This window comes from Buchnera aphidicola (Sarucallis kahawaluokalani) (genome assembly GCF_005080725.1).
Classification (GTDB): domain Bacteria; phylum Pseudomonadota; class Gammaproteobacteria; order Enterobacterales; family Enterobacteriaceae; genus Buchnera_L; species Buchnera_L aphidicola_AF.
The window spans coordinates 200,618-258,288 of the sequence record NZ_CP032999.1; the positions used below are offsets into that span (position 1 = coordinate 200,618).

At 23.8% G+C, this 57,671-nt stretch carries 50 protein-coding genes (2 of these 50 running past the window's edge); 26 read left to right on the top strand and 24 right to left on the bottom strand.

Annotated elements, in window-relative coordinates; translation table 11 throughout:
- Positions 1-156, bottom strand: the 5' portion of a protein-coding gene (gene lepA, locus D9V78_RS00905) for a translation elongation factor 4 (RefSeq protein WP_158350523.1). The gene continues 1,629 nt to the left of window position 1, outside the view; the window shows 156 of its 1,785 coding nt (coding positions 1-156); its start codon is at positions 154-156; its stop codon lies beyond the left edge, outside the window.
- A gap of 191 nt (positions 157-347) precedes the next feature.
- Here lepA and mnmA point away from each other — a divergent pair, with 191 nt between their 5' ends.
- From mnmA to ribA, 9 genes are all read left to right on the top strand, one after another.
- A complete protein-coding gene (gene mnmA, locus D9V78_RS00910; RefSeq protein ID WP_158350525.1) occupies positions 348-1,445 on the top strand; it encodes a tRNA 2-thiouridine(34) synthase MnmA in 1,098 nt (365 codons plus the stop codon).
- 47 nt (positions 1,446-1,492) lie between these two features.
- Positions 1,493-2,863 (top strand): adenylosuccinate lyase, encoded by a 1,371-nt coding sequence (purB, locus tag D9V78_RS00915; protein ID WP_158350527.1) that lies wholly within the window; start codon positions 1,493-1,495, stop codon positions 2,861-2,863.
- A gap of 66 nt (positions 2,864-2,929) precedes the next feature.
- Positions 2,930-3,712 carry an enoyl-ACP reductase gene (locus D9V78_RS00920; RefSeq protein ID WP_158350529.1) on the top strand — a complete coding sequence of 261 codons (783 nt, stop codon included), beginning with the start codon at positions 2,930-2,932 and terminating at the stop codon, positions 3,710-3,712.
- Positions 3,713-3,721: 9 nt separating this feature from the next.
- Positions 3,722-5,695: an exoribonuclease II gene (locus tag D9V78_RS00925; RefSeq protein ID WP_158350531.1), complete on the top strand. Its 1,974-nt coding sequence runs from the start codon at positions 3,722-3,724 to the stop codon at positions 5,693-5,695.
- A 137-nt stretch (positions 5,696-5,832) separates the two neighbouring features.
- Positions 5,833-6,480 (top strand): YchE family NAAT transporter, encoded by a 648-nt coding sequence (locus D9V78_RS00930; RefSeq protein ID WP_158350533.1) that lies wholly within the window; start codon positions 5,833-5,835, stop codon positions 6,478-6,480.
- Positions 6,481-6,538: 58 nt separating this feature from the next.
- Positions 6,539-7,198 (top strand): lipoyl(octanoyl) transferase LipB, encoded by a 660-nt coding sequence (gene lipB / locus D9V78_RS00935; RefSeq protein WP_261978904.1) that lies wholly within the window; start codon positions 6,539-6,541, stop codon positions 7,196-7,198.
- A gap of 44 nt (positions 7,199-7,242) precedes the next feature.
- Complete coding sequence (gene lipA, locus D9V78_RS00940; RefSeq protein WP_410051743.1) at positions 7,243-8,169, top strand: lipoyl synthase; 927 nt, start codon at positions 7,243-7,245, stop codon at positions 8,167-8,169.
- Between the two features lie 69 nt (positions 8,170-8,238).
- The gene (gene pyrF / locus D9V78_RS00945; RefSeq protein ID WP_158350959.1) at positions 8,239-8,952 is read left to right on the top strand and encodes an orotidine-5'-phosphate decarboxylase; all 714 of its coding nucleotides are present in this window, start codon (positions 8,239-8,241) and stop codon (positions 8,950-8,952) included.
- A gap of 29 nt (positions 8,953-8,981) precedes the next feature.
- Positions 8,982-9,569, top strand: coding sequence for a GTP cyclohydrolase II (gene ribA, locus D9V78_RS00950; RefSeq protein WP_158350538.1), 588 nt, complete (start codon positions 8,982-8,984; stop codon positions 9,567-9,569).
- Between the two features lie 545 nt (positions 9,570-10,114).
- On the opposite strand, the gene trpA is transcribed toward ribA, so the two are convergent.
- The 4 genes from trpA to trpD are packed head-to-tail and all read right to left on the bottom strand — an operon-like array spanning position 10,115 to position 14,530.
- Positions 10,115-10,930 (bottom strand): tryptophan synthase subunit alpha, encoded by an 816-nt coding sequence (gene trpA, locus D9V78_RS00955; RefSeq protein WP_158350540.1) that lies wholly within the window; start codon positions 10,928-10,930, stop codon positions 10,115-10,117.
- Complete coding sequence (trpB, locus tag D9V78_RS00960; protein ID WP_158350542.1) at positions 10,917-12,116, bottom strand: tryptophan synthase subunit beta; 1,200 nt, start codon at positions 12,114-12,116, stop codon at positions 10,917-10,919. The genes trpA and trpB overlap by 14 nt, the downstream gene beginning before the upstream one ends.
- A 51-nt stretch (positions 12,117-12,167) precedes the next feature.
- Entirely contained in the window at positions 12,168-13,529 is a 1,362-nt protein-coding gene (trpCF, locus tag D9V78_RS00965) for a bifunctional indole-3-glycerol-phosphate synthase TrpC/phosphoribosylanthranilate isomerase TrpF (RefSeq protein ID WP_158350544.1), read from the bottom strand.
- Complete coding sequence (gene trpD, locus D9V78_RS00970; protein WP_158350546.1) at positions 13,511-14,530, bottom strand: anthranilate phosphoribosyltransferase; 1,020 nt, start codon at positions 14,528-14,530, stop codon at positions 13,511-13,513. Before trpD ends, trpCF begins: the two co-directional genes overlap by 19 nt.
- Positions 14,531-15,555: 1,025 nt before the next feature.
- Between trpD and rlmN the strand changes: the two genes are divergently transcribed.
- The 3 genes from rlmN (at position 15,556) to glyA (ending at position 19,333) form a co-directional block, all read left to right on the top strand.
- Complete coding sequence (gene rlmN / locus D9V78_RS00975; RefSeq protein WP_158350548.1) at positions 15,556-16,623, top strand: 23S rRNA (adenine(2503)-C(2))-methyltransferase RlmN; 1,068 nt, start codon at positions 15,556-15,558, stop codon at positions 16,621-16,623.
- A gap of 85 nt (positions 16,624-16,708) precedes the next feature.
- Positions 16,709-17,971 carry a histidine--tRNA ligase gene (hisS, locus tag D9V78_RS00980; protein ID WP_158350550.1) on the top strand — a complete coding sequence of 421 codons (1,263 nt, stop codon included), beginning with the start codon at positions 16,709-16,711 and terminating at the stop codon, positions 17,969-17,971.
- Between the two features lie 108 nt (positions 17,972-18,079).
- Positions 18,080-19,333 (top strand): serine hydroxymethyltransferase, encoded by a 1,254-nt coding sequence (gene glyA, locus D9V78_RS00985; RefSeq protein WP_158350552.1) that lies wholly within the window; start codon positions 18,080-18,082, stop codon positions 19,331-19,333.
- 54 nt (positions 19,334-19,387) lie between these two features.
- On the opposite strand, the gene bioD is transcribed toward glyA, so the two are convergent.
- Complete coding sequence (gene bioD, locus D9V78_RS00990) at positions 19,388-20,056, bottom strand: dethiobiotin synthase (RefSeq protein WP_158350554.1); 669 nt, start codon at positions 20,054-20,056, stop codon at positions 19,388-19,390.
- Between the two features lie 93 nt (positions 20,057-20,149).
- Positions 20,150-21,154, bottom strand: coding sequence for a biotin synthase BioB (gene bioB, locus D9V78_RS00995; RefSeq protein WP_158350556.1), 1,005 nt, complete (start codon positions 21,152-21,154; stop codon positions 20,150-20,152).
- Positions 21,155-21,232: 78 nt separating this feature from the next.
- Between bioB and bioA the strand changes: the two genes are divergently transcribed.
- Positions 21,233-22,522, top strand: coding sequence for an adenosylmethionine--8-amino-7-oxononanoate transaminase (bioA, locus tag D9V78_RS01000; RefSeq protein ID WP_187306099.1), 1,290 nt, complete (start codon positions 21,233-21,235; stop codon positions 22,520-22,522).
- A 68-nt stretch (positions 22,523-22,590) separates the two neighbouring features.
- Here the strand turns inward: bioA and D9V78_RS01005 are convergent, their stop codons facing one another.
- A complete protein-coding gene (locus D9V78_RS01005; RefSeq protein WP_158350560.1) occupies positions 22,591-23,592 on the bottom strand; it encodes a beta-propeller fold lactonase family protein in 1,002 nt (333 codons plus the stop codon).
- Between the two features lie 1,762 nt (positions 23,593-25,354).
- On the opposite strand from D9V78_RS01005, the gene gap reads away from it, so the two are divergent.
- On the top strand, positions 25,355-26,347 hold the full coding sequence (gene gap, locus D9V78_RS01010) for a type I glyceraldehyde-3-phosphate dehydrogenase (protein ID WP_158350562.1): 993 nt from the start codon (positions 25,355-25,357) through the stop codon (positions 26,345-26,347).
- Between the two features lie 144 nt (positions 26,348-26,491).
- Here the strand turns inward: gap and fldA are convergent, their stop codons facing one another.
- Positions 26,492-27,013, bottom strand: a complete 522-nt coding sequence (gene fldA, locus D9V78_RS01015; protein ID WP_158350564.1) for a flavodoxin FldA — start codon at positions 27,011-27,013, stop codon at positions 26,492-26,494.
- A gap of 293 nt (positions 27,014-27,306) precedes the next feature.
- On the opposite strand from fldA, the gene D9V78_RS01020 reads away from it, so the two are divergent.
- From D9V78_RS01020 to pfkA, 5 genes are all read left to right on the top strand, one after another.
- Positions 27,307-28,050 carry a Nif3-like dinuclear metal center hexameric protein gene (locus D9V78_RS01020; RefSeq protein WP_158350566.1) on the top strand — a complete coding sequence of 248 codons (744 nt, stop codon included), beginning with the start codon at positions 27,307-27,309 and terminating at the stop codon, positions 28,048-28,050.
- Between the two features lie 70 nt (positions 28,051-28,120).
- Entirely contained in the window at positions 28,121-30,817 is a 2,697-nt protein-coding gene (locus D9V78_RS01025; RefSeq protein ID WP_158350568.1) for a 2-oxoglutarate dehydrogenase E1 component, read from the top strand.
- A gap of 16 nt (positions 30,818-30,833) precedes the next feature.
- Positions 30,834-31,988, top strand: coding sequence for a dihydrolipoyllysine-residue succinyltransferase (gene sucB / locus D9V78_RS01030; RefSeq protein ID WP_158350570.1), 1,155 nt, complete (start codon positions 30,834-30,836; stop codon positions 31,986-31,988).
- Positions 31,989-32,054: 66 nt separating this feature from the next.
- On the top strand, positions 32,055-32,756 hold the full coding sequence (gene gpmA, locus D9V78_RS01035) for a 2,3-diphosphoglycerate-dependent phosphoglycerate mutase (protein ID WP_158350572.1): 702 nt from the start codon (positions 32,055-32,057) through the stop codon (positions 32,754-32,756).
- A gap of 43 nt (positions 32,757-32,799) precedes the next feature.
- A complete protein-coding gene (gene pfkA / locus D9V78_RS01040) occupies positions 32,800-33,762 on the top strand; it encodes a 6-phosphofructokinase (RefSeq protein ID WP_158350574.1) in 963 nt (320 codons plus the stop codon).
- Positions 33,763-33,830: 68 nt separating this feature from the next.
- Here pfkA and tpiA read toward each other — a convergent pair whose 3' ends face one another.
- The 6 genes from tpiA to serS all read right to left on the bottom strand — a co-directional run bounded on the left by tpiA (position 33,831) and on the right by serS (position 40,914).
- Positions 33,831-34,601, bottom strand: a complete 771-nt coding sequence (tpiA, locus tag D9V78_RS01045) for a triose-phosphate isomerase (RefSeq protein ID WP_158350576.1) — start codon at positions 34,599-34,601, stop codon at positions 33,831-33,833.
- 85 nt (positions 34,602-34,686) lie between these two features.
- Positions 34,687-36,303, bottom strand: a complete 1,617-nt coding sequence (rpsA, locus tag D9V78_RS01050) for a 30S ribosomal protein S1 (protein ID WP_158350578.1) — start codon at positions 36,301-36,303, stop codon at positions 34,687-34,689.
- Positions 36,304-36,404: 101 nt separating this feature from the next.
- Positions 36,405-37,082 (bottom strand): (d)CMP kinase, encoded by a 678-nt coding sequence (cmk, locus tag D9V78_RS01055; RefSeq protein ID WP_158350580.1) that lies wholly within the window; start codon positions 37,080-37,082, stop codon positions 36,405-36,407.
- A gap of 58 nt (positions 37,083-37,140) precedes the next feature.
- A complete protein-coding gene (aroA, locus tag D9V78_RS01060) occupies positions 37,141-38,433 on the bottom strand; it encodes a 3-phosphoshikimate 1-carboxyvinyltransferase (RefSeq protein WP_158350582.1) in 1,293 nt (430 codons plus the stop codon).
- Between the two features lie 54 nt (positions 38,434-38,487).
- A complete protein-coding gene (serC, locus tag D9V78_RS01065) occupies positions 38,488-39,576 on the bottom strand; it encodes a 3-phosphoserine/phosphohydroxythreonine transaminase (protein WP_410051741.1) in 1,089 nt (362 codons plus the stop codon).
- Positions 39,577-39,618: 42 nt separating this feature from the next.
- Complete coding sequence (gene serS / locus D9V78_RS01070) at positions 39,619-40,914, bottom strand: serine--tRNA ligase (RefSeq protein ID WP_158350961.1); 1,296 nt, start codon at positions 40,912-40,914, stop codon at positions 39,619-39,621.
- A 187-nt stretch (positions 40,915-41,101) separates the two neighbouring features.
- Here serS and trxB point away from each other — a divergent pair, with 187 nt between their 5' ends.
- Genes trxB through aspS form a run of 3 tightly spaced genes read left to right on the top strand, consistent with a single transcriptional unit; the run spans position 41,102 to position 44,052 of the window.
- Positions 41,102-42,076 carry a thioredoxin-disulfide reductase gene (gene trxB, locus D9V78_RS01075; protein WP_158350586.1) on the top strand — a complete coding sequence of 325 codons (975 nt, stop codon included), beginning with the start codon at positions 41,102-41,104 and terminating at the stop codon, positions 42,074-42,076.
- Between the two features lie 14 nt (positions 42,077-42,090).
- On the top strand, positions 42,091-42,309 hold the full coding sequence (gene infA, locus D9V78_RS01080; protein WP_158350589.1) for a translation initiation factor IF-1: 219 nt from the start codon (positions 42,091-42,093) through the stop codon (positions 42,307-42,309).
- 33 nt (positions 42,310-42,342) lie between these two features.
- Positions 42,343-44,052 carry an aspartate--tRNA ligase gene (gene aspS / locus D9V78_RS01085; RefSeq protein ID WP_158350591.1) on the top strand — a complete coding sequence of 570 codons (1,710 nt, stop codon included), beginning with the start codon at positions 42,343-42,345 and terminating at the stop codon, positions 44,050-44,052.
- A 44-nt stretch (positions 44,053-44,096) separates the two neighbouring features.
- Here the strand turns inward: aspS and D9V78_RS01090 are convergent, their stop codons facing one another.
- The 3 genes from D9V78_RS01090 to pyk form a co-directional block, all read right to left on the bottom strand.
- On the bottom strand, positions 44,097-44,873 hold the full coding sequence (locus D9V78_RS01090) for a metal ABC transporter permease (RefSeq protein WP_158350593.1): 777 nt from the start codon (positions 44,871-44,873) through the stop codon (positions 44,097-44,099).
- A 31-nt stretch (positions 44,874-44,904) separates the two neighbouring features.
- Positions 44,905-45,621 carry a zinc ABC transporter ATP-binding protein ZnuC gene (gene znuC, locus D9V78_RS01095; protein WP_158350595.1) on the bottom strand — a complete coding sequence of 239 codons (717 nt, stop codon included), beginning with the start codon at positions 45,619-45,621 and terminating at the stop codon, positions 44,905-44,907.
- An 81-nt stretch (positions 45,622-45,702) separates the two neighbouring features.
- Positions 45,703-47,145: a pyruvate kinase gene (gene pyk, locus D9V78_RS01100; RefSeq protein ID WP_158350597.1), complete on the bottom strand. Its 1,443-nt coding sequence runs from the start codon at positions 47,143-47,145 to the stop codon at positions 45,703-45,705.
- Positions 47,146-47,377: 232 nt separating this feature from the next.
- On the opposite strand from pyk, the gene zwf reads away from it, so the two are divergent.
- From zwf to tsaB, 4 genes are all read left to right on the top strand, one after another.
- The gene (gene zwf / locus D9V78_RS01105) at positions 47,378-48,814 is read left to right on the top strand and encodes a glucose-6-phosphate dehydrogenase (protein ID WP_158350599.1); all 1,437 of its coding nucleotides are present in this window, start codon (positions 47,378-47,380) and stop codon (positions 48,812-48,814) included.
- Positions 48,815-48,948: 134 nt separating this feature from the next.
- Positions 48,949-49,827: a protease HtpX gene (gene htpX, locus D9V78_RS01110; RefSeq protein ID WP_158350601.1), complete on the top strand. Its 879-nt coding sequence runs from the start codon at positions 48,949-48,951 to the stop codon at positions 49,825-49,827.
- Positions 49,828-49,883: 56 nt separating this feature from the next.
- Positions 49,884-50,597, top strand: a complete 714-nt coding sequence (locus tag D9V78_RS01115) for a TerC family protein (protein WP_158350603.1) — start codon at positions 49,884-49,886, stop codon at positions 50,595-50,597.
- Positions 50,598-51,170: 573 nt separating this feature from the next.
- Positions 51,171-51,833, top strand: a complete 663-nt coding sequence (gene tsaB, locus D9V78_RS01120) for a tRNA (adenosine(37)-N6)-threonylcarbamoyltransferase complex dimerization subunit type 1 TsaB (protein ID WP_158350605.1) — start codon at positions 51,171-51,173, stop codon at positions 51,831-51,833.
- A 71-nt stretch (positions 51,834-51,904) separates the two neighbouring features.
- Here the strand turns inward: tsaB and leuD are convergent, their stop codons facing one another.
- The 6 genes from leuD to minD all read right to left on the bottom strand — a co-directional run.
- On the bottom strand, positions 51,905-52,477 hold the full coding sequence (leuD, locus tag D9V78_RS01125; RefSeq protein ID WP_410051744.1) for a 3-isopropylmalate dehydratase small subunit: 573 nt from the start codon (positions 52,475-52,477) through the stop codon (positions 51,905-51,907).
- A 70-nt stretch (positions 52,478-52,547) separates the two neighbouring features.
- Positions 52,548-53,948, bottom strand: coding sequence for a 3-isopropylmalate dehydratase large subunit (leuC, locus tag D9V78_RS01130; RefSeq protein ID WP_158350609.1), 1,401 nt, complete (start codon positions 53,946-53,948; stop codon positions 52,548-52,550).
- A gap of 1 nt (position 53,949) precedes the next feature.
- On the bottom strand, positions 53,950-55,044 hold the full coding sequence (gene leuB, locus D9V78_RS01135) for a 3-isopropylmalate dehydrogenase (RefSeq protein ID WP_158350611.1): 1,095 nt from the start codon (positions 55,042-55,044) through the stop codon (positions 53,950-53,952).
- A gap of 97 nt (positions 55,045-55,141) precedes the next feature.
- Positions 55,142-56,686, bottom strand: coding sequence for a 2-isopropylmalate synthase (gene leuA / locus D9V78_RS01140; RefSeq protein ID WP_158350614.1), 1,545 nt, complete (start codon positions 56,684-56,686; stop codon positions 55,142-55,144).
- 61 nt (positions 56,687-56,747) lie between these two features.
- Positions 56,748-57,005 carry a cell division topological specificity factor MinE gene (gene minE, locus D9V78_RS01145; protein ID WP_158350616.1) on the bottom strand — a complete coding sequence of 86 codons (258 nt, stop codon included), beginning with the start codon at positions 57,003-57,005 and terminating at the stop codon, positions 56,748-56,750.
- Between the two features lie 3 nt (positions 57,006-57,008).
- Positions 57,009-57,671, bottom strand: partial view of a septum site-determining protein MinD gene (gene minD / locus D9V78_RS01150; protein ID WP_158350618.1) — the 3' portion only. 150 nt of this gene lie beyond the right edge of the window; the window shows 663 of its 813 coding nt (coding positions 151-813); its start codon lies beyond the right edge, outside the window; its stop codon occupies positions 57,009-57,011.

Consider the following 57,671-nt stretch of genomic DNA (forward strand, 5'->3'; position numbering starts at 1 on the left):
GATGCCTCTTTCTTTTTCTAAATCCATTGAATCTAATACTTGATTTGACATTTCTCGAGTAGTTAATCCTCCGCAGATTTGTATAAATCGGTCTGCAAGTGTTGATTTACCATGATCTATATGTGCAATAATAGCAAAATTTCTTATATTTTTCATAATTTCTTAATTTTTTAAATTAAATAAAATATTTCAGGTGTTATAACTTCATATACTTATTATATTATATTGATATAATTAGTTATTCAATATTAATATTAATATACTATAATAAAATATTTTATTGCATAAAACATTTATAATTGTATTAATTAGTATTTATAATAGTTTTAATATAACATTATAATTTTATGAAAAATAAAAAAGTTATTGTTGCTATGTCTGGCGGAGTAGATTCTGCAGTTTCTGCATATCTTTTATTAAAAAAAGGATATGTAGTAGAAGGGATATTTATGAAAAACTGGGAAGAAGATGATAATGTAGATTATTGTGCTTCTGCTAAAGATTTATATGATACCCGTATAGTATGTAAAAAACTAGGAATTTATTTACATGAAGTAAATTTTTCTACAGAATATTGGGATAATGTTTTTGAAAAATTTCTTTTATCGTATAAACAAGGTAATACACCTAATCCTGATATTTTATGTAATAAAAAAATTAAATTTGGTTTACTTTTTGATTTTGTAATCTATCAATTACGTGCTGATTTTCTTGCAACAGGACACTATGCACAAATTAAATCCCTGAATAGAAAAAATATGTTAATAAGAAGTATAGATCTTCATAAGGATCAAAGTTATTTTTTATATACATTAAGTAATTATAAGTTAAAAAAAATATTATTTCCAGTAGGACATTTAAAAAAAAAAAAAGTACGTAATATAGCTCATAAAATTCATTTACATAATGCATATAAAAAAGATTCCACTGGGATTTGTTTTATAGGACCTCGAAAAATGCATATTTTTTTACATCGTTTTATTGGATATCGTTCAGGTAATATTGTTGACCAATATGGTTATATTATAGGTGTACATAATGGTTTGGTAAATTATACTATCGGTCAAAGAAAAAATATAGGCATTGGTGGAAGATTTGATAAACAAAATATGCCATGGTATGTTGTAGAAAAAAATTTTATTAAAAATAGTTTAGTTGTAGTACAAGGAAGAAAAAATATTCAATTGTTTTCTATAGGATTAATTGCAATTAATGTACATTGGATTAATAAAATTAATATTTTTAATAATTTATCCTGTACTGTAAAAGTTAGATATTGTGCAAACGATATAAAATGTAGAATTTATCTTTTAAATTTATATTCTGTAAAAATTATATTTGAAAAACCTATTTCTTCTATTGCTCCGGGACAATCAGTAGTATTCTACTCTCATAAAATTTGTTTAGGAGGGGGAGTTATTAAAAAAAGTATACCTTATGCATGATTTTTTTATAAATTCATTTAATTATAATTTTTTATGGAACATTATATATGAATGATGGTTTTTTATTATCAATTTCTCCAATAGATGGCCGATATCATAAAAATACAAAAATTTTAAAAAAAATATTTAGTGAATATAGTTTTTTAAGGTTAAGATTGAAAATTGAAATAAAATGGTTACAACAATTATCACAAATAGAAGATATTCATGAGATCCCAAAATTTGATAACATAATAAATAATTTTTTAGATAATTTAATAAAAAACTTTAATTACAAAGATGCATTAGAAATTAAAAAGATTGAACAAGTAACTAAACACGATGTGAAAGCTATTGAATACTTTTTAAGAAATAAAATTGCTTCTAATATTTCTAATTATAAAAATATTATTCATTTTATTCATTTTTCGTGTACTTCGGATGATATTAATAATTTAGCATATGCATGTATGATGAAAAAAACTGTATTTACAATATTAGTTCCATTATGGAAAAAAATTTTATCTTCTATAAAATTTTTTTCACATGATGCAAAAAGAGTAAGTATATTATCTAGAACACATGGACAACCTGCAACACCGACTACACTAGGTAAAATAATGACTAATTTTTATTATAGGATGAAAAGACAACTTATACAATTAAAAAATATTGTTATTTTAGGAAAGTTTAATGGTGCAACTGGTAATTATAATGCACACATTGCTGCTTATCCTAATGTAAATTGGCATCAAATTAGTCAAAATTTTGTTATTAGCCTAGGTCTACAGTGGAATCCTTATACAACACAAATAGAACCACATGATTATATTTCTGAAATTTTTAGTTGTATTGTACGTTTTAATACTATTTTGATTAATTTTAATCAAGATATATGGGGGTATATTACACTAGATTATTTTAAACAAAAAATTAAAAATGATGCAATTGGTTCTTCTACTATGCCACATAAAGTTAATCCTATTGAATTTGAAAAATCTGAAGGTAATTTGGGTTTAGCAAATGCTGTCATGAATCATATGATAATAAAATTACCAATATCAAGATGGCAGCGTGATTTAAGTGATTCAACTATTTTACGTAATATTGGTGTTGTAATTGGTTATTCTATTATTGCTTATGATGCTACATTATTAGGGTTGAATAAAATTGAAATAAATTATTATAATATTTCAAAAGATTTACATAATCGTTGGCAATTATTAGCTGAGCCAATACACACGGTAATGCGTCGTTTTGGAATTGTTGATTCATATGAACAATTAAAACAATTAACTAGAAATAAAAACATTACTAAAAATGATATACATGCATATATTGATAAATTACATATTCCAAAAGTTGAGAAACAAAAGTTAAAAAAAATAAATCCTAACAATTATATTGGGAATTCTATACAATTAGTCGAAAAAATATAAAGAATATTTATTTTTATTTTGTATTTTTATTTATACATAATATGTATTTATGATTTAAGGAGTATAATGGGATTTTTAAAAAATAAAAAAATTTTAATTACTGGTATTTTAAATAAGCACTCTATTGCATATGGAATAGCCAAAGCAATGTATAAACAAAATGCTACTTTAGCTTTTACTTGTTTAAATCAAAAAAATAAAAAAAAAATTAAAAAAATTGCTAAAGATTTTAATTCAAATATTGTTATTACTTGTAATTTTTTACATCATAATAATATAAAAAAATTATTTCAAAAACTGTATACATTTTGGAAAAGTTTTGATGGATTTGTTCATACTATTGCTTATACCCCTAAGCAACAATTTTCAAAAAATTACATTAATACAATTAATAGAAAAGATTTTATAAAAACACATTGTGTAACTTCATATAGTTTGATTTATATGATTCAAGAATGTCAAAAACAATTAAATTATGGATCTGCAATCGTTTCTTTAACATATATAGGTGCAAAAATAGCAATACCGTACTACAATATTATGGGTATTGCAAAAGCCTCTTTAGAGGCTAATATAAAATATATTGCAAATAGTATAAAATTTAATCAATTTAGAATTAATGCAATTTCTTCTGGTCCAATAAAAACAATTTCTTCTTATAATATTCCTAATTTTAATAAGATATTACATCATGCAAAAAGATTTTCTCCTATCCAACGACTAGTTACCATTGAAGAGATTGGTAATGTTGCTGCGTTTTTATGCTCTAATTTATCAAGTGGTATTACAGGTCAAATAATTTATGTAGATGGAGGTTCAAATATATCTCTTTTGAATCATTTATGTTAATTCCGTTTCATGAATAAAAAATTATTGTTGTTATTTTTTTGGAATCATTTTATGCTAACAAAAGAAGTTGTTTTAAAATCAGATATTCAATTAAATATACAAAATAAAAAAGTAGTAGGATTTATTAAAAAATATAATGATAGATTTGGATTGTTACAATCAAAACATAAATTAAATTATTTCATTCCAGAAAAATATATTAATCAATTTATGAATGGTGATAAAATTGTAGCTAAAATTTTATATAAAAAAAAAATTTTTTTTGTAGAACCATTATTTTTAATTAAACCGTTTTTATATAAATTTATTGGAAGTATAAAAAAAATAGGGATAAATTTTTTTATTCAACCACAATATCCTTTAATTAAAATTTTATTTTTTTGTTGTATTGATTATAAAAAGTTTCAAAATATTCAAAATGGAGATTGGTTTTTTGCAAAATTAATACATCATAAATTGAATTCTTCAAAAGCATTTCATGTATATTTACTTAAATGTATCGCTAGAACTAATGATAATTTTTTACCCTGGAAGGTTGTTTTATCGAATTATAATATAGATTATGTTCCGTGTAAAAAAAAAAATTATGATATTTGTTTAAAAAATAATTTATTTAGAATGGATTTAACTCATTTACATTTTATAACTATTGATAATAAAGATACTAAAGATATAGATGATGCTGTATTTTTAACTGATATTGGTGGTCAGAAAATTAAAATGATAGTAGCGATTTCCGACCCTACTTCGTATATTTCTCCGGGTAGTAAATTAGATATTATTGCATCTAAGAGATTATTTACTAATTATATTCCAGGATTAAATATTCCTATGTTACCACGCGAATTATCAGAAGGTATATTTTCATTACATCCAAAAAAAAAAAAGCCGGTTTTAGCGTGTGAAGTTTACATTGATAAATATGGTAATCTTTCTGAAGATATTAGTTTTTTTTTAGCTTGGATCAAATCTGAATCACAATTGAATTATCATGACGTTTCAAATTGGATTCAAAGGAAAGGATCTTGGAAACCAGATACAGATACTGCTAATCAGTTAAATTTGTTACATGTATTATGCAATAGAAGAATTCAGTGGCGTAAAAAAAATGCATTAATTTTTAAAGATCAACCTGAATATAGATTTTATTTTTCAAAAAAAAAAGATGTTGTAAAAATTTCTATGGAACATAAAACCATTGCAAATAAAATGATAGAAGAAGCTATGATTATAGCAAATATTAGTGCAGCAAAATTTTTATCTAAAAAATTAGGATTTGGTATTTATAATATTCATACTGGATTTCATAAAATTAATGCAAAAAATATCTCTTTATTATTAAAACAATATGATATTAATGTACATCATGAAAAAATTGTTACTTTAATTGGTTTTTGTAAATTATATCGTTTATTAGAAAAATCTTCTAATGGTTATATCGAACATAGAATTAGACGATATCAATCTTTAGGTACAATGAGTATAACTCCAAAACCTCATTTTGGACTGGGATTTAAAGAGTATTTAACATGGACTTCCCCAATACGTAAATATAGTGATATGATTAATCATAGATTATTAAAAGATGTAATTTTAGGAAATCCTGCCAATAAACCCAGCGAAAAAATTCTATTAGATATCATAAATTGTAAACGCCGTAATCAATTCATCAAAAAGAATGTAGAAAGTTGGTTATATATTAAATTTTTTCACAAATATCATCAATGTAAAAAAATTTTTATGGCAAAAATATTTGACATATTACCATCTGGTATAAAAGCACGTTTATTAATTAATGGAGCTAACATATTCATTCCTATTATATATATTACGCGTATTAAAAATGAATTAATTTGTGATCAAAAAAATGGAATTTTATATTTTCAAAATAAGGAATTATACCGTATTTCTAATATATTATCAGTGATAATTATTAAAGTTAAAATTTTAGAACGATTAATTATTGCTAAACCTTTTATTTAATTATGTTTATACCGTGTAATTAAAATTATCAAAAATTGATTTTAATAATTTAATATATTAAATAATATATATTGTAATTTTAAGAGCTTAAATGATTTATGATTTGATATTGATATTAAAAATTTTTAGGAGTATTTTTGAATAATTTATATTTAAACATTTTGATTTATATACATTTTTTTGCAGGATTGTTTGCTGTGATTAATCCTATAGGTATGATTCCTATATTTATAGGAATGACAGCTTTTTATTCTCCAAAAGATAGGAACAGGATTAATATTATTTCCAATATTGCTGCAGCTAGTATATTAATTATTGCATTATCTATTGGTGGAATAATTTTAGATTTTTTTGATATTTCTATAGAATCATTTCGTATTGCAGGAGGGATATTAATTATCAGTATTGCAATACCTATGATTAATGGTACATTAATGAATAATTTAGTGAATAAAAAGAATAAAAATAATGTTTTATACAAAAAAGATAATATTAGTATTATACCATTAGCTATGCCATTAATTGCTGGTCCAGGAGCAATTAGTTCAACAATTATTTGGAGTACTCATCACAATAATTGGAATGAAATGTTAGGATGTATAATTGTTATATTATTATTTTCATTTTTATGTTGGATATTATTTCAGATTGCACCTTTTTGTATTAAAATTCTTGGATCAACGGGTATTAATATTTTAACAAGAATTATGGGTTTATTATTAATGTCTTTAGGTATTGAATTTATCATTGCAAGCATGAAAATTATTTTTACAAAAATATTATAAATAATATATAATATATACATATATATATTGATTTTGAAAATTTATTTTTTGATACAATATGAATTTTATGAATAGTAGTTTTTCACATCCGGTTATTATTCGTGACTTTGGAATATGTTCGTGGAGTTATATTTTTAATAATATGAACCATTTTACTAATGTCCGTAATCAACATACAATAGATGAAATTTGGTTTGTAGAACATTATCCAGTATATACAAATGGACAAATTGGTAATAGTGAGTTTAGAAGTAGTATTCACAATATTCCAGTAATACCCACTAATCGTGGGGGAAAAATTACGTATCATGGTCCGGGACAACAAATTGTATATTTATTATTTAACTTAAAGCGACTAAAAATTAATATTCGGAGATTATTATCTTTTATAGAAAAAATTGTATTAAATACATTATATGTTTTTTCTATTATTGGTAATAATAATATAAATCCAGGAATATATGTAGAAAACAAGAAAATTTGTTCTATTGGATTACGTATCAAGAAATATTACTGTTTACATGGATTTTCATTAAACATAAAAATGGATTTACGTCCATTTAAATATATTGATCCTTGTGGAGATAAAAATATTATCATGACACATATGTATAATATCAAAAAAAATATATCTTTTCATAATGTCAAAAATGTATTAATAAAAAATTGTATTTCATTTTTTAATTTAACATGTGTGTCTATACAAGATGTATATTAATTTCATTTATATATCATTATATTTGTTATATTGTTGTTGATTATATTGGAAATCAAATGAATAATGAAAAAAATAAAATACTGGAAAAATATTATAATTTAAAAAATATTGATAAAAATGATACACTATCTAAACCATCGTGGATTAAAATACAATTACCACAGTCATTTAAATACATTAAAAAAATAAAAAATATTCTTAGAAAGCATTCTTTGAATACTGTATGTGAAGAAGCGTTATGTCCTAATTTACCGGAATGTTTTAATAATCGTACTGCAACATTTATGATTTTAGGAAACATATGTACTAGAAAATGTCCTTTTTGTGCTGTCAAAAAAGGTCGACCATATCATGTGGATGTTCATGAGCCAAAAAAATTATCTGAAGTAGTGTTTCAGATGGGTATTACATATGTTGTTATAACATCTGTTAATCGTGATGATTTAAAAGATGGTGGTGCGCAACAGTTTGCTGAATGTATTAAAAAATTACGTATTAAAAAGAATATAAAAATTGAAATTTTAGTACCTGATTTTCGTCATGCATTAAAAAGAGCAATAAATATTATATCCGATAATCCTCCAGATATTTTTAATCATAATTTAGAAAACGTACCGAGATTGTATCATATTATTCGCCCAGGAGCGAATTATAAAAAGTCATTATATTTATTAAATGCTTTTCGTAAAAAAAATCCTCATATTTCAACAAAATCAGGTTTAATGCTGGGTTTGGGAGAAAAAAAAAAGGAAATTATCCAAGTATTAAAAGATCTTAGATCTAATGGAGTAAATATGTTAACATTAGGTCAATATTTGCAGCCTAGTATAAATCATTTAAAGGTACAAAAATATATCAAACCAATAGAATTTGAATATTACAAAAATGAAGCATTATCGATGGGTTTTACTCACGCATTTTGCGGTCCGTTGGTACGATCTTCATATCATGCTAGTTTACAAAGTAAATAATTATTATTTGTATAAATAATTATAAAATTTTATGAAATTATTTTAATAATGATTGGATAGATTATGTCAATTATTTCTGAAAATTTAAAGAATCCAGAGATTATCATAGCATTAGATTATGTAGATAAAAAGTCTGTATTTAATTTAATAGATAAAATTGATCCAAAACTATTTAAATTAAAAATTGGTCATAGTATGTTTATTAAGTTTGGTATAGAATTAATTAAAGAAATCAAAAGATTAAAATTTGATATTTTTTTAGATTTGAAATTATATGATATACCAAATATTATGTTTAAATCTATTTCTATAATTTCAGAACTAGGAATTTGGATGACCAGTGTACATGCTTCTGGAAGCGGAAATGTTATGGAATATGCTAAATTAGCATTAAGGAATTTTAATAAACCGCCGTTATTAATTGCTATAACTACATTAACTAGTTTTTCAGAATGTGATTTATATCAAATTGGTATAAAAAATTCTTTACCAAAATATATTTTACAGTTAGCAAAATTAACTAAATTATATCAATTAGATGGAGTGGTATGTCCAGGATTTATTGCAAAAAAAATAAAGAAAAATTTTGGTAATGATTTTAAAGTTGTTGTTCCTGGTATAAGGTTTATTAATCATAATCCACATGATCAGAATTTTGTTACTTATATTGAAGAAATAAAAAAATATCATATGGATTATATTGTAATTGGTAGGACTATTACTACATCTTCTAATCCTGTAAAAGATTTGTATAGAATATGGAATTATGTTAATACCCGTTAAATTAAAATTTACTACTTGATTGAGAAAATATGAAAATTAAACGTATACAAGATGCTATTTTACCAACTCTTTGGGGAGAATTTAAAATTATTGGTTTTCAAGAGAAAGGTAACGATAAAAATCATGTTGTTTTGACATATGGTAATATAAATCATAAAAAACCAGTATTAGTTAGAATTCATTCAGAATGTTTAACAGGAGATGCGTTATTTAGTTTAAGGTGTGATTGTGGAGAACAATTAAAAACATCACTTGCATTGATTGCTGAGTCAGGTAGCGGGATATTAATTTATCATAGGCAAGAAGGTAGAAATATTGGTTTATTAAATAAAATTAAGGCATATCATTTACAAGATCAAGGATTAGATACAGTAGAGGCAAATCATAAATTGGGTTTTTCTGCCGATGAGAGAGATTTTACTATTTGTTCTGATATATTAAAGTTAATGCATATTAAAAAAATTATACTACTAACAAATAATCCATTAAAAGTAAAAATATTAGTTAATGCCGGGATTAATATTGTAAAACGAATGAATTTAATTGTCAAAGATAATCCAAAGAATAAAAAGTATTTAAATACAAAAATTAATAAAATGGGTCATTTAATTTCTTAAATCATAATTATATTAAATATATGTATTATTAAAAATTATTTCATAATACATAAATTTTTTATAAATTAGTTTATAAATATTATTGATAGTATTTATAATATGTATCTTGAATATATTGTATAGATGATTAATAATATAAAACAAATTTTGATTATTACGTATATTTTTGATATATAATATATATATATTTGATAAATTATATTTAAATATGAAAGTTCTATATAACCAGAGAAGATATTTGTTATAACAATCATGAAAAATATTATTAATAATAAAAGATATATTTTTTTGATATTCCTGATATTATAATAGATAAATTGATTATAAAATTTATTTTTTGTAAACATGCGTACTATAAAAAATATGAAATATAATGTTATTAATGGAGTAATGATATTTTCTAGTAAAATTTTAGCAACACTAGATATAATAAATAAAAATATTAACATATTAATTATATTTTTTATTTTTTGTATATTCATAATTCACTTTTAGTATTTTATTGTATTGCATAAAAATATGTAAAAATTTTATTATAGTATTATTTATGGTATTGACATTTTTGTCGCTGCTTTTAATTTCAACGTTAAATTTTTAATTTGTTTTAGCATAATTTCTGGGTTATGTTGAAATTTTTGAATTAAATTTATAATAATAGAACCACAAATTACACCATTTGTTCCTAGCAATAATGAATTTTTAATTTGTGATGCTGTTGAAATACCAAAACCTTGTAAGATAGGAGTAGAAGTTTTTTGTTTAATTTGTTTAATGATTTGTATACTAGGATTATTTTTTTGATGAATAAACCCGGTAACCCCAGAACGTGCAATTAAATAAATAAATCCTGTACTAATTTTAGAAATTTTTTTAATAAATGCAATATTGGCATTTGGCGGGCAAATTAATATTTCAGATATATTATATTTTTGTGCATATTTTCGAAATATATTTGATTCTTCAAGAGGTACATCAGGAATTAATACAGAATCTATATCAATTTTATAGCATTTTTCATAAAATTTTTCTATACCCATATTAAAAATAATATTTGCATATACTAGTATTCCTATTGGTAAGGTAGGATATTTTTGACGAATATTTTTTAATATTGTAAAACATTTTTTAATTGTTATATTTTGTGATAAAACCCGATTGTTAGCGTTTTGTACAATAACACCATCTGCTAATGGATCTGAAAAAGGAATTCCTAATTCTAATGCATTAATTCCAGCAGATACTAAAATATCAATAATTTTATAGAATGTTTGTATAGAAGGATCTCCTATCGTTACAAATGGCATCAAGCATCCTTCATTTATTAATTTAATACTTTGAAACATTTTATTATATCGATACATTTTTAATCCTTTTATTTTTAATGTTATTATGTATTGTTGCGATATCTTTATCTCCACGACCAGAAAGATTAACAATAATAATTTGTTTTTTATTTGGTTGTTGATTTATAATTTTCAATGCATAAGCAATAGCATGTGCAGATTCTAAAGCTGGAATAATTCCTTCAGATTGACATAAATTAATAAAAGCATCTAATGCCTCTTGGTCGCTGATTGTATAATATTTAACTCTTCCTATAGAATGTAACCAAGCATGTTCTGGTCCAACCGATGGAAAATCTAATCCTGCAGAAATAGAATGTGATTGTTGAATTTGTCCGTCTTTATCTTGTATCATTGCAGATTTCATTCCAAAATAAATACCAGTTTTACCGTATTGTAGAGGTGCTCCATGTTGACCTTGTAACATTCCTGTTCCACCTGGTTCGATACCAATTAATTTTACATTATCTTTAATAAAATCATGGAATATACCAATAGCGTTAGATCCTCCACCAACACAAGCAATAATTTTGTCAGGTAATTTCTTTTCCTGATATAAAATTTGTTTTTTAGTTTCTATACCAATTATTTTTTGAAATTCACGTACCATAATAGGATATGGGTGAGGTCCTGCAGCTGTACCTAACATGTAATGACTATCAGAATAATTTTCTGACCAATCTCTTAAAGCTTCGTTACAAGCGTCTTTTAGTGTTGCAGAACCACTTTTTACAGGTATGATTGTAGCTCCCATTAATTTCATTTTTAATACATTAATTTCCTGTCGCTTAATATCTTTATTGCCCATATAAATACGACATTTTAAATTCAATAACGAACAGGCAAAAGCAGTTGCTATGCCATGTTGTCCTGCTCCAGTTTCTGCAATGATATTATTTTTACACATTTTTTTTGCTAATAATGCTTGTGCAAGTACTTGATTAGTTTTGTGAGCTCCTCCATGTAATAAATCTTCTCTTTTTAAATATAATTTTGTGTTTGTATTTTTAGTAATATTTTTACATAATGTTAATGGAGTGGGTCTTCCAGCATAATTTTTTAATAAGTATGATAATTTATTTTGAAATTTTTTATTATTTTGTGATTCCACAAAGTGTTTTTCTAGTTGTTGTAGTGCCGGCATTAAAATCTGAGGAACATACATACCACCAAAATTTCCAAAATATGGGTTTAATAAATTCATAAATATTTTCCTCTAATATATCAATTATTGATGTTTTATATAATTTGATATTTATGATAACTTTAATTTTGTAAATAAAATTTTTAATTTTTTATGGTTTTTTATTCCAATAGTGTGTTCTAATTGAGAATTAAAATCTAAACCAAAACAATTTAATTGTTTTGCTTGTATGCAGTTTTTTTCGGATAATCCTCCTGATAAAAATACTTTATTTAATGAATATTTTTTTGTATATTCCCAATTAAAACAAATTCCACTACCGCCTTGATAGTTATCAAATAAATAATAATTAATATTTTTAAAATCTAGTTGATTTTTTTGTTTTACAATATAGATAGATTTCCATATTTCAACATTTTTAGGTATTTTTTTTTTGATATTTAAAATATATTCCGTATTTTCATTACCATGTAATTGTATTGCATATAATTTTAATTTTTTTATTAGAAATAAAATTTTTTCAATATCTTCATTTTGAAAAACACCTACATATTTTAATTGTGTTGATTTAACAATTTTTTTTGCAGTATCGTATTGCAGTGCGCGAGGTGAATTTGATACGAATATTAATCCTCCATAAACTGCTCCAAATTTTTCAGCTTGAATAGCATCTTTAGTTCGTGTTAAACCACAAATTTTATTATTACCAAATATAATATTGTTTACTTTTAAATTAATATCATTTGATTTCATTAAAGACGATCCAATTAAAAATCCATGTACTATTTTCTTTAATTGTTTTATTTGTATGTGATCTTTAATACCTGATTCGCTAATAATAATTTTATTTTTTGGTATCATTGGTGCGAGTGTGTATGTTGTATTTAAATCGATTTGAAAATTATTTAAGTTTCTATTATTAATTCCAATAACTTTAGCTTTTAATTTGATTGCTCGGTGTAATTCATGTTCATTGTGAATTTCGGTCAAAATTCCCATGTTCATTTTATGTGCAATATTTTCAAGATATTTATATTGCGCATCATCTAATACTGATAACATTAATAAAATAGCATCAGCTTTATAATATCTTGCTAAATATACTTGATACGGATCAATAAAAAAGTCTTTGCATAATATAGGTTGTTTGACTAATTGATTTATTTCAAATAATCTTTGAAAATTACCGTAAAAATATTTTTCGTCCGTTAATACTGAAATAATTGTAGCATGTTTTTTATAAACCTGAGTAATTTTTTTTATATTTAAATTAGCGTTAATTACTCCTGTAGACGGAGAAGCCTGTTTAACTTCTAGGATAAAACTTGGATATGTTGATTTTAATATTTTGTAAAAATTTCGATTACTTGGAATAATATGATTAGATATTTTTTTTAATGGAAATTTCCTTTGTTGTTTTATTAACCATTGTTTTTTATTGTATAAAATATTTTTTAATATATTTTGTTGCATATTTTTTCTCTCATAGATATTTTTTTTATATGTTTACTGATATCCCCGTTTTGTATTTTTTGAAAAGCGATTTTTGTATTTACAATAAGGTTTTCATACCCAAATACTTTTAATAAGATTGCTGTATTCATTGCTATTAAATATTGATATTTAATTTTACCTATTCCTTTCGAAATATTTTTAAAGTAATGGCAATTTTCTTGAATAGTATTATTTTTAAATTTATCTTTTGATATTCTACATAATCCAAAATCTTCTGGATATAATGTATATGCAGTTATATTACCACGATTGACTTCAACAATATTTGTTGTACCATGAAGAGTTATTTCATCCATTCCATCACTATGTAAAATTATTGCACGTTCATAATTTAATGCATGAACAATTTTTGCAAATGGTAATAATAAATTTTGATGATACACTCCAATAACAGTAAAATTTGGTCTGGATGGATTTAATAAAGGACCTAGTGTATTAAAGATGGTTCTAGTGCTTAATTCTTTACGTACTTTGACAACATTTTTGAATCCAGAATGATATTTTGGAGCATATAAAAAACAAATATTTAAATTATCTAATTGTTTTTTATTTTTTTTTAAATTTAAATTAACATTGATATTATTTTTTTTTAAAATATCTATAGATCCCAGTTGGCTTGATATACCACAATTACAATGTTTTATAATTTTTAATCCTAACGAAGCGGCCAATATAGCACTTGCTGTTGATATGTTAATTGTATTACTATAATCTCCTCCAGTACCTACAATATCTGAGAAAAAATAGTTAGGATGAGGAAATTTTTTCGCATATTTTTGAAAAGCTTTTATTGCACCAATGATTTCATTGATAGATGCCGATCTTACTTTTATTGCAGTTAATACTGCTGTTAATGAAATATTCGAAATTCGTTTTTTGATAATTTTTTTGAATAACTTATAACTTTCTAGTTCATTTAATGTTTTTAATTTATAAAGTTTATTGAATATTTTTTTCATATTAATATATTTTTTAATAAAATGAGTTCCTTTATTTGAAAAATAAAATTATATTTTATTTATGAAATAGTAATATTGATCAGGAAAAAAAAAGATAACATTTATAATAAAATATTATAAGATTATATAATTACAATTATTGTTTATATAAATAAACTTGCATAAATTTACATCATAAAAATGATATTATTTCCATGATGTTGAAATATCATCTCAATATAAATTGTTTTTATAATATTAATATTAATTTTTATATATTAGTATATTATTTTTACAGAATTAATTATATTATTAATGAGAATTTCATAAAATATTTGCATCATATTTTATAATACATGTGAAATTTTTCCAAATGTTAATTAAAATATCAACAAATTAAATTATGTAAATAATTTTTGTCAAAATTTTTCAAAACATCAGTTTGTAAAATGAAATATAACAAATGTATATTATAATTATATCAATTTATGATTGCATTATTTTATTTATGTATTTTCATATTTTTATAAAAAGACTAATGTGCTTTATTTTTGAATCTAAACAACATATTCCAAGAAATTGAAATGTGTTGATTATACTGTTTTTTTTATTAATTCAATAATATTTCTTATAAAAATTGATGTTATTTATTATAATCTACTTACAAATGATGTATTTATAAATTTTTTATTTATAATATGATAAAAATTTTTAATATATAATCTATATAATTTGTTCATTATTAGTATTTATGATTTTAAATATCAAAAATTTATTCAAGAAAAATTATTATATGTATTCATAAATTATATATTACTGTTAAACTAACTTTATTTAATAATTTAAACAAGTTAGATTAATTTTTAATAATAATTAAATTTATTATAATATTATTTTACAAATATTTTTATAAAATATTAGTTACTATATATTTATAAAAATATTTATTAAATATTTCAATAACATATATTTTTATTATATCAATGTTATACAGATTTTTATGATAAAGATTTTTAAATTTTAAAATTTTATTTATTACGAGTCTTATGTTATATAATCAAAAAAATAAAAAAATAAACTTAATAAATTATGACCATTTTACGATGCAGAATTTTATGTATGAAATAAATGAAAAAAAATTTCGTGCTGATCAAATTATGTATTGGATTTATCAACGTTTATGTAACAATTTTGACAATATGATTAATTTACCGTTAAGTTTACGAAATAAATTAAAAAATATCAGTGTGATTCAGTTTCCTATTGCAACTAAAGAAATAATTTCTTCTGATCATACAATTAAATGGATTTTTTCTGCTGATAACGGAGTTTTTGAAACAGTATATATTCCCGAAAATAATCGTGGCACATTATGTATTTCATCACAAGTAGGATGCATATTAAGATGTAAATTTTGTGCAACTGGTATGCAAGGATTTAAACGTAATTTATTAGTTTCAGAAATGATTGGTCAAATTTGGGTTATATACAATAAAATGAAATATGATAAAAATATTTTCAGGTACCCGATTACTAATATAGTATTTATGGGCATGGGAGAACCTTTATTAAATTTTAATAACGTATTTAAAACATTAAATATAATATTTTCAAAACATGGTTTTCATATTCCGAAAAAGAAAGTGATTTTATCAACAGCGGGTATAGTACCTGCAATAAATAAATTATCTAATATATTTGATGTTAAATTAGCACTTTCATTACATGCACCGAATGATATTTTACGAAATCAATTAATGCCAATAAATAAAAAATATAACATTAAATTATTATTATCTTCAGTTGAAAAATTTTTAAAACGATCTAGACTAAATAGAAAAGGGGTTACTATTGAATATATTATGTTAAAGAATATAAATGATACAATACAACACGCGAAAGAATTAATAAAAATATTAAAAAATTTACCTAGTAAAATTAATCTTATTCCCTGGAATTATCTTCCAGATGTAAATTTTTCATGTAGTAGTTTTTATCAAATGAATTTATTTTCTAATTTTTTGATGAAACATGGTTTTTTTGTTACTATACGTAAACCTCGTGGACAAGATATTCAAGCTGCGTGTGGACAATTAACTGGATTAGTATATTGAAATATAATAGATGATTTTTATTATATATATTATATCAATGATATATTTAATATATATATATTATTTTTTAACATAGGAATAATATGTGAATTATATTTTTCAATCTGTAAAAGGTATGCATGATTACCTCCCAAAAGATACAATTTTATGGAATCAAATAGAAGATATATTAAAAAAAATATTATATAATTATGGTTATGATGAAATTAAACTCCCTATACTAGAAAAAACTATATTATTTAAAAATTCTATAGGAGAAATGACTGATGTTATTGGAAAAGAAATGTATTCATTTGATGATAAAAATGGTTCTAGTCTTTCGTTACGTCCAGAAGGGACAACAAGCTGTGTAAGATCCGTTATTCAGCATAAATTGTTATATCATAAAAAACCAAAGTTGTGGTATCATGGACCTATGTTTCGATACGAGCGTCCGCAAAAAGGACGTTATCGTCAATTTTATCAATTTGGTATTGAAACATTTGGATTTTTAGAACCAGATATAGAAATAGAGTTAATTATTTTAATAAATAAATTTTGGAAAAAATTAAATTTAACCAAATTTTTAACATTAGAAATTAATTCTATCGGTTCTGTTTGTGAGAGAAATAGATATCAAATGATGTTAAAAGATTTTTTTAAAAAGCATATATCTATTTTAGATAAAAAAAGCTTAAAATATCTTGATAATCATGCTATTAGGATTTTAGATAGTAAAAATATACATATACAAAATTTATTACTCAAAGCTCCAAATTTATTAGATTTTATTAATTCACGGTCAATATTAAATTTTGAAAAATTATGTGCTTTAATTAAAGATTTTAATATTCCATACACTGTAAATTATAAATTAATTCGAGGACTTGATTATTACAATAATACTGTATTTGAATGGAAGACAAAATATTTAGGGTCAAAAAATACTATATGTGCTGGAGGAAGATACGATACATTAGTGAAAAGATTGTTAGGACCTGATATTCCAGCCGCTGGTTTAGCTATTGGAATGGATCGATTATTATTATTATTACAATCTGTTAATGTTTCTCATATTTATCAAAAAAATATAGATATTATAGTTTTTTTTAGTGATATCAGTATTAAAAATAAAGCATTTTTTTTATCAGAAAATATCCGAAATACATTACCTACATTGAAAATATTATTAGAATTTGCATCTATACAGTTTAAAAAAATATTAAAAAATGTTCATAAATATGATACAAAAATTATATTATTTATGAGAACGAATAATTTAATTAATATATATGATATTCAAAGTAAAAGATATGAAACAACTCACCAAAATCATGTAATTCAAATCATTACAACTATTTTTACATAATTACATGTAATCGAATAACATTAAGAATAATAAAATAATACTTATATATTTTATTTCAAAAAATTTTTACTATATAAAATTTTGTAATAGTTATAAGGAAACAAATATATGTTTCAATATAAAAAAATAAATATACAATCTGATGTAGAACTGTGGGATTATGTCACTAAAGAAATTGATCGACAAGAGCAACATATTGAACTTATTGCTTCTGAGAACTATGCCAGCATTGCAGTTATGCAAGCACAGGGATCATTATTAACAAATAAATATGCTGAAGGGTATCCAAGAAAAAGATATTATGGAGGTTGTGACTTTGTTGATTGTATCGAACAATTAGCAATTGACCGAGCGAAAAAACTATTCCATGCAGATTATGCTAATGTACAACCTCATTCTGGTTCTCAAGCAAATTTTGCTGTATTTATAGCTTTATTAAATCCCGGAGATACAATTTTAGGAATGGATTTATCACATGGTGGTCATTTGACGCATGGAGCATCAATAAATGTTTCTGGTAAAATATACAATACAATTACATATGGTTTAAATGAATTTGGAGATATCGATTATTTAAATATAGAAAAACTGGCTAAAAAATATAAACCTAAAATGATTATTGGTGGATTTTCTTCGTTTTCAAGATATATCGATTGGAAAAAATTTCGTTCTATATCTGATTCATGTGGTGCATATTTCTTAGCTGATATGGCTCATGTTGCGGGATTAGTTGCAGTAAATTTATATCCTAATCCAATAAAATATGCTGATGTTGTTACTACAACAACTCATAAAACTTTATCTGGCCCTAGAGGTGGTTTAATTCTTTCATCAAAAAATGATGAAGTTTTGTATAAAAAAATTAATTCTGCGGTATTTCCAGGAATTCAAGGTGGTCCATTGATGCATGTTATTGCAGCAAAAGCAATAGCGTTTCGAGAAGCATTGCATCCTTCTTTTAAAAAGTATCAACAACAAATATTAAAAAATGCTAAAATTATGTCTAAAATTTTTATAGAACATAATTTTAAAATTATTTCTGGTGGTACTGATAATCATCTATTTTTAATAGATTTGACAAATAAAAATGTAACTGGAAAATTTGTAGAAAATATTTTAGAGTTAGCAAATATTACTGTAAATAAAAATAGTGTTCCAAATGATAAAAATAGTCCTTTTATTACATCAGGTATTCGTATTGGTACACCAGCTATTACTCGTCGAGGTTTTAAAGAAGAAGAAGCAACAATTGTAACAAATTGGATAGTGGATATTATTCATAATCATAAAAAATTAGAGAAGATACTAAATATTAAAACTCAAGTATTAGAATTATGTGAAAAATATCCTGTATATAAATAAAAATTTGAATATAGTTATGAATATATATACATAACTATATTTTGTCATTGAATTTTATGGTGGTAAAATTATATCTATTTTATTTTCAGGAATGTAATTGATATCTTTTATATAAGGTATTATTCCTAAAAATGGTGCCGAAATATATTTTTTAATTATATAAATATAGTTCAGTATATATTTTTCAGGAGTAGTACAATTAGCAAACCATCCAACATATTTTACACCTGATTGTAAAATTGATTGTGTTGTCAATATGGCATGATTAATACATCCCAGTTTAATTGCAATCACTAAAATTACAGGTATATTTTCTTTTTTTAACCAATCTGATAAATTATTTTTTATACAAATTGGAGTACACCACCCACCAATACCTTCGATGATAATACAATTTGCTTTTTTTTTTATATACTGTAATTTTTTAGAAAGTGTATAAAAATTAATTTTATAATTCTTATTATTTAAAAAAACAGGAGGTATTGCATGGTAAAAAGCATATGGATTAATTATTTTATAATCTAATTGTATGGTACTATTTTTTTGTAAAAGTAATGTATCAGAATTTTGTAAACCTTTTATAGTTTTTCTGCAACCGCTAGAAATTGGTTTATATCCTATTGCTGTTAAACCTAACCTTTTAGCTTTTTTAATTAAAATAATAGATACTATTGTTTTTCCTACATTAGTATCTGTTCCTGTAATAAACCATTTTTTTATCATAGTGTATATTTATTTTAAATGAATATATAAATTTTATATGCTACCTACGTAAAATAGGTAGAATTATTATGTTTTAAAATTTTTCGAAATTATTTATTTCATAGCATTATAATATTTTTTATTGTTATAGATATCATTTTTTTCAGTATGATGTATAAAAAATTTTTTAGCATGTAATCCTAATTTCTTAAATAATCTTACATCATCTACTTCTTTTGGGTTACCAGTGGTTAATAATTTACATCCATAAAATATTGAATTTGCACCTGCCATAAAGCAAAGAGTTTGCATATTTTCACTCATATTTTCACGACCAGCTGATAATCTAATATAAGACTTATTCATCATAATACGAGTAACTGCAATAGTTTTTATAAAATCTACATCATTTATATTTTTATTTTTTTCTAGTGGGGTTCCCGGAATTCTTACTAGCATATTCATTGGTATACTTTCTGGTGGTTGATCTAAGTTGGATAATTGCATTAATAGGTCTATACGATCATCTATTTTTTCTCCTAAACCTAATATACCTCCAGAGCATATTTTTATTCCTGATTTTCTAATAATATCCAATGTGTTTAATCGTTCTTGATATGTACGTGTAGTAACAATTTTTTTATAAAATGTAGGAGAGGTATCTAAGTTATGATTATAAAAATCAAGTCCAGCTTGAGATAACTTTTTTGCTTGACTTATATTAATACTTCCTAATGTCATACAGGTTTCCATACCCATATCTTTAATTTTTTTGATTATTTTAATTAAATATGGCATATCTCTTTCTTTAGGATTTCTCCATGCAGCACCCATACAAAATCTATTAGATCCTATTTTTTTAGCTTTTTTTGCAGCATCTAATATTTTGGACATATCTAGCAGTGGTTCATTCGTTATTTTTGTTTTATATCGTGAACTTTGTGCACAGTACTTACAATCTTCTGGGCATAAACCTGTTTTTATAGATAATAAAGTACTAATTTGTATTTCATTAGGATCAAAATGTTTACGATGTATTTTTTGTGCTTGAAACATTAAATCTAAAAATGGTTTTTGAAATAACTCTTGTACTTCATATCGTTTCCATAATTTTTTCATATGAGATCCCAAAAATGTATTACATTAAAGTATACAATTTATAATAAAACATTAAATATTTTAAAATAATATAAAATTATGACACAAAATAACCTGTTATTTAATAATAAACACATTTGGCATCCGTATGATTCCATAATTAGTCCATTACCTTGTTATGAAATACAATCAACATGTGGAGTATATTTCACATTACAATCTGGTATAAAAGTTATTGATGGTATGTCTTCTTGGTGGTCGGCAATACATGGATATAATAATCCAAAATTAATTAAAATATTAAAAAAACAAGTTGATAATTTTTCACATGTTATGTTTGGGGGTATAACACATAAACCTGCAATTATGTTATGTAAAGAATTGCTAAAAATTTTACCTAAAAAATTACAATGTATATTTTTATGCGATTCAGGTTCTGTTGCTATTGAAGTTGCTATGAAAATGGTAATACAATACTGGAATAAAAAAAAAAATAATAAAAAATTTTTTTTAACTATACGTAATGGATATCATGGCGATACATTTTCTGCTGTTTCAGTATGCGATCCAACAAACTCTATGCATAGATTATATAATACAATATTACCAAAACATTTTTTTGCAAAAGAACCAAAATTGTCATTTATAAAAAAATGGCATAATTATGATATCTATTCTTTTTTAAATTTTATGGTATGTAATCAAGAAAAAATTGCAGGTGTTATTTTAGAACCTATACTTCAAGGTATAGGCGGCATGAAATTTTATAATATAGAATATTTAAAACAAGTACGACTGTTATGTAAAATATATAAAATTCCGTTAATTGTAGATGAAATAGCTACTGGATTTGGACGAACAGGAAAAATGTTTGCATACGAACATGCTAATATTGTTCCAGATATATTATGTTTAGGAAAAGCTTTAACAGGAGGTATGATGACTTTAGCAGCAACTATCACTACTAAAAAGATTGCTTATACTATTAGTAAAAATTATCCCTATAAATTTATGCATGGTCCAACATTCATGGGAAATCCTTTAGCGTGTGCTGTTGCCAGAAAAAATATTTCTTTACTAAGAAAAAATGTATGGAAAAAACAAGTTGAATATATTGAAAAATATTTTAAAAATAAATTGTTTCCGTTAATTAAACACCCTAGAATTATAGATATAAGAATTCTTGGTGCTATTGCTGTTGTTGAATGTTATCATCATGTTAATCTAAAACTGATACAAAAATTTTTTATAAACTATGGGGTTTGGATTAGACCATTTAAAAATATTATTTATTTGACACCTCCATATATTGTTCAAAATATACATTTGGATAAATTAACTCAATCAATTAAATCTGCTATTCAAAACAATTCGTTATTTATTTTATAAATTTTTTTATAATTATTATAAGCTACTATATCTTGAATATGATATAGTAACTTTAATATTTAAAAATATTAAAGTATCTGATGTGTTATAATCCATGTTGGATTATTACCTACTGAATATTCATATAATTGATTTAGTAAACCGTTTTTTTTAGAAATATTGTATACTATGACAGTATTAGATGCCTGCCCTGCAACAATCAAATATTGACTATTGTAATCTATAGTAAATGATTTTGGTTGTTTAACGGTGTTGATTTGATTGATTAAATCCAATTTATAATTTGATAATATTTTAAAAATAGTTATTGTATGGTGTAATCTATCTGATGCATATAAATAATTATTACATGACGTTATATGAATATCTGCAGACCAAAATTTTTTATTATTACATTCGGAATGTATTAGACTAATATTTTGAATATTTATAATACTTTTTTGTATTATATTAATTTTCCAAACGTCTATTGTACCATTTAATTCATTAATGCTATAAGCATAATTTTTATTATTATGATATATAATATGCCTTGGTCCAGATTTTTCTAGACAGTTAAAATATTTCAAAAGATTTAATGGATATATATTTTTTTTATTTAGTTCAAATAAATATATACGATTTTTTAGTAAAGATGTTACAAGTATTAATTGATTCGAAATATCAATTTTTGCTGCATGACATCCTAAAATGTTATTAAAATATTGTATTGGTTCACTTGGAATACCTTGATTATCAATGTTACTTACACTAAAGCAATTAGCATGATAATAACTACAAAATAAGAAATTTTCTTTATGATCTGTAAGAAGATAATTTGGACTATGTGGAATAATTACTTCTCCTTTTTTTTTTAACTTGCCATTGCATAAAATATCGTATATTAAAATTTTAAATTTTGGTCGTATACCAATATATAATTTATTTTTTTTTTTTGAAATTGTTATTGGTTGTCCTTCATTACATTCGGTATATATATTTTGTATTAATTCCATTTGTCCTGTATATAATAATTTCCAAACTTCAATAGATTGGGTGCCAGCTGATACAATATAAATTATTTGTTTCATAATATACCTTAAAATAATTTTTTTATAATTACTATTACTGTTGTATATTGATTTTAATCATACATTAATATTGATATTATTTATTTTTTTTAAAATTAAAATTAAAATTGAAATTTTTTAAAATTTTTATTTTTTATTTTTTTGAATATTTTCGATTCAAAATAATGAATAGTATTTTAAAAAGTTATGATTGTAATATATATAAGTATCAATTTTTGTAAGATTTTTATTTTTTGTAATGTACACTACAATGATTATCTCATTTTTTTTAAATCACTTAAATAAATAAGTATTTTTACATGTGATTTTTAATGATTTATTCTAATTTAATTAAGATATTTGTATAAAATTTTTATTTAATAAAAATCTACTTGATATAGATTAATCAATTTAATAAAAGTTGATAAATTTATCTTACACTTTTATTTATTTGAACTAATTAAACATACATACTTATTCTTAATATTAAAATATTTAATGTAACATTAAATATAATAATTATTAGTGTTGATATGGTTCTTTGTGATCTTTCTTATTTAAAATATTATATATGTTTTTGTTATTAAATTATCTTTCTGTGAATTATTTTTATATTTTTACTATGTAGATTATTTTAAACGTTTTTAGATACATATTAGTAAGAAATATTGTAACTTATTTAAAATATATCATTATGAATAAAATTTTATATTCTATGTTTGTAATATTTCTATTTATTTATATAATTTAATTTTATTGAATATTTACTTAAAATATCAATAATTTTTTGTCATTTTATAATTTTTTTAAATAATTATATTATATAAAAAATTTAATTTTTTTATAAAAAGACTATATAAATTTTATAAGATATTCTTAATATATCATTTATTGTTACTTTTATTTTTTGTAATCCTTTTCTCGGCGATTAGAGAAATGATCAATATTATGTAATCTATAAATTAAAAATGAAAAGAAAATATATCATTTTTTAATATTATAATAATTTTTAAAAGATTATAATTGATTATATATTTTTTAAATAAAAAACAGTAATAATTTATAACATTATAATATTATATAGTTTATATATTATTTTTGAATAAATATTTCGGTTAATATAAATATATATCTACTTTTAGAAATTTTAAATATGTTACCTTAATCTATTATAGATTTATTTTTTTAATAAATCAAAATAAATTATTTTATTTAAATTATAAAATAATTTTTTATACATAATTTTAATGTAGAATATACTCATTTCATCAGAATAGTTATGATATATGATTATTTTTATTATATAAATAATTTATTTACATCTTACTGTAATCTTAATATAATGTTAACAAGATATTTTTAAATCTTTTTATTTTCATTTTATACATTTTTAATTTATTTAATAAAATTTTTCAGTATATTAAAATAAAAATTTATTTCTTCATTGGATATTTTAATGATTAAAAATATAATTCTAATTTTTGATATGAAATGTTTAAGTTTTTTATAAATATCATTATATGATTTAATATCTAATTTTAATATTCACTTAGGAGTATGTATATGTACGATGAAAAATCTTTTCATGCCTTTCAATATATTTTTTAATCTTTATAATTAAATACATTGCAAACATATATACTAGTGTTGTATAATTATTTATGGATAATATAAATAAAAATGTATTAATAAAAATGATATAATTAAAAATCGGTTTTTTGTTTAATGAATGATAAATTTAAATATTTACTTGTGAAAAATATATTATATAAGGTTAAATGATATGACAATTAAAATTGGTATTAATGGATTTGGTAGAATTGGTAGAATAGTATTTAGAATTGCACAACAAAGACCTAATATTGAAGTAGTAGGGATTAATGATTTACTTGATGTAAATTATATAGCATATATGTTAAAATTAGATTCTACACATGGTAGATTTTCTGGAACAATCAAAATTAAAAATAATGATTTAATCATAAATAATAAAACAATTAAAATTTTTTCAGAACGTGATCCAAAAAATATTCCTTGGAATAATATACAAACCGACGTTGTTATTGAATCAACTGGAATTTTTTTAACAACCGAAAGTGCTCAAAAACATATTTTAGCAGGCGCAAAAAAAGTAATTATTACAGCTCCTCCTAAAGATAATACCCCTATGTTTGTTAATGGTGTAAATTTTCATAAATATTCTAATGAAAAAATTGTATCTAATGCATCTTGCACAACTAATTGTTTAGCACCTCTAGCTAAAGTAATACATGAAAATTTTGGTATTATTGAGGGGTTAATGACTACTGTACATGCTACGACAGCTACTCAAAAAACAGTTGATTCTCCATCCCAAAAAGATTGGAGAGGAGGTCGAGGAGCTTTACAAAATATTATACCGGCATCGACAGGTGCTGCTATAGCAGTTGGTAAAGTATTACCAGAATTACAGGGAAAATTAACAGGTATTGCATTCCGCGTACCTACGCCAAATGTTTCAGTGGTAGATTTAACAGTAAAATTAAATACTAAAACAAATTATAAAAATATTTGTAAAGTGATTCAAAATGCTGCATTAAAAGATATGAAAAATATTTTAGGTTACACTAATGAAGATGTAGTATCCAGTGATTTTAATGGATGCCATGAAACATCCATTTTTGATGAAAAAGCAGGATTATGTTTGAATAATAATTTTGTAAAATTAATTTCCTGGTATGATAATGAAACAGGTTACTCTAGTAAAGTATTAGATTTAGTTAATTTAATTGCTTAAATAATTTGTTTATATTATGCACAGCATGTTTAATTGTTTATAAAATAAAGACATGCTGTATGTCTTGAACATTTTTAAAAATATTGCATATATTACAATAAAATTTTTAATCAGTATAGATTTTTTATTAAAAAAAATAAAAATTTATATTGATATTTTTTTCAATTCAAGTAATACTTGTTTTATCCAGTTTTGAATCCTCATTTTACTTTTTTCTGGTTGTCTATCTTCATCTATGACCAATCCTACAAAATTATTTTTATCAATAAGAGCTTTAGAAGCTTCAAATTGGTAACCATCTTTAGGCCATGTACCAATGATTTTTGCATTTCTTTCTTTCAAAATATTATATATTATACCCATACCATCACAAAAGTACTCACTATAATCTTCTTGGTCTCCACATCCAAATAGTGCAATGATATTGTTTTTAAAATTCATTTTTTTTAATTCCAAAATAAATTCATCCCAATCACATTGTAATTCACCGTAATACCAAGTAGGTATACCAAACATAAGAATATCAAAACGTTTGATATCATCTATTGTAGCATTAGCGATATCATAAATTTCTGATTGTTCTGGTCCAATTATATTATGAATTTTTTTAGCAATTTTTTCGGTATTACCAGTATCACTTCCAAAAAAAATTCCTATTTTTTTCATGATTTTTTTCCTAATCAATTTAAAAATATTTTATTAAAAATAATTATATTTTTATATATTTTTGTGAAATATTATATAAATTTATAAATTTTTTATTTTGTTAAATATATGTTAATTTTAAAAAATATTATATATTAAATACATTTTAAATAAAGTTTATATCTTATATATATAAATTTATTATTTATAATATAAAAAATAAATATGAAATATAAGTATATTTACATAAAATATTTATATATATTAAAATTGGATATATTGCGATAAATATTATCAGTGGAAAAATTAATAACATGAATAATTATCAACTAGAGCAAATTATTAATAAAAAATTAAAAAATCACTTATTTTATGATAACATACCTAATGGTTTGCAAATTGAAGGTACAAATAATATAAAAAAAATTATTACAGGTGTGAGTATATGCCAAAAATTAATTGATATTGCTATAGAAGAACAATCACAAGCTATTATTGTACATCATGGTTTTTTTTGGAAAAATGAATGTCTAAAAATTTTAAAAAATAAAAAAAATCGCTTAAAATCAATTTTAATAAATAATATTAATGTATATAATTGGCATTTACCTTTAGATGTACATCCCAAATTAGGTAATAATGCACAAATTGCAAAAAAATTACATATTCATATATTAGGTAAAATATCAGATATAGTATTATGGGGTCAATTTGCTTCTGCTGTTACAGTACAAGAATTAACAAAAACGATACAAAAAAAATTTAAAAAAACACCGCTTGTATTTGAGCATAATCAAAATAATTTAATTTCTACAATTGCTTGGTGTAGTGGAAAAGGACAAGAATTTATTAAATCGTTACAGAATATTAAAATAGATGCATTTTTAACTGGAGAGGCTTCTGAAGATACTATGCATTACGCTAATGAGAATAATATCCATTTTTTCTCTTTAGGACATTATACAACAGAATGTGATGGAGTAAAAGCATTGGGGAAATGGTTAATGAAAAAATATCATTTGCATACAAAATTTGTTTATATAAATAATCCAGTATAAAAAAAGATTATTTTTAATTATATAAAAATATTATTTTTATGTTTTACTGTTTATGTTGAATAGGGGTGATATGAAAAAAATTTTTTCAAACAATCAAATTATTAATTATACATACACAAATGAAATATATATTCAAAATATTTACCAAGAATTTATCAAAAATCCTAATATAGTTTCTGATTACTGGAAAAATTTTTTTATTAAAAATCCAACTTATCAGAGGGATGAATTTAATATTAATACAGAAAATATAAACTATATTTTAAATCATCAGAATAATTTTCAGGTTATTCAGTTATTAAATTTTATTAGAATGTATGGACATCAATATTCTTATTTAAATCCATTACAGCAATCTCAAGGTAAAAATGAATTATATAGCAAAATATTTAAAGATTTTTGTTTACAAAACAATATTCCAAAAAATATTTCAATTATACTAAAAAATAAAGAATTGTTTAAAATATATCAAAAATTTATTAATATATATTGCCAATCTATTGGAATTGAGTATATGCACATTGATAACGTTAAGGAAAGAATGTGGATACAAAAATATATAGAAGATAAATTTTTAACATTTACTTTACCAAAACAAGAAAAAAAAGATCTATTAAATACATTAATTCAAGCTGAAATATTTGAGAAGTATCTACATACTAAATTTCCAGGTGCAAAACGATTTTCTTTGGAAGGTTGTGAAATATTAAATGCTGTTTTAAAAAATATAATAAATTATACATATAATACATTAACTTCAAAAATTATAATTGGAATGGCTCATCGAGGACGATTAAATGTTTTAGTAAATATTTTAAATAAACCGATACATGATTTATGTTTTGAATTTTCTGAAAAATATATACCGTATCAAGGTACTGGAGATGCAAAATATCATTGTGGTATAAAATCTCAATTACACATAAAAGATAAATGTATAGAAATTGATTTAAAACCTAATCCTTCTCATTTAGAAATCATTAATCCAGTTATTATGGGTGCTGCCCGTGCATATATTGATAGTTTTGAAAAAATTAATACAGATGTTATATTACCAATCAATATTCATGGAGATGCTGCTATTACAGGTCAAGGAGTAATTCAAGAATTATTAAATATTTCAAACACTAGAAATTACACTGTTGGAGGTATTTTACATATTATTATAAATAATCAAATCGGTTTTACTACGTCAAGTGTAAAAGATATAAGATCTAGCCGATATTGTACAGATGTTGCAAAAATGATACAAATACCGATTTTTCATGTTAATGCAGATTACCCGGAATCTGTTATTTTCATTACAAAACTAGCATTAGATTTTAAATATAAATTTAAAAAAGATGTTTTTATTGATCTTTTTTGTTATCGTAGAAGAGGGCATAATGAAGCAGATGATCCTAATGTAACACAACCAATAATGTATCAAAGTATTCAACAACATCCAACAGTATGTAAAATATATGCTAAACATTTAGAATTAAAAAATATCATTGATATGAATTATTTTAATAATACAATTATTACTACAAGAAAAAAAATTGATTTATTAAGTATGCAACCAAGCATAAAAAATACAAATAAAAAAAATTACCACGCTGGAAATATAATTTCAAAGAAAATTAATTTAAAAAATTTATTTTTACAAATCAATAATATACCTGATAACATTATAGTACATGAACGTGTTTTAAAAATATATCAAGAACGTAAAAGAATGTTTACTGAAAATAATTTATTAGACTGGGGTTCTGCTGAAAATCTTGCATATGCAAATATATTATCTCACGGAATATCATGTAGATTATCGGGAGAAGATGTTGGAAGAGGTACATTTTTTCATAGACATTCCATATTATATGACCAGAATACTGGTTTAAGTTATATTCCTTTACAAGCTATTAAAAATTGCAAAAGCAAATTTCATATTTGTAATTCTGCACTTTCAGAAGAAGCGATATTAGCATTTGAATATGGTTATTCTATTGATTCACATAATACAATTAATATATGGGAGGCACAATTTGGTGATTTTGTTAATGGAGCACAAGTTGTTATAGATCAATTTATCAGCTCTGGAGAACAAAAGTGGGGTATAAAATCAAAATTAATATTATATTTACCTCATGGGTATGAAGGTCAGGGTCCAGAACATTCTTCAGCAAGATTGGAAAGATTTTTACAATTATCTGCTCAAAATAATATGAGAATTTGTATTCCTTCTACTGCAGCACAAATGTATCATATTTTAATGCAACAAGCTTTGTCGTTGACTTATATGCCATTAATTATTTTTACTCCAAAATCCTTACTAAGGAATTCTATGGCATACTCAAATTTTTTAGAACTTCAAAAAAATAGTTTTCAATGTATCTTAAGAAATATTAATTATAGTAAAAATAATAATATAAAAAAAATAATTTTTTGTTCAGGAAAAATATATTACGAATTATTAGTCATGTTAAAAATGCATAACATTAAATATATTGTTATAATTCGCATTGAACAATTATACCCGTTTCCAAAGAATGAAATATTACAGTTATTGAATGAGTATTCATATATTAAAGAAATTCACTGGTGTCAAGAAGAACCAAAAAATCAAGGTGCATGGTATTATATATATCATAAACTAAAAAATATAATACCTCAAAATATTTCTGTGAGATATATTGGTCGTTCTGCAACTGCTGCTACTGCAGTAGGCTGTATTTCTATACATCAAAAACAACAAAAACAGATTATTTCTGATGCTTTGAATATTTAATTATGAGAAAATTTATATGAAAGAAATTCATATTTTAGTTCCAGAACTACCAGAATCAGTGACTCAAGCCACTGTTGTTAAATGGTATAAAAAAATTGGGGATATCGTCGAACAAGATGAAATACTAGTAGATATAGAAACCGAAAAAGTAATCTTAGAGGTTCCGTCACAAGTGCAAGGCATTTTAACAAAAATATTACAACAACAAGGTAATATAGTTAATAGTAAACAAATTTTAGGATATGTTAAAGAAACGAAAAATATAGAAAAAAATAATACACATAATATTACGAATGTGCAAGACAAGACAATACAAAAAATATGTAGCGATACAATTAAAAATTATGTTACTCAATTAAGTCCGTCAGTTAGGAGAAGCCTTGCTAAAAATAGTAATTTTAATATCACTACATCAAATATAAAAAATCAATTAAAACAAAACGAAAAAAAATATATATCTAAAGTAGAATCACTTCGTGAAGAACGTGTACCAATTAGTATGATACGTAAAAGAATTTCAGAAAAGTTATTACATACTATGCATAATACAGCTATGCTTACAACATTTAATGAAGTTAATATGCAGAAAATAATCAAAATTCGTAATAAATATAGAAATATTTTTGAAAAAAAATATAATATACGATTAGGTTTTATGCCTTTTTTTATTAAATCTACTGTAGAAGCTTTAAAAATTTTCCCAATGATAAATGCAAAAATTGAAAATAAAGAAATGGTATATTATAAATATTTTGATATCAATATTGCAATTTCAACAACCAAAGGTTTAGTAACTCCAATTTTAAAAGATGTAAATTACATGTCTATATCAGACATTGAAAAAAAAATTCAATCTTTTATTTCAAAAGGTAATCAAGGGAAGTTAGAATTATCAGATTTAATAGGTGGGAATTTTACAATTACTAATGGTGGAATTTTTGGTTCGTTATTATCTACTCCAATTATTAATCCACCACAGGTTGCTATTTTGGGTATACATGCTATTCAAGAACGTGTAATAGCTATTGATAATAAAATTAAAATTGCTCCTATGATGTACATAGCATTATCTTATGATCATTGTATTATTGACGGAAAAGAAGCAGTAAGTTTTTTAAAGACTATAAAAAATTTATTAGAAGATCCTACTCGTATTTTACTTGATTTATAGATATAAAAATATTTTTTATTTTAAATTCATTTTATATTAACTGAACAATAAATCCAGGGGAAGTATATGAAGAAAAATCAATTAATTTTAATCCGACATGGTGAAAGTACATGGAATAAATTAAATCAATTTACAGGTTGGACAGATGTAAAATTATCATTACAAGGTATAAAAGAAGCTATATCAGCTGGAAAATTGTTAAAAAAAAAAAATTTTACATTTGATATTTGCTATACTTCTGTTTTAAAAAGAGCAATTCATACTTTATGGTTAATATTATATGAATTAGAACAAGTATGGTTACCAGTAAAAAAGACATGGAGATTAAATGAAAGACATTATGGTGATTTACAAGGATTGAACAAAGAATCTATTATTTTGAAATATGGAGCAGATCAAGTACAAAAATGGCGTAGGAGTTTTACTGAGATTCCTCCACGTATAGAAAAAAACAAACATGCTTCTGTATATTATGATCGAAGATATGATAATTTGGAAAAAAATAATATTCCTGTTGCTGAAAGCATTAAATTGACTCTACAAAGATTAATGCCATTTTGGGAAGAATATATTTTTCCAAATATAAAAAGCGGAAAAAAAATTTTAATTGTTGCGCATGGAAATTCCTTAAGAGCATTAATACAATATTTATCTGATCTAAATGATCAAGAAGTCTTTGATTTACATATTCCAACTGGAATTCCTATGATATATAATTTTTCTAATGATCAATGCTTAAAAAAATATTCTTTTTTAAAGGATGAATAATGTTATATTTTATATTTAATATCTGTATAAGAATTAAAAATATATGATTAAAAAAATAGGTGTATTAACAAGTGGTGGTGATGCTCCTGGAATGAATGCTGCTATTCGTTCTATAGTACGAACAGGTTTAAATGAACAGCTAGAAATTTTTGGTATATATGATGGATATTTAGGATTGTATCAGAATCGTATGATTCCATTAAATCGTAATAGTGTTTCTAATATTATTAATCGCGGAGGTACATTTCTCGGTTCTGCAAGATTTCCCGAATTTCATAAACATGAAATTCGTACTATAGCAATTCAAAATATAAAACGTGCAAAAATTGATGCTGTAATTGTTATAGGAGGAGATGGTTCTTATATTGGAGCAAAAAAAATTACAGAAATAGGTATACCATGTATTGGTTTACCTGGTACAATTGATAATGATATTTTTGGAACAGACTATACGATTGGGTATTTTACAGCATTACAAACTATAGTAGAAGCTATTGATCGATTAAGAGATACATCTTCTTCACATCAACGTATTTCTATAGTTGAAGTGATGGGTCGAAATTGTGGTAATTTAACTTTATCTGCTGCAATTGCAGGAGGATGTGAGTTTATTGTCTTACCAGAAACAAATTTTAAACAGGAATTACTATTACAAGACATCAAAGAAAGTATAAAAAAGGGTAAAAAACATGCAATTATAGCAATTACAGAATGTATTTGTGATGTCGATAAATTGGCTCAATATATTGAAAAAAATACTCATCAAGAAACTAGAGCTACAATTTTAGGACATATACAAAGAGGTGGAGTTCCAGTTGCATATGATCGTATTTTAGCATCTAGAATGGGACATTATGCAATTTCAAAGATATTACAAGGCTATGGAGGAAAATGTTTAGGAATTAAAAATGAAAAAATTATCTATTATGATTTAGATATTGCTATTAACAATAAAAAAAAAAAAATTAAAAAAAATTGGTTGACAATGGCAAAAAAACTGTATTAATATATTGCATTTTAAGTGCCGGGAAACACCGGCGCTTCAATTACAGTACTGTATAAGAAAGTACATGATTATTTATTATATGTTTGATTAACTATTTCAATGATTTTAATAAATTGATTATAATTTAAAGATGAATTACCTAATAGTACCCCATTTATTTCATCAATATTTAGAAAATTTTGAATGTTACTGAGATTAACAGATCCTCCATATTGTATTATAATTTCATTGGTATGGACATTACTATTCTCTGTAATATATTTTTTAATAAATTGATGCATTTTACAAATATATTGTATATCGGCAGTTTTTCCAGTTCCAATAGCCCAAACAGGTTCATAAGCAATGATAGAATTTTTAAATATATTCTCATCAGATAATTTTAATATTACATCAAGTTGTTTTTGACAAACTATTTCAGATTTTTTAGAAGATTTTTCTTGAATATTTTCACCTATACATAATATTGGTATCATATTTTTCGATTTAATAATTTGAAATTTTTTTGCAATATATTCATTACTTTCATTATGAAATAATCTTCGTTCAGAATGTCCAATAATTACATATTGAACATTAATATCTTGTAACATATTAATAGAAATTTCGCCTGTAAATGCTCCAAATAAATTTGTATCGACATTTTGTGCTCCTAAAAAAAAGTGTTTATTTTTTATTTGATCTTTTATATTATTAATATATGGTATAGGAGGTGCAAAAATTATAGTATTAGTAATAATATTTTTAGACAAATAATTTTTTATGTTTTGAATAAAATTGTTTATTAAAAAATTATTTCCATTTAATTTCCAATTTGCCGTGATAATAAATCTTTTCAAGATTATACTCCTTACATTAGAAACTAAGTTAATTATGTAGTATTTTATAACTTAGTTTCTTTATAATTATAATAAAATAATTATTTTAATCAAATATTTTTGGTATTTCTTTAAAGAAGATATCATTTCTAAATTTATTATAAAAATATTTTTTTTCGCATTTTTTATAAAAAATTACATGAATAGTACGATTTTTACGATCAAATTTATTGAATTTACATTCAATAAAATCATCTATTTTTAAAAATTTTATATTATTTTTAGCATTAATAGTACCAATAACATCGTTAGCTAATTTTACATAAATAATTTGATTTGTAAAATTCACTACTTTACCTGGAACAATATCTTCTCTTTTATAATTTTGAATATATTTACTAAAAGTATCTTCTTTTAATTGTTTAATTCCTAAAGAAATTCTTTCTCTTTCTGGATCTACTTGTAATACTACAGCAGTAATATCATCACCTTTTTTGTATTTTGATAATTCTTTTTCATTTGCATTTTTCCATGACAGGTCTGATAAATGTACTAATCCATCAATTCCACCTGGCAACCCTATGAAAATACCAAAATCAGTGATTGATTTAATTTTTCCTTTAACATGAACTCCTCTTCCATTAATTTTAGCAAATAATTCCCATGGATTTGGTTTACATTGTTTAATTCCTAATGAAATACGCCTTTTTTCGGCATCAATATCTAATATCATTACTTTAACAATATCAGAAACATTTACTACTTTAGTTGGATGAATATTTTTATTTGTCCAATCCATTTCAGAAATATGTACTAAACCTTCTATACCTTCTTCGATTTCAACAAAACAACCATAATCGGTTAAATTTGTTACTCTACCATCAACCTTTTTACCTTCATGGTATCTATCTAAAATTGAATTCCAAGGATCTTCACTTAATTGTTTTAACCCTAATGATACTCTAGTTTTTTCTCGATCAAACTTTAATATTTTAACAAAAATTTCATCTCCAATACTTACAATATCACTGGGATGTTTAACGCGTTTCCATGCCATATCAGTAATATGTAATAATCCATCTACACCTCCTAAATCAACAAATGCACCATAATCAGTTAAATTTTTTATAATACCTTTAACTTGTATTCCTTCTTGTAAATTTAATAATAATTGATCTCTTTCAGCACTTGTTTCAGATTCAATAACTGCCTTTCGTGATACAACAACATTATTTCTTTTTTGATCTAATTTAATGACTTTAAATTCTAATTCTTTATTTTCTAAATAACCGGTATCTTTAATTGGACGAATATCTACCAATGAACCAGGTAAAAAAGCACGTAAATCATTTAATTCAACAGTAAAACCACCTTTTACTTTACCGCTAATAATACCTGTAATCACTGCAGATTTTTCATATGCTTGTTCTAATTTGATCCATGATTCATGTTTTTTTGCTTTTTCTCTTGATAATATTGTTTCTCCAAAACCATCTTCTATTGCATCCAAAGCAACATCAACATGGTCACCAATTTTAATTTCTAAAGTTCCGAATTTATTACGAAATTGTTCAATTGGAACATAAGATTCAGATTTTAGACCTGAATCAATTAATACTGTATCTTTCTGAATGGCTATTACTGTTCCGGTAATAATTGATCCATTTTTAGTTTTAATTTTTTTTAAAGATTCTTCAAGTAATTGTAAAAATGTTTCATTCATATCAATTTTTTATAATTATTAGGTTGAATAACTATTTTACTTCATGTAAAATAAGTTAATTGAAATTATCTATAATCATCCTAATTATAGAAAGAAGATGCTTAAATTTTTATAATAGCATGTATATAATTTATAGCTAATTTAAAAACTTCTATAGCTGTCATATTACTAGAATCAATTATAATTGCGTTACATGCTGGTTTTAATGGAGAATTTTTTCTTTTAATATCGCGATTATCTCTTTTTTGGATTTGAAAAAATAATTCTTTAAAATGTACTGAAAATCCTTTTTTTTTTAGCTCATGCATTCTTCGAAATACGCGATGTTTTAATTCAGCTTGTAAAAAAAATTTTATTATAGCATCTGGAAATACCGTTGTTCCCATATCGCGACCATTGGCAACTAATCCAGGATATTTACGAAATAATCTTTGTTTAATTAATAAATTATTTCTAACATATGCAATAGTAGATAATTGAGATGCAAGATTTGTTACTTCATATGACATAATATCGTATTTTAAAAATTCTTTTATAACAAGATGACATATTTTACCATGATTATAAATAAAATAACGGTCTAAATCTTTTAATAAATAAGTTAAATTTTTTTCTGAAATGACACTTTTTTTTTTTAAAAATAAACAAGCAAGTATTCTATAAATCATTCCAGATTCTAAATTAAACCATTTTAAATGTTTAGCAAGTGCTTGCGATAAAACACTTTTTCCTGATCCGCTGGGTCCATCGATTGTAATTACAGGAGCTAGCTGTATCATTTAAAAGTCTCATAAATTATAATAAAATTAAACAGATTATATAATACATGTAAGATAATTATTTTTTCCAATGACTAATTTTATTGAATAAATTAAAAAAATTTGGAAAAGTTTTTGATACACACTCAGGGTTAATAATTGTGACAGATTGATTTGATAAAGCAATTAAAGAAAAACACATAGCTATTCTATGATCATTATAAGTATTAATTTTAGAATAAATAATTTTTTTAGGAGGATGGATAATTATAAAATCTTTACCTTCTGTAACAATTGCACCTACTTTTTTTAACTCTGTTGCCATTGCATGTAATCTATCTGTTTCTTTAACTCTCCAATTATATATATTTTTAATTGTTGTACTAGAACCATCAGTAAATAATGCAAGCATAGCAATAGTCATAGCAGCATCAGGTATAGTATTTGCATCTAAATTAATACCTTTTAATATGTTTTTTTTTATACACTCAACATAATTTCTACCCCAAATGATTTTTGCTCCCATTTTTTTAAGTACATCAATAAATTTTATATCTCCTTGGATACTATATTTATTAATTCCTTTAACTTTAATATATCGACCTTTAATAGCAGCAGCGGCAAGAAAATAAGTTGCAGAAGATGCATCACCTTCTATATAATATTCTTTTGGAGATTTATATTTTTGTTTTGCAGGAATATAAAATTTTTTATAATCATAATTATGTACGATAATTCCAAAATCCTGCATAATTTTTAATGTTATATCAATGTATGGAATTGAAACTAAAGTTCCTCGGATAATAATATTAGTATCTACATTAGCTAATGGTGCAGCTATTAATAAAGATGTTAAAAATTGACTTGAAATATCTCCATTAATAAAAATATTTCCTCCAGAAAAACCTCCTTTTAAACATATTGGTAAATAATTTTTTTGTTCTAAGTATTCAATATTCCCTCCACCTTGTTGTAAAGCATCAATTAAATCTTTAATTGGACGTTCTTTCATTCTATCATCACCTGTAATAATAATTTTATTTTTTTGTAATGATAAAATTGCAGTAAGAGGACGTACTGCAGTACCAGCGTTTCCTAAAAATAGTGAAATATTGGGTTTATACTGAAAAATATTTTTACATCCCCAAATGATACATTCTGTTTTATTAAATAAACGATATTTTATACCAATTTTTCTTAATGCATTTAACATATAAATAATATCATCACTATATAATAAATTTTTTATATAAGTTGTACCATCAGATATTGCTGATAGTAATAATACCCGATTTGAAATACTTTTTGAACCTGGCAATTGTATGCTACCAGATATTTTATCTATTGGTTTTAAAGTTAAAAAATTAACCATTTTTATTACATCTCCTAAAATAAAAAATATATATTTATATTAAATAATTTATTTTTATCGAAATTTATATTCAAAATCCTTCATAAATGCAGTTAATTTTTTTACTCCAGATAAAGGCATAGCATTGTAAATAGAAGCACGGAAACCACCGATTACTTTATGTCCTTTTAAAAATATTAATCCTGATTCATTTGCTTTACTTAAAAAGAGATGGTTCAGATTTTGATCTTTTAAATAAAAAGTAACATTCATGTGTGATCGATTGTTTGGATGAACGGTATTAAAATAAAAATTACTATTATCAATAGTTTGATATAATAATTTTGATTTTTTATAATTTAATTTTTCAAAAAAATTTATTCCACCTTTCTTTTTTACCCATTGTAATACTAAACTAATTACATACCATGAAAATGTAACTGGGGTATTGAACATAGAATGAGAAGCAAAAATGTTTTTATAATTTAAAATTGATGGTATATACGGATTACTATATTTTAATATTTTTTTTTTGATAATTACAATGGTAATACCAGCAGGGCCAAGGTTTTTTTGAGCACTGGCATAAATTAAATCATATTTATTAACATTAATATTTCTTGATAACAAAGATGATGAAAAATCTCCTATAATAATTTTATCTTTAAAATTCGGTTCTTCGTGTATTGCAACACCGTCTATTGTCTCATTAGGACAATAATGAATGTAATTTGCATGTGTATGCAGTAACCATTTTTCCATTTTTAAAATCATAACTTTTCCATTAACATATTTTTTAACGTTAATATGATTAGGAAAACAATATTTTTTTGCCTCTAACATTGCCTGATAAGACCAATAACCACTATCAATATAATCAGCACAGTTTAATTGATTTAATAAATTCATAGGTATAGCAGAAAATTGACCTCTAGCACCTCCTTGGCAAAACAGTATAGCATATTCATCAGAAATACTTAATAATTCTCTTAAATATTGTTCAGCATTTTGAATAATAATATGAAATTCTGGACTTCTATGACTAATTTCTATAATTGATGCACCAATTTTATTCCAATTTAAAAAACTTTTTTTTACTTTTTGTAATACTTCTTCTGGAAGCATAGCAGGTCCAGCGCTAAAATTATATATTTTTTTGTCCATATTTATTAACATAATTTTTAAAGATACTTGAATAATGAAAAATTAATTTAAAAAAGTCATACCATTCATATATTTTTTTCTTAATACGTCCGGTATAGTTACTGATCCATCAATATTTTGATAATTTTCTAAAATAGCAGCTAATGTTCTACCAACAGCTAATCCTGAACCGTTAATTGTATGTAATAAAAATTTTTTTTTTTTTTTTTTATGAAAATATTTTGCATTTATTCTTCTTGTTTGAAAATCTGACATATTAGAACAAGATGATATTTCACGATATTTATTTTGAGCAGGAAACCAAACTTCTAAATCATATGTTTTAGTAGATGTAAAACCAAGATCTCCAGTACATAACAATATTTTTCTATATGGTAATTTTAATAGTTTTAATATATTTTCTGCATGTGATGTTAATATTTCTAAACTCTGCATAGAATATTCAGGACGAGTTAAATGAAATATTTCTACTTTATCAAATTGATGCATACGAATTAAACCTCTTGTATCTTGTCCATAAGATAAGCTTTCTGCACGAAAACAAGGAGAATATGCAGTTAACATAACTGGTAAATCATTTATTTGTAATAAAATATTTTGAAATAAATTTGTTAATGGCACCTCTGCAGTTGGTATTAAAATATACTTGTTATTTTTTTGTTTTTGATGTATTGTAGACACATAAAATAATTCTTTCTTGAATTTAGGTAATTGACCTGTACCATACATACTATCTGAATTTACTAAATATGGTATATTTGTTTCTAAATATCCATGTTGCATTGTATGTACATCTAACATAAATTGTCCTATAGCTCGATACAATAAAGCAATTTTATTTTTCATTATGACAAATCTTGAACCAGAAATTTTTGATGCTGTAAGCCAATCAAAACCATTAATCTTATTTCCTAATTCCACATGATCAAGAATATTAAAATTATAATTTTTTATTTTTCCCCAATAAGAAATTTCAATATTATGATTTCCATTATTACCAATTGGTACAGTATTATCAGGTATATTGGGTATACAAGATATAAAATTTTTTATATCTTTTTGAAATTTTTTTAATACATTATTTTTAGTGGATAATATTTTTTTAATATTACATACTTTATTTTTTACATTAATTAAATCTTCTGGGGTAATATTTTTTGAACCAATAATTTTGGATAATTTATTATATTTATATCTTAATTTTTCTACTTCAATTTGCAGTTCTTTACGATTTTTTTCCATATAATTTAAATGTTTTGCATTTAACACGAAATTTCGATTTTTTAATTTTTTAACAACCAAATTAGAAACATTACGTAATAAATGTGGATCAAGCATAATATTTTTCATATTTTAATTAATATATTTAATATAACATATCAATATACCAGTGATATAATTATTAAATATATAATAAAAAATAATATATTATCGTATTTTATCATTACAAAGAAAAGAAAAATATTTTATATATATATATAACAAAAAAATTATTTTATTTCATAAAATTAATGAGATTTTTATTATGGGATTAAAAAATCAATTATATAAATTAATTATTATTGGATCAGGTCCTGCAGGGTATACTGCTGCTATATATGCTGCACGTGCTAATTTGAAACCACTGTTAATTACTGGTTTGCAAAAAGGCGGACAATTAATACAAACAGATAAGATTGAAAATTGGCCTGGTAGATTTAAATTAACAACAGGATATGATTTAATGCATGATATGGAACAACATGCATTATCTTTACAAACAAACATTATTTATGATCAAGTTATTGATGTTGATTTTTCAAAAAAAAAATTCCAAATATATTGTGAAAAAGAAAAATATATTAGTTTATCAGTAATTATAGCAACAGGATCATCTCCACGTTATTTAGGATTACCAGAAGAGAAAGAATTAATGGGTAAAGGTATATCAACATGTGCAACATGTGATGGTTTTTTTTATAAATCGCAAGAAGTTGCTGTTGTTGGAGGAGGTAATACTGCTATAGAAGAAGCTTTATATTTGTCAAATATTGCTTCTAAAGTACATATAATACATCGACGAGAAATATTTACAGCAGAAAAAATACTAATAGATCGATTAAATAAAAAAATAGAAATAGGAAATATTGTATTACATACCAATTTTATTATTAGCAAAATTATTAAAAAAAAAAAAAATATTGTCGAAATTGAAATGAATTGTACTAAAAATATTTATCAAAAAAAAACTATTTCTATCCAAGCTTTGTTTATTGCAATTGGAAGTATTCCAAATACTAAAATTTTTTATAATAAAATAGAAATGGAAAATGGATATATTAAAATACAAAAAAAAATAAAAAATATAAATACACAAACAAATATACCAGGAGTATTTGCCGCTGGTGATGTTGTAGATCATATTTATAAACAAGCAATTACTTCTGCAGCAAGTGGTTGTATGGCTGCATTAGATGCAGAAAAATATTTAAATAAAATAAATTCAATAAAATCATTATAAATAAGGTAAAATATATGATTAAAACACATAATATGGAAATGCAAGGTAGTATCATAGATACATTACCAAATACAATGTTTAAAGTTAAGCTTGAAAATGGACATATTATTACGGCGCATATATCTGGAAAAATGCGAAAAAATTATATTCGAATATTAACCGGAGATAAAGTAATTGTGGAATTAACTCCTTATGATTTAAGTAAAGGAAGAATTATCTTCCGAAGTAAATAATCAGAATTAAATTTTATTACAGGTGAAAATTTTATGCGTACAAAATATTGTGGTAATCTTACAGTATCTGATATTGATAAAAAAGTAACATTATGTGGTTGGGTGGATCGTAAAAGAAATTTTGGAAATTTCATATTTATTGATTTAAGAGATTGTACAGGTATTATACAAATATTTTTCCATTCTAAAAAAGATGAAATTTTTCAAGATGCGTTAAAACTAAAAAATGAATTTTGTATTCAAATTTCAGGAATAGTAAAAAAAAGAAAAAAAAATCACCAAAATTTAAGTATGTATACTGGAAACATAGAAATTCATGCAACAAATTTAAATATTATAAACATTTCCCAGATTTTACCTTTAGATATAAATAACATTAATGAAGAAAAAGTTCGCTTAAAATATCGATATTTAGATTTACGTAGATCAACAATGTTTAAAAATTTAAAAATACGACACAAAATCGTTCAATATATACGAAAATTTTTAAACAAAAAAAAATTTATAGATATTGAAACTCCAGTATTAGTTAAATTAACTCCGGAAGGCGCCAAAAATTATTTAGTATCTAGCAGAATACATCAAAAAAAATACTACGCATTATCTCAATCACCTCAAATTTTTAAACAATTATTTATGATAGCGGGAATTGATAAATATTATCAAATTGCCAGATGCTTTCGTGATGAAGATTTAAGATCAGATCGGCAGCCCGAATTTACACAAATTGATATAGAAGCGGCTTTTATTGATGAAATTTATATAAAACAACTTACAGAATCGATCGTTAAAATGTTATGGAAAAATTTTTTAAATTATGAAATCAATACTATTCCATGTATAACCTTTCAAGAATCTATGAAAAAATACGGTTCTGATAAACCGGATTTAAGAAATCCAATCATATTACATAATATTAAAAAATTTATTCATGTCAATCAATATAATAAATCTGTAAATAACGAAAAAATAGTTGCTATAATTATTCCTCAAGGTATTTTAAAATTTACTCAAGAAAATATAAATGATCTTAATCAAATGATTAAAAAATATAATATATTATATCACTTTTATATCTATGTAAAAAATATATATGATAATCAGTATGATATAAAAATTTCTGATATTTTTTTTCAAAAAAAAATTATCACTAATATTATTCATAAGATAAATTCTCATAATAATGATATTATATTAATAATCTCTGGAAGAAAAGAAATTATTTATCAATTATTTCAAATAATAAAAAATTATATTGCAAAAAAACTAGATTTAATTAAAAAAAATAATTGGAAACCTATATGGATTACGGATTTTCCAATGTTTCAAAAAAACCAAGATAATTCTTTCACAACAACACATCATCCATTTACCGCACCTAAAAATTTTGATATTAGGCATATTAAAAATAATAACTTAAATTCAATAATCGCAAATTCTTATGATTTAGTAATTAATGGATATGAAATAGGAGGAGGTTCTGTACGTATACATGACGTCAAAATTCAGAAAATGATTTTTGAAATTCTAAATATATCTACAGAAAAAAAAGAGGATCCATTTCATTTTTTTATTAATGCATTAAAATATGGTACTCCACCTCATGCAGGTATTGCATTAGGATTAGATAGATTAGTTATGTTATTAACGAATAACAATAATATTAAAGATGTTATAGCTTTTCCCAAAACAAATACTTCTACCTGTCTCATGACAGGAGCACCATCCTATCTAATTAATTAATTGTAATATATTTATACATCAGAAAAACTAAATTATACGATATTTTACATTATTAAACTAATTATAAAAAATATTGATTCTAAAAGTATAATTACTGGACTAATTGGAATATTATAAAATATATTAATAAAAATTCCTATAGTAATTGCAATTATATTAATGATTATTGAAAATAATACCATTAGTTCAGGTGAAGTAGAAAATCTTTGTGCAATTGCTGCAGGAATAATTAATATTGCAGTAATTAATAATGCACCAATTAAAGTAGTTGATATACCAATTAATAAAGTAATTAATAACATTAAAATTAAGCGTACATTAAAAACATTAATCCCATCTACACAAGCAAGTTCTGCATTAATAATCATTAATAAAATTGATTTCCATAAAATAATAACAACAGATGAAATAATCAGTGTTATAAAAAAAATTATGTTAATATCAATAAATTTTAATTCTAGTAGATTACCCAATAAATATTTTGTAAGATCCGCTTGTTCGTTTTTTGAAATAATATGTAAAATAATCATACCAAGCGATAATGAACTATATGTTACGATTGCTAATATCGTATCTAAATTTAAACTCGAAATATGTTCAATATAAATAATTACTACTGTTAAAAAAAATAAAGTAGTTAACACAGCTAATAAAACATTTATTTTAAGTAATAATGCAATTGATAATCCTAACAACGAAGCATGAGATAATGTGTTACCAAACGATGATATTTTTCTCCATAAAATAAATGCCCCTAACGGTCCACAACAAACAGACAATAACAATCCTGCAATCCAAATTAGAAAATAATTTTTATACATTTCAACATGCTCAAAAAAAATCCATATTAGTTTAAAAATTATGTGTATGATTGTGGTAATGTGAATATAACGCTAATTCATTGTATGGTATAGAACCAAATAATGCAATGAATTTTAAATTTTTTGTAATCGCTTTTGGAGTACCTGAACAACAAATATGTTTATTTAAGCAAATTACTTCGTCAGTCTGTGCCATAACAAAATTTAAATCATGTGATACAATTAATATTGTATATGACAGGTCTTTTTTTAATTGATTAATTAATTTATAAAAAGAAATTTGGCTATTTATATCCATACCTTGTACTGGTTCGTCTAAAATCAATAATTGTGGATGATTTAATAATGCACGGGCTAAAAAAACTTTTTGCATCTCTCCACCAGATAATGTATTCATTTGCATATTTTTTAAATGTGCAATATTTAATTTATTTAAAGTATATAAAATTTCTGTTTTATTGACCCGGACCGATAAATTCATAAATTTATTTACTGAAATTGGAAAATTATTATCAAAAGTAAATTTTTGAGGAACATAACCAATTTTTAAATTTGAAGCACGAAATATTGAACCTGCACTAGGAGATAATAAATTCAAAATTACTTGAATTAATGTAGATTTTCCTGCACCATTGGGACCAATTAAAGTTACAATATTGTTTGAATATAATGATAATGATATATTTGTTAAAATATTACGATTACATAAATTAACATAAACATTTTCTAATTTTATTAATAGATTCATATGATAATTATTAATATGTAAAAATTTCTCTAAACATGTAGTATACTAAATCGCATAAAAATATGTAATATATTTTTAGTATTATACTTGTAAAATTCTATGAATATTTGTTTTTCCAGATTGTCCCATAATATCACCTTGTGTAATAATAATGATATCGCCGTTTCGTAATAGATTTTTTTTTAAAAGTAATAAAATTGCATCATTGGCTACTTGTAAATCTTTGTAAGGACTATTAAAATAAATAGGAACGACTCCACGATATAACGAAACTAAATTTAAAACACTTTGATATTTTGATAATGCAAAAATAGGTAAACCAGAACTAATTCTAGAAGTTAATAAAGCACTTAATCCAGATTCTGTTAATGTAATAATTGCACTAACTCCATATAAATGATTTGCAGAATACATAGCAGACATTGTAATAGTTTCTTCGATATTATCAAATTTCATACCTATTCTATGTTTAGATACATGCATACTTGGTATTTTTTCTGCACCTAAACATATATTAGACATAGCTTGTACTGTTTCAGAAGGATATTTTCCAGTTGCAGTTTCAGAAGATAGCATAACTGCATCAGTACCATCTAAAACAGCATTAGCAACATCCATAACTTCAGCTCGTGTTGGAATAGGATTATATACCATTGATTCCATCATTTGTGTTGCTGTTATCACTATTCGATTTAATTGTCTTGCATATTTTATTAATGTTTTTTGTACACCTATTAATTCAGAATCACCAATTTCTACACCTAAATCACCTCTTGCAACCATAATTGCATCTGATGCTAAAATCATTCTTTTCATAGTATCAATATTAGAAACTACTTCAGCTCGTTCTATTTTTGCAATAATTTTTGGATTATTACCGACAGCACTAGATAATTCTCGTGCCAACATTAAATCTCTTGGATGACTGGGAAATGATACTGATAAATAATCAACACCAATATTAGATGCAATAAGTATATCATTTTTATCTTTTTCTGTTAAAGAATCTGCAGATAATCCACCTCCTAATTTATTTACACCTTTATTATTTGATAATTTCCCCCCAATTAGCACTTTAGTAAAAATTTTTTTTTGATAAATATCTATCACTTCTAATTGTATACGCCCGTCATCTAATAATAAAATATCACTAACTTTTAAATCCTTATATAATTTTTTGTAATCTATTCCAACTTGTTTTTCATCACCTGCATCAACTTTTAAATTTGCATTTAATACAAAAATTTTACCAGGTACGAGAAATACATATTTTTTTTTAAAACTAGTAATTCTAATTTTTGGTCCTTGCAAGTCTCCTAAGAGTGCTACATGACAACCTATTTTTTTAATAATCTTAAATGCATGATAGGCTCGACGTTCATGCTCTGCTTGTGTACCATGAGAAAAATTTAAACGTAATATACTTGCACCTGCTAAAATTGCTTTCTCAAGATTATCATTTTCATCTGTAGATGGACCCAAAGTGATGACTATTTTTGTTCTTCTAATTTTTTTTAAACTCATTTTTTATTAACCATTTTTATAAAAAGAAAATAATATTTAAAATTATTAATTGTAAGTAATTATACGTATAATAAATAATTATATAAAATATTTAACAAAAAATATACATTTAAATTTATTAAAATATATATATTTACGTCAATTTCAAAAAAATTATTTTTAATTTATTCATTTAATATTTATATTGAATGTTCCCAAGCATAAAATGTATAAAAAATAAAAGGGGGGATATATGAAAATAAATAACATACAACCATATGATATAGTAATATTTGGCGCAAAGGGTGATTTATCTTGTAGAAAGTTAATACCTGCATTATATAATTTAGAAAAAAAAAACCTATTGTGCAAAAACAGTCGTATTATTGGTATAGGTCGTGCTAATTGGAATCAAAATAAATATACCGAAATAGTTTTAAAATCATTAAATATTTTTTATAAAAATACTATTGATATTAATATTTGGAATAATTTTAAAGAAAAATTATACTTTTACAAATTAGATGTTACACAAACGGAAAAATTTTTTAATTTAAAAAATATATTATTAACATCGAGTAATACAAAAATTTATTATTTTGCTGTTCCACCTAATAAATTTAATAATATTTGTATAGGATTAGGAACCATTCAATATAATAAACCCCCTAATAAAATTATTGTAGAAAAACCGATAGGTACATCATTACAATCATCAAAAAATATTCATCATACATTAAATACATATTTTAAAGAAGATCAAATATACAGAATTGATCATTACTTAGGAAAAGAGACAATATTAAATTTACTAACATTACGTTTTTCAAATCCAATATTTTACAATATTTGGAATAATAAAAATATTGAATATGTAAAGATTTCTGTTTCAGAAACTGTAGGAGTTGAAAACCGGTGGAATTATTTTGATGAAATTGGACAAACACGAGATATGGTACAAAATCATTTATTACAAATATTAAGTTTAATTACTATGTCGATACCAAAACAACTCAATTCGAAAAATATTAAAAAAAAAAAAATTCAAGTTTTAAAATCACTACGTAAAATTAATACAACGAATATTTATCAAAATACAATACGAGGCCAATATACCTCCGGTGTTATTGACGGTAAAATAGTACCTGCTTATATTGAAGAAAAAGGAGCAAAAAAAAATAGTGATATTGAAACATTTGTATTAATTCAAGCAAACATTGATAACGAACAATGGTTTGGAGTCCCGTTTTATTTAAAGACAGGAAAACGACTGGATTGTAAAAAAACTGAAATTATCATTCAGTTAAAAAATATCACACATTCGGTATTTAATCATCACATAAAAAATGATTATCAAAACCAAATCAAGATTCGAATAGAACCAAATGAAGGAATAGAAATAAATTTTTGCAATAAAAAACCTGATATAAATTCTAAATATAAATTAAAAAATTCAATATTAAAATTTGATTATAGAGATATCATACAAGATGAAATTCCAGACGCATATGAAAGATTATTATTTGAAAGTATGAAAAACGATCAATCATTATTTGTATCGAAAGAAGAAATTGAAACTTCATGGGAATGGATTGATTCTATTATACATGCATGGCAATCAAATAAAATCAAAGTACAATTATATAAAGCAGGAACAAAAGGGTTAAATTTAAGAAAAAATATTTCATAAGAAATTTTTTTAATTAAATTAATTGATAATATTTTTTATAATTAATTTTAAAATTTCTCAAATTATTAAAAGTTGTTCATTTATTTATGATATTGTATTATACATATATCTTCAATATAGGAAACTGTAATTATATGATACGCGTCATTCTATTTTTACTCACAAATTTATCTGTTACATTTATGTTTGGAACAGTGTTATTTTTGACAGGAATGGAAGCTAATAGTATCAGAGCATTGATTGTTTTTTCTTCTATTGTTGGATTTAGCGGATCAATAACATCATTATTATTATCTAAATGGTCAGCTTTACGTTCTACAAATGGACGAATTATTTATAAACCTCAAACTTCAATGGAAGCATGGCTTTTAAATGCTGTTCGGTATCAGGCAAATCAATTAGGAATTAAAACACCAGAAGTTGCAATTTATATTTCACCATCAGTGAATGCATTTGCAACTGGATATAGCCGAAACAGTTCATTAGTAGCATTTTCTACAACATTACTTGAAGTGATGGATAAAGATCAATTGCAAGCTGTAATTGCACACGAACTTAGTCATGTAGCAAATGGTGATATGATTACCTTATCTTTAATACAAGGAGTGATAAATACTTTTGTATTTTTTGTATCTACTATCTTTTCACGATGTATTATGAATATGCTATTTAATTATAGAAATTCAAATTATGTGCGATCATACGGATTTTTAATTAATTATGTTTCTTCAATGCTTCTACAAGGCATGTTTGGTATGTTAGCAAGTATGATTGTAATGGCATTTTCAAGATATCGAGAGTTTAAAGCAGATGCTGATGCTGCAAAACGTGTAGGATGGGATAGAATGATTAGATTACTAGTAAAATTTAAAAAAGTAACTGATCCTCGACCACCAGAAGATATTAAAACATACTGTATTAATGGACAATCAAAATCCTTTTTTAATTTATTTTCTTCACATCCCCCAGTTCAACATAGAATTGATGCATTACATGATAGAACATATCAATAATTATGTAACTAAAAATTAAGAAAATAATACTTGTTTAATGGTTGTGGAGTTTTGCAATGATATACTCATTCAATCCAACACTGTTGGTTGGATTAATAACACTAATTCTATTAGAAATAGTACTTAATATTGATAATTTAATATTTATTTCTATATTGTCTGGTAAGTTACACCCCGAACAAAGAAATAAAGCCCGTTTGATAGGTTTGGGATTATCATTTACTCTAAAATTAATTTTACTAACAATAATATCATGGATCATTACTTTTAATAATCCCATTTTTAGCAATAAATATTTTAATTTTTCTGTACATAATATCATACTACTATTTGGAGGATCATTTCTTCTAATAAAATCCACCATTGAATTATATGAAAAATCACAACAGTATATTATTCACAACCAATATAAAAGTAAATATTCTGGTTTTTGGGTTACTGTTCTTCAAATCATAATTATAGATATCATTTTTTCGTTAGATTCTGTTATTACTGCAGTTGGCATGATAAAGAGACTACTTATCATGATTCTTGCAGTAATGATAACTACTATACTAATGTTTATAGCCACAAAACAACTTACAAAATTTATCAATACGCATAAAAAAATCATAATATTATGTTTAATTTTATTATTAATTATTGGATGTATTTTAATACTAGAATCATTTGGAATATATATTTCCAAAAATTATATATATATTACAGTAGGGTTTACTATAATTACTGAATTTTTTAATCAAACTTTTTTTAAAAAATATATATCATAAACCTAAACATATCAAAAAATAATTTTATAAAATTATTTTAAAATTGATATTTACATAGTTAAATAAAACAAAAAATAAAAAATTTTTTATTAATTCATATATTATATAATTAAGTAAGTAATTACATGAAATAAAAATTTTCAATTTATAAAAATAATTTGATATTAAATATTAACAAAAATATATAATATTACATTCTAAAATTAATTTTAATTGAAAAATATAAACATTTTCTAATAAAAATTATTTACTTTATATATAAAATAATTAATATTATGTGTAACATATATAAGTACATCACTAAAACAATCAATTTTTGATAAAATTCTCAAAAATATATTCAATTTTTATTAATTTATAATAAATAAATATATTTTAAAAATATATTAAAATATTTCATCACTTATATCAAAATATATATAAATATTTTACTTATATTCAAAAAAGGTTAAATATATCTGCAATTTTATTATAAATCATTATTATCTTTTTAAACTATTAATATATAAAAATATTTTTAATACTTAATACTATGTAAAATAGTATCGTAAATAATATTAAAATTCATAATACATGATCAAACAAAACATTTTATCCATTGATTCTTCTTTACAAAATAATTTAGTTGCTATGTTATATAATAATAAATTATATTACAATGTCCATACATGTAAACATCATGAAAAAAATTTATTAACTATGATACAAAATCTACTTACAGATCAAAAGGCTAGAATACAAGATTTTCAAATTATTTCTTTTACTACTGGTCCAGGTAGTTTTACTGGTATTAGACTTAGTGCAAGTATTGCACAAGGATTATCTATTTTAAATAACATTCATTTGATAGGAATTTCTACGTTAGAAGTATTAGCAGAGCAAATATGGAGATTATATAAGATAAAGAAGATTATTATTTGTAATATTGCAAATAAAAAACAAGTGTATTGGGTTAAATATACAAAAAATATAAAAAACATTTGGAATGGTAAAGAGGTATTATTACATATTAATCAAGCGGTGCAAAAAATTAAAAATTTAAAAAATACATGGTATATTACAGGTTCAGGTAAAATACATTTTCAAAATTTATACAATCCTTTTTTAAAATATATTGAAACAAATCAATCATATGCTAAAGATTTAATTAAATTAACAATTTTAGCAAAAAAAAAAAAAAATTTTTTTTTATTAAATGATATTCAATTAAATTATTTACATAATCCAAAATATTAAAAAATATATTTATTACTATAAACTACATATATTTATTTTGTTAATAAAAATATGTAGTTCACATAAAAAAATTATACAGTTAATTTCATATTATAAAATTCTGGTATTAATCGTTCGTATGTAGAAATTTTTTTTTCATTTTTTAAAGTTAAATCAATATTATCTAAACCTTCGAGTAAACATAAACGATATAAAGTATCAATTTTAAAATTATATTTATTGTTGTCAATTATAAATACATTATCTTGTAAATTAATAGTAGATTGTATACCCGGTGTATTATAAATAATGTTAAAAATATCATTTATATCATTTTTAGGTAAAGTAATTAATAAAAGGTTATTATTAAAACTATTACTATAGAAAATATCAGCAAAGTCTGATGCAATAATAACCCGAAAACCATAATCTAAAAGCGCCCATACTGCATGTTCTCTAGATGATCCACACCCAAAATTATTACGTGTAATTAAAATACTAGATTTTTTATAATCTGGTTGATTTAATACAAATTGCATATCAGGAATGCTGGGGTTATTATTTAAAAAACGCCAATTATAAAACAGGCTATCTCCAAATCCTTTTTTATCTATTTTTTGTAAAAATTGTTTAGGTATAATAGCATCTGTATCAACATTAGACATATCTAACGGTGCAATAATTCCAGTATGAATAGTAAATTTTTTCAATTTTATACTCCGTAAAAAAATAATACTATATTAGTTTTCTTACATCTTGAAATTTTCCAAAAATTGCAGCTATAGCTGCCATGGCTGGACTTACTAAATGTGTACGACCTGCACGACCTTGACGATGTTCAAAATTACGATTACTAGTGGATGCACATCTCTCTCCGGGGTTTAATTGATCATCATTCATACCCAAACACATTGAACAGCCAGGTAACCTCCATTCAAAACCGGATTTAATAAAAATCTTATCTAATCCTTCTTTTTCAGCCTGTTGTTTTACTATTTTAGAACCCGGTACCACAATAGCTTCTACTTGATTATGAACATATCTATTACGTACAACATGTGCAGCTATACGTAAATCTTCTATTCTAGAATTTGTACACGAACCAATAAATACTTTATTAATATTTACATCTGTTAAGTACATACCCGGTTTTAAATCCATATATGATAAAGATTTTAAAACTGTTTTTCGGGTGATATCATCTGAAAAAGACTGTACTGATGGAATAGGCATATCAATAGAAATAACTTGGCTAGGATTTGTACCCCAAGTAATTTGAGGAGCAAGATTATTAATATTAATAAATATTGATTTGTCAAAAACAGCCGTTTCATCTGATTTTAATGTTTTCCAATATTTAATTGCAGTATTCCAATCTGAACTTTTTGGAGCAAATCTTTTATTTCTTAAATAATTAAAAGTAATTTCATCAGGTGCTATCAAGGCCGATTTTGCACCCATTTCAATTGCCATATTACATAATGTCATCCTTCCTTCCATACTTAAATAAGATATTGTTTCACCACAAAACTCAACAACATATCCTGTGCCTCCCGACACCCCAACTTGATTAATAATATATAAAATGATATCTTTTGCACTAATATGTTTTTCTAATTTACCAGAAATATCAATCTTCATTGTTTTATAAAATTTTTGTTTAATTGTTTGTGTTGCAAGTACATGTTCTACTTCTGATGTTCCAATACCGAATGACAAAGCACCAAAAGCACCATGTGTGGAAGTATGAGAATCACCACAAACAATTAACATTCCTGGTAATGTCATTCCTTGTTCTGGACCCATAACATGTACAATACCTTGATAATCATGACTTAAATCAAATAATGTAATATTAAAATCATTGCAATTTTTAAATAGTGTTTTTATTTGATTACGTGCCATATTATTTAATAAATTTATATCATTGGTTCGAGTAGAAACATTATGATCCATAGTAGCAAATGTTTTATTTGGGCATCGTACATTCCTATTATTTAAACGAAGTCCATGAAAAGCTTGAGGAGATGTGACTTCATGCACCAAATGTAAATCTACATATAAAATAGATGTATTACTTATATCGCGATATACTACATGATTATTATATAGTTTTTCATATAAGGTCTGTCCCATATTATATCTCTTTTATTAGCATTTTAGTAATTATATCACCCATTTGATTGGTAGTAATATAATCATTTGAATTATTTGCAATATCAATAGTTCTATATCCTTTTTTTAATACTTGTTTAACAGATTCAAAAATAGCATCTGATAATTCATATAACTTCATACTATAACGTAATAATAATGCAACTGATAAAATTTGTGCAATAGGATTAGCTATATTTTTTCCTTTTATATCTGGTGCGGATCCTCCAGCTGGTTCATACATTCCAAAATTTTTTTCATTTAAACTAGCGGAAGCTAACATACCAATTGAACCAGTGATTTCAGCACAGGCATCAGATAATATATCTCCAAATAAATTAGAACATAGTATTACATCAAATTGATTAGGATTTTTAATTATTTGCATAACAGCATTATCAATATATAAATGTGATAACCTGACATCAGGATATCTTTTAGAAATATTATTTACTGTATCACGCCATAACTTTGAACTGATTAAAACATTAGATTTATCAATCGAAGTAAGTTTTTTTTTTCTTTTTTGAGCTATTTCAAATGCTATTTTTGCTATACGATTAATTTCACGAGTGTAATAACACTCAGTGTCAAAGGCAAATTCATGTAATTGGTCGTCATATTTTCGACCTGATTTACCAAAATAGATACCTCCTGTTAACTCACGTACACATAATATATCTATGCCTTTTTGAATAATATTTTTACGTAATGGAGATAAATCTTTTAACTCAGGGTATAAAATAGCTGGTCTAAGATTTGCAAATAAATTAAAATGTTTTCTCAATGGTAATAGCGCACCTCGTTCTGGTTGTTTATCATCTGGTAAGTGACTCCATTCCGGACCTCCAACTGAACCTAATAAAATTGCATCTGATTTTTCACAACCTGTTAATGTTTTTTTAGGTAAAGCAATACCATATTTTTCTAAAGCAATACCTCCAATGTCATATTCGTGTAAAATAAAATTAATATAACACCTGCTCTTCAAAACATGAATAATTTTATATGCTTCCTGCATTACTTCAGGTCCAATACCATCTCCTGGAAGAATTGCCAAATGAAATTTTTTTTTCATATCAAAACTCATTGAAATTTATATAATAGAAAATAATATAATAATTATTCTTTATTATTATATAAAATTAATATTTTAAAATACATATAATCAATAATTATATATTTTTATTTAATGTTAAAATAACCTGCTTCGCTCGCCAAATACTATTTAAGACGTTAACCATAGCTTTTGCTGATGATTCAATAATATCAGTTGCTAAACCTATACCATGAAATTTTCTATTTTGATATTCTACAAGAATATCAACTTGCCCTAACGCATCTTTTCCTTTCCCTTTTGCAAATAATTGAAATTTTTGTAATAAAATTGAATAACCTGATATTTTATGTAATGCTCTATAAACAGCATCAACAGGACCATTACTTGTAGTAGCAGATTCCGTAAAAATATCTTTTCCGCAAACTAATGTTACCGAGGCATTAGCAGAACCACTAGAACTAGATTTAACATTAAAATATTCTAATCGGAAATATTCTGGCGTTTCTTGTTGATTATTAATAAATGCCAATGCTTCAAGATCATAATCAAAAACTTGACCTTTCTTATCTGCTAATTTTAGAAATGATACATATAATTTATCAATATTATATTCACTATCTTTGTAACCCATTTGTTCCATACGATGTCGTACTGCTGCTCTTCCTGAACGTGAAGTTAAATTTAACTTAACTGCTTTTAATCCAATAATTTCAGGTGAAATAATTTCATAATTTGCTCTATTTTTTAAAATTCCATCTTGGTGTATACCTGAAGAATGTGAAAAGGCATTACTTCCAATAATTGCTTTATTTGCTGGAATAGGCATGTTACAAATTTGACTAACAATTTTGCTTGTTCTAGATATCTCTTTAGTTTTAATAGTTGTATGTACATTTAATATATCCTGTCGCGATATAATCGCCATAATAACTTCTTCTAAAGCAGCATTTCCTGCTCGTTCTCCAATTCCGTTTATAGTACCTTCAATTTGTCTCGCACCAGATAAAATAGCAGAAATAGAATTTCCAACTGCCATCCCTAAATCATCATGACAGTGTACAGAAATAGTTGCTTTATCAATATTAGGAACTTTTTCATATAACAATTTAATAATATTACCAAATTCATGCGGTAGTGTATAACCTACTGTGTCTGGAATATTAATTGTTGTTGCACCAGCAGAAATAGCATATTCAACTATTCTGCATAAATTATCTATGGAAGTTCTTCCTGCATCTTCACAAGAAAATTCAATATCATTAGTATAACGTTTAGCATATTTAATTGAATTAATTGCCATATCTACAATTTCATCAAAATTCTTTCTTAATTTAGAATACATATGTAAATTAGATGTACCTAAAAAAACATGAATACGAAAATCATGTAATACAGACATTGCATCTGCAGCTACATCAATATCCTTTTTAATACAACGAGCTAGGCTACATATTTTTGTATTTTTAATAATTTTTGATATTTCTCTAACAGAGTTAAAATCTCCAGGCGAAGAAATTGGAAAACCAACTTCCATAATATCAATTTTCATCCTTTCTAACGCCATAGCGATTTGTATTTTTTCTTTTACGCTTAAACTAGCTTGTAAAGCCTGCTCCCCATCCCGCAAAGATGTATCAAAAATAATAATTTTGTCATTCATAATATTATCCAAAATAAAAATATTTAAAAATTTATAATCAAAATACTATATATTAATTCATTTATATGTCATTTTTTTTAATTACATGTAATTTTAAAATAAAAATATTCGGATCTTTTTGATTTGCCCTGACGGAAATTATATTTGGTTTCATTTGTATATATTTTTCTACAATAAACAAAATTTCCTTTTTTAATTTTATAAAATGATCAGAATAATTTATACATTTTTTTTTTTTTAAGAATATCATTTGTAATCTTTTTTTCGCTATATATGCTGTATTTGTTCTACGTGATAATAAAACGTCTAACAATGACATTATTCATCTCCAAAATAATCGTCTAAAAAAACTTTTTTTTTTTTCTGTTAAAAAACGAAAATTACATGTTGTTCCAAGTAATCTACTTACTGTATCATGATATGCTTGACCCGCCTGAGATGTTTGATTTAAAATGATAGATTCACCTTTATTAGATGCTTTTAATACATCTACATCTTCTGGAATTACCCCAATCACTGGAATACGTAAAATATCTAACACATCATCCAAACTTAACATATCACCTCTTTTTACTCTTATTGGATTATATCTATTTAATAATAAATACTCTTTTACAGGAAATAAATTATTTTCAGATCGTTTTGATTGAGCAGCAATAATACCTAAAATACGATCTGCATCCCTCACAGAAGTTACTTCTGGATTGGCAATAACAATTGCTTCATCAGCAAAATACATTGCTAAAATAGCGCCAGATTCAATTCCTGCTGGAGAATCACAAATAATAAAATCAAAATTCATACTACATAATTTATTAAAAATTAAATCAACACCTTTTTTAGTTAACGAATCTTTATTTCTAGTTTGTGAGGTAGGTAAAATAAATAAATTTTTTGTATATTTATCTTTTATTATTGCCTGTTCAAGTATTGCATCACCTTCAATAACATTAATTAAATCATATACAACACGTCTTTCACAACC

What these genes read in the sequence shown, in the direction of transcription:
- mnmA (WP_158350525.1), top strand. Translation starts at nt 348, where the DNA reads ATGAAAAATAAAAAAGTTATTGTTGCTATGTCTGGCGGAGTAGATTCT.
- purB (WP_158350527.1), top strand. Translation starts at nt 1,493, where the DNA reads ATGAATGATGGTTTTTTATTATCAATTTCTCCAATAGATGGCCGATAT.
- D9V78_RS00920 (WP_158350529.1), top strand. Translation starts at nt 2,930, where the DNA reads ATGGGATTTTTAAAAAATAAAAAAATTTTAATTACTGGTATTTTAAAT.
- D9V78_RS00925 (WP_158350531.1), top strand. Translation starts at nt 3,722, where the DNA reads ATGAATAAAAAATTATTGTTGTTATTTTTTTGGAATCATTTTATGCTA.
- lipB (WP_261978904.1), top strand. Translation starts at nt 6,539, where the DNA reads ATGAATTTTATGAATAGTAGTTTTTCACATCCGGTTATTATTCGTGAC.
- ribA (WP_158350538.1), top strand. Translation starts at nt 8,982, where the DNA reads ATGAAAATTAAACGTATACAAGATGCTATTTTACCAACTCTTTGGGGA.
- trpA (WP_158350540.1), bottom strand. Translation starts at nt 10,930, where the DNA reads ATGTATCGATATAATAAAATGTTTCAAAGTATTAAATTAATAAATGAA.
- trpB (WP_158350542.1), bottom strand. Translation starts at nt 12,116, where the DNA reads ATGAATTTATTAAACCCATATTTTGGAAATTTTGGTGGTATGTATGTT.
- trpCF (WP_158350544.1), bottom strand. Translation starts at nt 13,529, where the DNA reads ATGCAACAAAATATATTAAAAAATATTTTATACAATAAAAAACAATGG.
- trpD (WP_158350546.1), bottom strand. Translation starts at nt 14,530, where the DNA reads ATGAAAAAAATATTCAATAAACTTTATAAATTAAAAACATTAAATGAA.
- rlmN (WP_158350548.1), top strand. Translation starts at nt 15,556, where the DNA reads ATGTTATATAATCAAAAAAATAAAAAAATAAACTTAATAAATTATGAC.
- glyA (WP_158350552.1), top strand. Translation starts at nt 18,080, where the DNA reads ATGTTTCAATATAAAAAAATAAATATACAATCTGATGTAGAACTGTGG.
- bioD (WP_158350554.1), bottom strand. Translation starts at nt 20,056, where the DNA reads ATGATAAAAAAATGGTTTATTACAGGAACAGATACTAATGTAGGAAAA.
- bioB (WP_158350556.1), bottom strand. Translation starts at nt 21,154, where the DNA reads ATGAAAAAATTATGGAAACGATATGAAGTACAAGAGTTATTTCAAAAA.
- bioA (WP_187306099.1), top strand. Translation starts at nt 21,233, where the DNA reads ATGACACAAAATAACCTGTTATTTAATAATAAACACATTTGGCATCCG.
- D9V78_RS01005 (WP_158350560.1), bottom strand. Translation starts at nt 23,592, where the DNA reads ATGAAACAAATAATTTATATTGTATCAGCTGGCACCCAATCTATTGAA.
- gap (WP_158350562.1), top strand. Translation starts at nt 25,355, where the DNA reads ATGACAATTAAAATTGGTATTAATGGATTTGGTAGAATTGGTAGAATA.
- fldA (WP_158350564.1), bottom strand. Translation starts at nt 27,013, where the DNA reads ATGAAAAAAATAGGAATTTTTTTTGGAAGTGATACTGGTAATACCGAA.
- D9V78_RS01020 (WP_158350566.1), top strand. Translation starts at nt 27,307, where the DNA reads ATGAATAATTATCAACTAGAGCAAATTATTAATAAAAAATTAAAAAAT.
- D9V78_RS01025 (WP_158350568.1), top strand. Translation starts at nt 28,121, where the DNA reads ATGAAAAAAATTTTTTCAAACAATCAAATTATTAATTATACATACACA.
- sucB (WP_158350570.1), top strand. Translation starts at nt 30,834, where the DNA reads ATGAAAGAAATTCATATTTTAGTTCCAGAACTACCAGAATCAGTGACT.
- gpmA (WP_158350572.1), top strand. Translation starts at nt 32,055, where the DNA reads ATGAAGAAAAATCAATTAATTTTAATCCGACATGGTGAAAGTACATGG.
- pfkA (WP_158350574.1), top strand. Translation starts at nt 32,800, where the DNA reads ATGATTAAAAAAATAGGTGTATTAACAAGTGGTGGTGATGCTCCTGGA.
- rpsA (WP_158350578.1), bottom strand. Translation starts at nt 36,303, where the DNA reads ATGAATGAAACATTTTTACAATTACTTGAAGAATCTTTAAAAAAAATT.
- cmk (WP_158350580.1), bottom strand. Translation starts at nt 37,082, where the DNA reads ATGATACAGCTAGCTCCTGTAATTACAATCGATGGACCCAGCGGATCA.
- aroA (WP_158350582.1), bottom strand. Translation starts at nt 38,433, where the DNA reads ATGGTTAATTTTTTAACTTTAAAACCAATAGATAAAATATCTGGTAGC.
- serC (WP_410051741.1), bottom strand. Translation starts at nt 39,576, where the DNA reads ATGGACAAAAAAATATATAATTTTAGCGCTGGACCTGCTATGCTTCCA.
- serS (WP_158350961.1), bottom strand. Translation starts at nt 40,914, where the DNA reads ATGCTTGATCCACATTTATTACGTAATGTTTCTAATTTGGTTGTTAAA.
- trxB (WP_158350586.1), top strand. Translation starts at nt 41,102, where the DNA reads ATGGGATTAAAAAATCAATTATATAAATTAATTATTATTGGATCAGGT.
- infA (WP_158350589.1), top strand. Translation starts at nt 42,091, where the DNA reads ATGATTAAAACACATAATATGGAAATGCAAGGTAGTATCATAGATACA.
- aspS (WP_158350591.1), top strand. Translation starts at nt 42,343, where the DNA reads ATGCGTACAAAATATTGTGGTAATCTTACAGTATCTGATATTGATAAA.
- D9V78_RS01090 (WP_158350593.1), bottom strand. Translation starts at nt 44,873, where the DNA reads ATGTATAAAAATTATTTTCTAATTTGGATTGCAGGATTGTTATTGTCT.
- znuC (WP_158350595.1), bottom strand. Translation starts at nt 45,621, where the DNA reads ATGAATCTATTAATAAAATTAGAAAATGTTTATGTTAATTTATGTAAT.
- pyk (WP_158350597.1), bottom strand. Translation starts at nt 47,145, where the DNA reads ATGAGTTTAAAAAAAATTAGAAGAACAAAAATAGTCATCACTTTGGGT.
- zwf (WP_158350599.1), top strand. Translation starts at nt 47,378, where the DNA reads ATGAAAATAAATAACATACAACCATATGATATAGTAATATTTGGCGCA.
- htpX (WP_158350601.1), top strand. Translation starts at nt 48,949, where the DNA reads ATGATACGCGTCATTCTATTTTTACTCACAAATTTATCTGTTACATTT.
- D9V78_RS01115 (WP_158350603.1), top strand. Translation starts at nt 49,884, where the DNA reads ATGATATACTCATTCAATCCAACACTGTTGGTTGGATTAATAACACTA.
- tsaB (WP_158350605.1), top strand. Translation starts at nt 51,171, where the DNA reads ATGATCAAACAAAACATTTTATCCATTGATTCTTCTTTACAAAATAAT.
- leuD (WP_410051744.1), bottom strand. Translation starts at nt 52,477, where the DNA reads ATGTCTAATGTTGATACAGATGCTATTATACCTAAACAATTTTTACAA.
- leuC (WP_158350609.1), bottom strand. Translation starts at nt 53,948, where the DNA reads ATGGGACAGACCTTATATGAAAAACTATATAATAATCATGTAGTATAT.
- leuB (WP_158350611.1), bottom strand. Translation starts at nt 55,044, where the DNA reads ATGAAAAAAAAATTTCATTTGGCAATTCTTCCAGGAGATGGTATTGGA.
- leuA (WP_158350614.1), bottom strand. Translation starts at nt 56,686, where the DNA reads ATGAATGACAAAATTATTATTTTTGATACATCTTTGCGGGATGGGGAG.
- minE (WP_158350616.1), bottom strand. Translation starts at nt 57,005, where the DNA reads ATGTCATTGTTAGACGTTTTATTATCACGTAGAACAAATACAGCATAT.